Source organism: Streptomyces sp. NPDC053474, from assembly GCF_044544845.1.
Classification (GTDB): domain Bacteria; phylum Actinomycetota; class Actinomycetes; order Streptomycetales; family Streptomycetaceae; genus Streptomyces.
In genome coordinates, this window is the sequence record NZ_JBITXV010000017.1 from 1 (window position 1) to 46,935 (window position 46,935).

The window sequence follows — 46,935 nt, forward strand, 5'->3', positions numbered from 1 at the left end:
GGGGGGCGGGGCTGAAACAGCCTATTCATTCAGCCTTACGGCTGAATGCGCAGGGGAATTCCCCGTTGGGGAATTCTTTTTGTGGTTGATGTTGGCCCCCGTTGGGGGCCTAGTTTGCGCGTGAATTCTCCCGTTGGGATAATTCTGGTTTGTGGTGCGTTTCTTGGAATTCCTTCGGAATTCTTGGCCCCTGTCGGGGCCTTGTTTTTGATGGTTTTTCAGTTTTGTTGGTGGGGTGGGCTGTTGGGCCGCCCGGTTCGGGCGGCCGTGGTGGGTGTCTGGGGTGGTGGGGCCCTGTCGGGCCCGGGAGTGGGGGTGTGGAGGTCAAGTTGGGGGTGTGGGGTGGTGCGTTAGGCGCTGGGATGTTGTGGTGTTTGAGCTGGTGTTTTGAGGGGTTCTTGGGTGTGGTGTGGAGTCTTGCAAGATACAGATCCCCGGCTGGTTCTGGGCGGCCCTGGCCGTTGGCCAGGGCAGTTGGAGGGGGCTTCGGTCGGGGTTTGCTGTGGTGCGCTGTGTGCGGGGTGTGGGGCGTTGCAGGGTGCTGGTTACTCGGGTTCGTGGGGGCGGGAGGACCTTTTTCTGTGGCTATTCTCTGCTACTGTTCTGGGTCATTGTCTCGTCCCCTTGTATCATTTCGTGTCGCTGCTTTCTGGCATTCTCCAGGTGGTTTAGTGAGGGTTTTTCTCTGCACGGAAGTACTGAATAGGTTGTCGTTCTGACGGGGTTGCCGGAGCGTGGCCGGGCGGATTTTTGGGTGGTGCCAAAGGGGCGCCCGTTGGGCGCTTTCAGAGGCTGTTGGATGGCCGGTTCGGGGTGTCCGTGCGCGTGGGCGGTGGCTGGTTTCGGTGGCGGTCAACTCCCCCGCCTGTGGGGGGTGTCCGTGGGTATGTGGCTGTGGGCTGCCTGCCGGGCGCCTGTTCCTCTCCTCGGCGTTGTTGAGGCCGGCACTCGGCCCGGAGTGCAGTTGAGTGCCGGGGTGGGCGTGGATGGCGCTAGGGTGCGTCGAGCCTTGCAAGATACGAAGTCCCGGCGGGGGAAGCATGGTTGAGCGTGCGGCGCATCCGGTGCAGGCCGCGGTCGCCGAGGGGGTGCGCCAGCTGGTGGAGGCTGCCGTCGCGGCGGAGCAGCAGCGGGCGGCACGGCTGTCGGCACAGGGGAACCGGTGGCGTACGCGGGGGCTGACGCGAGCTCAGGCGGCCGCGGTGCGGGCGGCCTGGCGCAGCGAGCAGCGCCGGCTGCGGGCGGCGGGTGAGCTGCTGGACGTGCGGGACGCGCTGGTGGAGTACGGGGTGCGTGAAGAGCTGCGGGTGCGCGGGTGGGACCGGGCTTGGGATCCGGCGCCGGAGGAAGCCTGGGACCAGGGCCGTTGGCCCGGCTCCCGGGACAGAGGTCTGGGCGGCTACCCGGAGCGGGTGTCCGCGCGGCTGGAGGCTGCTCTGGTCGCTCAGACCGTGGCAGCGTGCTGGTGGACGTCGTGGCCGGCGATCCAGGCCCTGCGGGCGTGGCGGGACGCGAACCCCGGGCTCACCCCGCCCCGGTACCGCCTCGGCGAGGAAGACCTCAAGCACGTGGGGGGCCCGCTCGCGGCGTACGAGCGCCTGGCCGTGGGCGTGACCACGACCGGTGAGATCTGGCGGGCCGGCATCACCCGGGGCCTGGAGCGAGCCGCCGCGCTCACACGCTGAGCCAGCAGGCCCTCCCCCAACGCCTCCGTCCCGACACCACTTCCAGCACAACCTCGTCCGGCAAGGGCCGAGAAGCCGGAGCGGCGATGAACCGGGGGCCGAGCGCTCGGCACACCGCCGCCAGCCGCCAAGGAACTCGTGGCCGACCTGTCTCGCCGGGCGAAGGCCCGGGGGACAGCGGCAAGCTCGACGGCCAGGAGCAGGGGACCAGCGGTCGAGGCTGGGCAGCAGCGCCAAGACGTCGTGGGCGCGGCGTCGGGGCTGAGAGGCGGTGAGAAGCAGGGCCGGAGCACCTCAAACGGCGCAGCGGGGCGGGGTGTTGCCCTTGGCGGACGCCCGCTAGAGGCGCCCGTACGAGCTCAAGGCCGGGCCCCTGCCGGGGCCCGGGCGCCCGCCAGTGTGCGGGCCAGCTCACCGGGCCCGGGATGGAGGGCGTGGCATCGGTCAGCGGCATCGATCCGCAGGCGGGAGGGCGCACGGATGCCTGGGATTCCCAGGGCGGGAGCGCCCGGCCTGTACCGCCGTGGCCGTGGGGAGCGTCAGCGCTCCTCGGGGTCCTGGAGGTCAGGCAGCGGAGGGGGCGTGTCGATGATGACCGGCTTCCAGCTCGTAGCCGACTGCTGCGGATCGGTGTCGACCCGCGGCTGCTTCATGGTGGTCTTCTCCGACCCGCCGGGCGCCGACGGTACAAGGCGGACGGTGTGAGGGTCCTGGGCGGTCATGAGCCCTCGATGGGACGACTAGTCGAACGTACTGGGGCGGACTGGCAGGCAAGGGCGCATCCGGCCGTCTCACGGCCCCGGCTGGGCGCGCGCCCGGCCGGGGGGAGCGCCGCGGGTCAGCGGTGGGCGTCGGGCAGATTCTGGACGTAGGCGGCCTTCGTGCGCCAGGCCGTGGAGCAGCCCGGGGCGGTGCACACCACCAGGGAGTAGTCCGAGGGGGTGCGGGTGTAGCCGTTGAACGCCGAGTAGTTGCACTGGCGCTGGAGCACGACCCACGAAGGTCGGTGGGCGGGAGTGCGGCAAGCGGGCATGGTGGCCTTTCGTCGGGCCCCGGCCAGCGGCCGAGGCGCGGGGTGAGGGGTTCAGGCGGCGGCGTTGTGGCGGCAGGGGCCGCGGGCGGAGGCCCGCAGACTCCGTGTTCGCCCAGCCGCCAGGCGGCGGTGCCGCGCGCTCGGGAGCACCCGCGCGGCGTGCCCCGGCCGGTCGAGCGGTGGGGGCGCGCCGCGCGGGTGCTGTCAACCGGCGGCCAGCTCCTCGAACTTGTCGGTCTTGCGGTACACGCGATCGGGGTTCGAGGCGGTCACGTAGGCCACCGTGGCGCGGGTCCGTGCGACGGCGACGACCAGGCCCCGGCGGCACATCCCGCGCGCCCACACATACGCGATATCGCCGACCTCCGGGGCGGCGGCGCCGTCCCAGCCCGGCAGACCCCGCACGTTCGCGCGGGCGTCGACGAGGGGGCGCAGCTTCGGCAGCAGCTCGGCGTCGGCCCGCTCGACGTCGATCCGCCCGCGCAGCTTCTCCACGACGGCCTCCAGGGGGCCCGCCGGGCAGTCGAGGGGAGCACCGTCCACGGTGGCCGAGTGGAAGGACGCGCGGCGCCAGCGGTCACCGGCAACGGCCGGGTGGAAGGTGATGACGAGCTCACTGCCGCGGTAGGTCTCACGATGGACTCTGCGCGGCCCGGCGGTGCTGTTGCGGGCGCGCTCCTCGGCGCGCTCGTCCGCGGCCGCGGCGGCCTCCTCCAGGGTGGCGAACCGGGGCACCGGGGCCTTGGGGCCCGGCGTCCACAGCTCGAAGGGGGTGGCGGCGAACCGGTGGCCTGCGGGCCAGTCGTAGCGCTCCACCACACCGATGGTGTCCAGGCCCTGGGTCAGGAGCCACTTGCTGTCGGGCTTGATGTCGTCAGGGGTGACCGTGACCTTGAGGCGCATGCCAGTCCTTCCAGTGGGGCGTCTCCGAACCATTCGACTCTTAAGACAATACATGACGAGTGCAGGCAAAGCAAGCCTTAAGAGACATTGCTCGGTGGAGCAGCACCTGCACCACGACAGCCAGCCCCGGACCCGCAGCCGAGCACCGGCCGGCAGGAGCGCGCCCGCAGGAGAGGAAGCGCCCGCGCAGACCCGGCAAGGAGCAGCAGCAGCGGCGGGCCGGCCGTTGGCCGGCGGCGGGGCGGCCCCCTGCCGGGGGCGCCGGTCTGGGCGGGGGCCGGGCCCCTGCCGGGGCCCGGGCTGGCGGGTGCGGGCCGGGAGCCGCCGGCTCCCGGGTGAGGGGGCCGGGTGCCTCCCGGGTGCGGGGGGACCGGGCAGGAGCGGGGTCTTGGGCGGGGTATGAGCGTGCGGGCTCTCCTCGATGGTGCGTTCGCGACCCCGGGTGCGCCGGACGGCGGTGGGGCTGCTGGCGGAGTCGTGCTCTCGCAGCTGCGCGGGGGACGGTGGAAGGAGTTCCTCCTCGGCGGCGGACAGGGGCCCTGGGACCGGCCGCTGGGCGTGCTGTGGCGGCGGGTGGTCGCCGAGTGCGGGGCCGGGCAGCTGGCCGCCGAGCACGGGCTGGTGTGGGAGGACCTCCCGCACGACTCGAAGATGGTCCTCGCCGTGAGGGGTGAGGGCGGCGAGGTCATCGACGTCGCTGCGACCGCGTGCCGCACGCAGCAGGAGGTATGGGAGCGGGAGACGCGGTATGCGCGGGTCCACCGCCGGCTGCCGCAGGACCTGACCGGGCTGGTGCCCGCCGACGTCGGCGGGCTGCGCACGCAGCTGCTGGCGGCCGGCGACTTCCGCGACGGCGGCTACGGCGGCGAGCAGCGGCGGTGGATGCAGCGGCTGGTGACCGCGCTGGGCGGAACGGCCGCCTACCTGGCGGCCGTTCACTAGATCCCCGCTCCCTGGCCTTCGACGTGGTCACCACCGCACCCCTGGACTCCGGGATGCGTGCGGCGCTGCGGCTGCCGGCGCCGTGGTCGCTGATGGTCCACGAACCTGTGCCCCTGGCCGCGGCACAGGCCGACGACGACGGGCTCGCCGAGCTGATCGAGGCCGGTGGCTGCGTCGGCTACCAGCCCGCGGTCCTCGGCGCCCTGCTCGCCGCCCGCGCGGACGGGGCGGTGGACACCGCGGCCGGCTTCCTGCTGCTGGCCGCCCGCGATGCCGCCGGGCACCGGCGGGCAGTGCTGCAGCCCGCCGCCTGGGGCGACCACACCGGCGGACGCGTGCTGTACGGGTACGCCGCGCAGCTGGCGTTCGCCCGCTGGGCGCCGCCGCCCGCCCTGCCCGACATCTGCGGCCGGCCCAGTTCGCGCAGCACCCTGGCCCGCATCGCGCGCAGCGAGGCCGGCCAGGCCGGCGCCTGGCACCAGGTACGCGTCCTGGACTTCACCCCGCCGCCCGACCAGCCCCCGGCCGCCCGCCCCGAGCCCGCGGGCCGACGAGGGCCGCTCACGGCGGGCACCTGGCGGCGCGCCCACTGGAAACCGGGTGTGCGCATCGGGATCCGCGACGAGCACGGCCGGCTCGTGGGGCCTGTCTACAAGGAGGGCGCCATCGAGGGCCAGACCTTCACCCGGGAACGCTGCTTCATCCCCCGCACCCGGATCCGCCCCGACCTTCCCCTGGCACCCGCCACCACCATCTACCGGACGCCCCGCTAAGTCCCTGAACTCCGTATCAGCAGCTCAGGCATCAGGCCTCGGACGGGAACTGCTCAGGTCCCGGTCGCCACGAGGTTCAGCAGGGGGAGAGACCAGGAGAACCAGGAGATTCGGCCGCGTCGTGGGCCGGTATCGGACCTCCCATCCACCGGCGCGCAACAGGTCCGCGTACGCCTCGACGGCCACGAACTCCTCCGCCGCGGCGTCGTCGAAGGACACTCCGGAGAGCGCGCTCGGGAACAGCGTCCGGTGCTGGACCCGGGCCCGACCCTGTCCCGGCGCGCCCGGAGCTACCAGGAAGCCCGGCCGCACCACAGCTCCGGCCTCGCTGAACACCGCTGCCGGGTGGTGCTCTGCCAGCACGGCTACCGCGTCCGCCACGACCACGTCATCGACTGGATCCATACCGCCCTCCGCGTCCCCAGAAAACCCTCACCCACCGTACTCAACCTGTTCTACCGGGCGGGCAGCAGCGAAGTGGCGGCCGGGCCCCTCCGGCCGGGGGCGGGCCGGACGCGACGGGCGTCCAGGACGCCGGGGGCGCAGCATCCGCCCAACGGCCCCGCCACGTCACCGGAATCCGGCCGCCGTCAGCCATGCTCCTGTTATGTATTTCATTGCGTGAATTCCATGAATTCCCTTCCGGCGTCTCACTGCCTCCTTTTTTATGCCCTATTTGTAGTGCGACCTGTGTGCAGAGGGGGCGCGGAGCGGCCCTGCACCGGCTCGGGAGCCGTCGGGCAGCGCACAGCCCGCTCTGTGCGCCCCATACCGCGCGCTGCTGCCCCGTACGAGCCTCCGCGCTCCCCGGACGCCACACGCGCGGGCGCAGCAGCGGGCGCCCGCGGACCACCGCGCGGCCGCTCCCGGCGCGGCAGGCCCGGCCCAGCAGCAGGCTCCAGGGCGACATCGAGCTCGACCAGGACGAGCCAAGCCAGGGGCCGCCGACGCCGCACCGGACCGGACAGCAGGCCGCCCGCCCGAACTGCCCTCAGCAGCCGATGAGTTCGCACTCTTCCTCACGGCGGCCGCTCCCGCCGCAGGGCGAGGGGCAGGAGGCGGGGACGCAACCAGCGGACCGCGCGGGACCCGGCCCGGCGGGGGAACAGGCCGGACCGCACCAGAGCCAGCGGACGCCCGCCCGCGACCGCCTCGACAAGGCAGCCGCCGCCGCGGCGAGCACCGGCGGACCGCGCCCTTGACCACCGCCCCACGCCCGCCGGAAGGCGGGCAACAGCCCGGGCCCCGGAGTGCCGGTCATGACCCAACCGGCACTCCGGCCCGGCCCACCGGGCCCCGCACCGCGCGCGACCTCAGGACCAACCGGCGCCCCGCGCACGCCTCCTCGCCGCCCGCGGGCGCGCAGCACGACCACGCGGGCGCGGCGGCCTCACCCGGCCCGGCGCCGGCCTCGGCCCCGCGCGGTCCGGCACACACCGGACGCAGTCAGGCGAAGCGCCCGCAGCCACCACGGCGCGCCCCTGCCCTGCCCCGGGGCCGTCCGGAGGCGAGAGGCCGCACTCCCTTCGGCCCCGGCCGGGTGCGGGCTGAGCCGTACCGCAGCGAGGCACCCCCGACCGGACAGGACACGACTTCGTACGGAGCCGTCGGCGGGCCGTGAGGTCAGCGGGGGTACGAGCCAAGCGGACGGCCTCCTGGAGAGTGAACATGCGGGCCGCCGTCAGCCAGTTCGTCCTCGCCGAGGATGCGGGCGGCCTCCCGCGGAACGGTGCGGCGCAGCGGCCGCTCCCGGCGAAGGAGCGCGGAGCGCACTCCCTGAGGGGACGTCGAACTCGACCAGGACGAAGTGGAGCCGGGCGACGACACCGGCCGGCGCGCCGCGCGGGCCCCGGGAGCACGCGGCGCGCCCGAAAACCCTTCGGTGCCCGCCGAGCCCGGCAGACTCCCGCATCCGGCCCTCCAGCGCGCGCCGTCCGCACGGCCTCGGCGTGCCCTCCGCCGCCGTCAGCGCGGCGGCAGGCGGGGCCCCGGCCCCAACGCGACGGAGAACGGGCCGACCGCACCGGCCCGGCGGTCCCGGCAGCCACCGGCCGGGCCCTCTCGGCGGACACAGCGCCCGCCCACGACCGCCTCAACGCGCCAGCACCCGGCCGCGGCGGCGAACGCGCGCCGAGCGGCAGACACCAGGCGCAGGCGCGGCTTCCATGCCTCGCGGAGGGCCAGCAGGCGCTTCGGCGCCGCCGTTGAACCCCATCGGCGGTCCGGCCTCGGGGCGTCCCGGCTCGCCGAGCGGCCGCCGGGGCCGCCCCGCCAAGCGCGGTCCGCCTCTGCACGGAGTCGCGCTGCCTGCCGGGTCTGGCGCCCCCTCCCACCCGCATGTATAGTCTTAAGAGGCACACAGGTTCGCCTGCCCGCCACACCAGGAGGACCCCGTGCCGAGCAGCACCCACGCCCCGGCCCCCGTGCCGCGCCGTACGCGCGAGCAGGTCATCGCCGACCAGCTGGAAGTGATCGGCCGCGCTGTCACCCACCGCCACCCTCGCCGACCGGCTCCGCTCCATCGACGCCACCTCGCCCCCGGCCTGCGCTACAGCGCCTTCTCCGGCGCCGTCAGCCTCCTCACGGCCGCGGGCCGCACGCCCCAGTAGCACAAACCCCGGCTCCGCACCCCGCCCACCCCCGACCGGAAGGCCCGCCGTGCCCCACTCACCCGCTCGCGAAGGCCAGTTCAGCGTCACCGTCACCAAACCCGGCTTCGACACCCTCCACGTGGGGCCGTTCACCGACGAGTGGAGCGCCCGCGGATTCGCCCACGCCCTCGCCCACGGCATCCGGGGCACCGGCGCGCCCCAGGGCACCACAGCGGACATCACCGCCCACGACCCCAGCCTGCCCCACCTGTGCCTCCCGGCCGCCGAACCCGCCGCGCTCGCCCGCCAGATGCACTCCGAGCTCGACCAGCCCGGCCCGGCCGGCTTCCCCGACCTGTTCACCCGCCTCGTCGCGCACCGCGGCTGGGAGAACGCCGCCCGTGCCTGGCTCCACGCCCGCGCCCACCTCACCTCCGCCGACCAGAACGGCTGAGCAACCCCGGCGCACGACGACCGGCCCGCCCCACGGTGTCGGGGTACCGGCGCTCCCCACCGGCACCATCGAGCCGCCGCCCCGTCGAGCACACGACGCCGAGCCCGCCGACGGCTTCGCACGAAGCCGTCGGCGGGCCGCGGGAAGAAGGCCGGGCGCGGCGCGGAGCAGCCCGTCTGCGGGAGTCAGACGGCCGGGCAGACCGCGAGGCCAGCGGCTGTACGAGCGGAGCGGACTGCCTCCCGCAGGGTGAACATGCAGTCGACATCAGCCAGTTCATCCTCGCCGGGGATGCGGGCGGCCTCCCGCATCGAGCGCAGGGCCGCCGCCGCGACGACCGCGGCCGGGGCGGCCGTGGTGTAGATCCGCTCCCACATCGCCGGCACGGTGAGCCATCCGCCCGCCCGTACCCCGCAGACCGCGGGATTGCCGATGTGGCTGGCGCCGACGAGCCGGTCCAGAAGGTCCGCGGCCGCGCGCAGCAGGCCCGCGCCCGCCTCTTACCCCGCGGCCGCCTCCAGCGCCATGTACACGGCCTGGACCAGGGGCGCGTCGTGCACCATGGCCTCGTCGGCGGCGTGTTCGACCACAGCGGAGCGAAGGCCCGCGGGGGCGGCGAAGCCGCCCTGCGTGCGCAGCAGGGCGTGCTTCAGCTCGTGATCCTTCACCGCCCAGGCCACCGCCTCATCCACCCTGCAGGCCGCTTCCTCCCCGCCGACGCCGAGGCCGGCGAGCAGCTGGGCGGCCAGCCGGCGGGCGGGCTCGACGTGGGCAGGCTCCCCGCGCACAACGCGCGGGCCGAGCTCGCGCAGCAGCTCGGTGTACTTGCCCGTGCCGCCCGCGGCCTTCAGCACCCGGCGGGGCCACCGAGCCCACAACGGCCCCACCCGGACGGCGGGGGCGAGCGCCACCGCCCCACCGCCCCGCTACTCCGCCTCACCGCCGAGCCGCAGCCCACGGCCAGCGGCCCAGCACGCGCACGTTGCCTGCCACAGCAGAGCTCCCGGCCGCCGACGTCCCGACCCGCGCCGGCGAGCGCTCCCGCTGTGGCAGGCCGGGGGCGGCGAGCGCGGCCCGCCACAGCTCCGCAGCACCTGCGCGGCCGACGGGAGCGGGCTGTCGGCGCCGGTGTGCGGGGTACGGGCGGCGATCGCCTCCAGCAGGCGGGAGATGGCGGCCACGCCCTGGCCGGTGCCGTCTGCCACCTCGGTCCACCAGGTGGTGGGTTCGCCCAGGAGGCCGGGGTCGTCCAGGAGGGCGTGCGCGAGGTGCTCGGCGGCGCCGGGCATGCCGGCGCGCAGCGCGGTGAGCAGCTCGGCCCGGTCCAGGACGGCGAGCAGCTGCCCGTCGGGGCGGCTGGCGGCGGGGCCCCCGCCGTGGGGCGCCGGGGCGACTGGCCGGGCGCGGGGCCCCGCCCCTCAGCCCCAGGACACCGCACGCCCCTGGGCCGCGCACCACGCAGCCAGGTCATGGAGTTCGGCAAGGCGGTCCTGGAGGTACCCGGCCGGACGGCCGCAGTCGATGACGCGGCCCTCCTGCACGGCCGGGACCCCCGCGTCGGCAGGCTCAAGAGCCAGCGCGACCAGGCAGCGGCCAAGGAAGTCCTCGGCCGCCGCACCCCCAGCCAGGTCGCCGTGCTCGTCGGCCAGGCCGAGCACGTCCAGGACGCGGCGCGCGTTGGTGTTGGCGAGGTTGACCGAAGGGACGTCCCCGTCGGGGTCGAGAGCGATGATGAACGGACGGCAGCGGCCCGGGTCCTGGCAGCCCGGCAGCTCGACCAGGTCGGGCTCGGCCGGGTAGGCCGCGCAGGCCGCCTCGTAGGTGGCGTACGGCACCGTGGCAGCCTCGGCCTTGGCCGCCGGGCAGCAGCAGCTGATGATGAACGCCGAGCTGGGGATGCAGGCGGCAGTGAAAGTGACAGACATTGTGCGCTCCTCGCTCCCGTCGGCCGTTCCCGCCGACCCCGCCCTGACTCTTAAGACTATACATGGCGCGAGTCTTGACCCGCAAGTCATAAGAGACACATAGAGTTGACTGGCGCGCGAGGGGCGCAGCGGGCCGGTCCGCGCACGCCCCGGACGGCCGGGCCCACAGCGGACCAGGCGAAAGCCGCACTCCGGGCCCCGGCGCCGGCACCAGCGGCCGCCGCGACCCGGCCGCCGCCAGGGGCCCGCGGGCGCCGGATCTCGCGCGGCCCGGGCGCGGCGGCGCGAGCGCGCCGCCTACGCCGCGCGGTCACCGCGCACTCCGCGGCCGCCGGGCACAGGAGCAGGGCCCGCCAGCCCCGCCCGGGGGCACGGCCGACCGCACCGGCGGCGGTCCGGGCAGCAACCGGCCGGGGCCCTCTCGGCGGACACAACGCCCGCCCGCGATCGCCTCGCCGCGGCGGTGCCCCCGGCCGCGGCTGCGAGCACCGGCCCTGACGCCGCCCCCAGCCGCCAGCTCACGCCGACCGGCGCACAGGCGCGGCCTCCAGGTCACGCGGAGGGCCAGCAGGCGCCTCGGCACCGCCGTTGAACCCCATCGGCAGTCCGGCACCGGGACGTCCAGGCCCTCCTCGCCGAGCAGCCGCCGGGGCCCGCGTCGGCGCCCGCAGACCGCAGGCCGCGGCGAACTCCACGCATTCAGGTTCACCGCCCGCCCTACCAGGAGGACCCCGTGCCGAGCACCCACGCCCCGGACCCTGCACCGCGCCGTACACGCGAGCAGGTCATCGCCGACCAGGCCGAACCCGCCGCGCCCTCCCGCCAGATGGACCGCGAGCCCGACCGGCCACCCCGACCTGTTCACCCGCCTCGTCGCGCACCGCGGCCGGAGAACGCCGCCCGCCCCTGGCTCCACGCCCGCGCCCACCGCCCGCCGGCCAGAACACCTGAACCGGCCCGGGCGGCAACGACCTGCCCCACGCGGGCGCTCCGACCGGCGCCCGGCACGCACACCGGCAAGCCGCCGCCACCGCCGAGCACAGGACGCCGAGCCCGCCAAGGACGAAGCGGAGCCGGGCGACAACCGACGCGGCGCGCGGGCCCGGACAGCACTCGGCCAGGCCCTCGTAACGCACACGACGACGAGCGGGCAGCCACCCGGCGGCGCGGGCAACACCACCGCGCAGGGGAAACTGGGACAGCGCCCCGGCGGCGCGGGCGATGTCCGGCCGATGCTGCCCGCCGCCGGGGACCCCTACTCGCATCAGGACTACGCGAGCGGCGACGAGGACGTGCTCCTGCCGCAGCCTCGGCGGACGAGCGGCCACCGACCGCGCCCAGCAGCGCACGGCGCCCCGTTCCGGCGGCCGGGAGCAGCAGACCGCCCACCGCCAGGAGCCCGCCGCGAGGCCCCGCCGCCGTCAGCCCGCAAGCCGCCGAACGAAGTCAGGCCCCCCTACCGAGCGACAGCGGCCCTGCCAAGGCGCGGTCCTCTGCGCACGAGTCAGCCCTCGCCCCCGTCGTCGTCCAGGTCCCTCGCGGTGACGTTGCAGGCGTAGTCGGCCCGCTCCAGATCGGCCGCGACCTCGTAGAAGGTCCTGCCCCTGGGGAGCGTGCCCCTCAGGACGAACCGGGACGCAGGGAAACTGATCACCACCTCCGTGACCCGGGCGCTCAACGTGTAACCCGGCAGCGGCAGGTCGAGCGATGCGCCCAGGGCGAGCGGCACATCCGTGGGGGCCAGATCGAAGCTGAGCTCCGCGTACTCCATGACCAAGGTGACCTTCATAAGCGCTCTCCTCGTTGAGAGGGGCCGGTACGGCCCCGGCGAGAACGCAGGCTTCCCGCCCCGCGCCCCTCAAACGGCATCCGCCCGCCCGGGAACTGGGCCCGGGCGGGCGGGAACTGGGCGATCACGCCCCGCGGGGCCATCGCCTCTGCGCACCGCCCAGCGGCGCGGCAGGCGGCACCCCGCCGCGTTCTTCCTCGGCCCGCAGCGGGGGAACCAAGCGCCTTCGCGGGGACTCGAACCCCGTCCACCAGGCCGACAACCCGGCGCCCTAACCCATGGACCACGAAGGCATCACCAGCACACCACCGCCAGCACCGGCACGGGTGCCCGTACTCCTGCAGGGACTCGAACCCCGGTCTCCGGATCCGTAATCCGGCGTCCTCTCCACTGGACGACAGGAGCACGCCCCCACCGCGCGCAGGCGGGAAGCGAGGCGGACGCGCGGCCCGCAGGCCGCACTGGTCGCATGTCCCGCCCCGCACGGGGCAGCAGCCGCAGGCCCCCGAAGGGGGGCGGAGGCCTGCGGCAGGACCCCCGGCGCCCCCGGCCGAAGCCGGGAGGCACCGCGAGCCCCAGTGAGCCGACGGGATTCGAACCCGCTCCTGCCCCCGGCCCACCCCCCGCAGGGGGTGCTAGGGGGCCGTGCACACCAGTCACTCCAGCTCCAGGAGGTAGCGACCCTCCCTTCAACCCACGCACTGATCAGGCACGCAGATCCGAACAACGCCGGGGCGGGACGACATCAGCCTCACCGGCCCGCCATCCCGAACCCCCAACGACTCTTAAAACAATACACGGATCGGGGGCGGAACGCAAGCCATAAGAGACAGAAAAACAGGCGACAGCCCAGACGACCAACGACACCCGTCCCGGCGGAACGCGCCACAACCCAACCCCAGCGACTCTTAAGACTCGAAGAGCCGCGCCCGCCCCGGTGCGTCCGGCCCGTACAAGGCGACGGCCGTCCGGTCGGCCGCATCGAGCCCTACCGTCATCAGGACCCAGCTGGGCGCAGAGCCGCGAGCGGGGAGCGCCGACCCTTCCCGAGCCCGCGCAGCAGCTCGAAGTCGACCTCGGGGTGTGCGGCGGGCAGCGCGTCGACGTCCTCGGCACGGAAGAGGTCCACGTTCACCGCCCCGGCCTTGCTCGTGCCGTACTGCACCTTGGCTGTTTCCGTGGGCGTGATCCAGCCCAGCCGTCGCATATGGTCGAAATCGCACCGGCGTATGCCCAGCCGGTCCTTCGCCTGGTCCGGGCCCAGCGGGGTATCCGCAGCCACCAGGACGGCCAAGTCCGGGCGCGCGCAGACCTCGTCGACCTGACCGGGATGCAGCAGCGACCCCTTCGGGTCGGCACTCAGATCGTGCAGCAGGCCACGAGCGATGAACCGCCGCACCACGAACGACTTCACCGGGTTGGGCGTCCCCAGGGCCCGCGCGATCCGGTCGGCCGCCGCACTGCCGCAGATGGGCTCCCCAGGCAGCGCTTCGGCGATCGCAGCCGCGTCCATCTCCTCCACCGCAGTCCGCGACCACCTCCAGGCGTCGATGTCCGGCTCCCGCACCAGACCGACATGCCGGGCCCACCGGAACGCCGCCCGGTGCACCCCCAGACGCGCCACAGCCTGACCCTCGTCGTAGTCCGCCCGCCGCACCATCAGCACACCCCTCCCACACCCACCAACAGATGAATTAACGTGACAAACACTCCCTAAAATGTCAACACCCTTACAAGTCAGGCAACTTGCACTCGCGGCAGCGTCCACACGGACGGCCTTCGGTGCAGGCCGGAGAAGCTGTCGGCCTGTGGCGGACGCTCGATAGGCCCATGGCTGAGACCTCCGACGCGATGGTGCAGCTCCGCACGGGCGGCGCTCCTGTCCCTGAGTCGCTGCTGATCCTCTTGCTGATGAGGATGCGCACGCTTGCGGACACCGATCCTGCCGCCCTGGTGGAGCTGGCCGCGGTGAGCCGCGATCCGCAGCACCGCGTGCGGCCCGGCAAGGCGGAGATCCTGTCGTCGTTCGGATTCGAGGTCGGGCCGCGTGGGCCGCGGGACCGCACGGTGCGGGACGTGGTGCTGGCCGCAACCGAGGGCGAGGGCCGGTCGCTGCGGCTGGTCTCCCCGCTCCCGGACTCCGAGGAGACCCGCGAGCGCGACCGCCACTGGATGCGCCGGGCCCTTGCCCTCGCCGGGCAGTGCCCGAGGTCGGACAGCGCGTACGCGGTCGGCGCGGCGAGTTGACGGGCGCCGGCGCCGAGCTGGCCTGCGGGCACTCACGTCCGCCACACGACCTGCGCGCCCGCGCCGAAGAGGCCGCGCTCACCCAACTCGCTGAGGATGACCCGCGGTTGGTCGGCGCCACCCTCTACAGCACCCTTGAGCCGTGCTCGCAGCGGTCCGCCGACCGTACGCCGTGTGCGCAGCTGATCCTCGCGGCCGGCATCACCCGCTGCCATCGCATGGCCCCGCCGCTGGAAAGCCGAACGGTCGATCGGCTGGATCATGAACGCCCGACGCAACTGCCGCGACTACGAACGCCTTCCCCAGCACTCCGAAGCCCACCTGAACTGGGCATTCATCACCCTCATGACCCGACGGCTCACCCGCAAAGGCTCTCGCGAGGACATCTGGACGAAGAATTCCCGCCCCGTGGACTGATCCTCATTCCAAGCCACGCGGAGAGCTGCTGGCGAAGACATCGACGAGTGCCCGCGCGGCAGCCACGAGCTGCGGATGGTCACCCCAGCTATTCGCTCGGCCCATGGCGTTCCCGCCCAAATCTGACAGATGGGCAGAGTAGAACGCACGACCCGCCTCAGTGGCCTCATAGAACTGGCAGTCGTCATCCCGCGGCACGCCCGCCGGGATGGGAGCGATCAGACCAGCTCGGAGCAGGGGCTGAGCATGCGTGTCCAGCGCCAGCAGCGATCCGAAGTAACGGATATCGCAACCCTCCACCGTGCCACGCAGCAGTCCCAACTCGTGCACCGGCAAGTCCTCCATCGTCACCTCCTCGCCCTCGCTACAGCCTGCCACACGGGACAGACCTCGCGGCCGACTGTTGAAAGACACCTACTGAGCTACGGACCTGCCGCACAACACGGAGCGGCCGCTCCCCACTGTCCGGCACCACCGGGACCGATCACCCCCAGTGACTCTTAAAACTATACCCGAGTCGGGGGCAGCACGCAAGCCATAAGAGACGCCCAGAGAGCGGGCGGCGACGGCCCGGACGGCCAACGGCGCCCCGGCGGAGCGCGCCACAACCCAACCATTCGACTCTTAAGACTTGCACTCGCACTATTCGGCACGTATAGTCTTAAGAGTCATAAGGTGAGACGGCGACCACCCGGAGGGGCCCCGATGTACAGCGACGAGAGCAGCAGCGACGAACTCGAAGCCATCCGCACCGAGCGCCTGGACATCGACCTGAAGATGGCACGGATGCACGCCGAGGCCGACGCCTGGCACGCCGTGCGCGACCGCGGGTACTGCAACCACGGCTCCGCCGTCGGCTACCGCAACCCGCCGGTCTACGAGGTCCAGAGGCTCCTCAAGCCCGGCCAGCTCATCTGCACCGCCGGATGCTCCACGATCTTCCACGACGACGAGGACTGGTACGCCCAGCTCGACAACCCGATGGCCAACCCCGTCCCCCTGCCCGCCCACACCCCCACGCCCGCCAGGAAGTGAACCCCGCCCTGCGGGGCCCGGAAAGGGCCCCGCAGGAACAGCACAGCAGCCCACCCGCCACCATCCGCCCTGGAGTACCCGTGCCCACGCCCGCCCAGGCCATCTGGCGTTTCGCCGACCACGACGTCGTCCGCACCAGCGAGGGCCGGACCTGGCACCGCGGCCTGCGCCACAGCCAGCAGTGGACCGCCCCCGGCGGTGACACCTCCTGCGGGATCGACGACAACGCCGTACGCAGCCTGCTGTCCACCGACCCCCGCGCCGTCTTCACGCCCGCCGGGCCCGACGCCTACGCGCCCCTGCCGGGACGCGTGCTGGACACCCCCGAGACCCTGCGCCTGCTCGACATCCGCCCGGCCACCGGCGCCACCCTTCACCGCCAGGTCCTGGACCGCGTCAGCGCGTTCGCCGGGAGCACCACCGGCGGCCGCCGCACCCCTACCCCCGGGCTCCGGCCCGCAGATGTCCGCGCCTCCCTCCTGGGCACCGCTCAGCGCCACCGCGCCGCCCGGATCACGCTCGACCGCGCCCACGGCCGCGTCCACGCCCGCTACGCCATCGCCAGCACCCTGCACACCCACACCTACGTACTGACCACCTCCTGACACCCCACCACCCCACGCGCCCACCCGCGGCCTTGCCCTCGCCCGAAGAACACCGGTCGGGGGCAAGGCCGTTCAGCGCTCGTCGTACGGCGGGCGAGCAGGCGCAGACACTGCCGCCGCCCGACCCCGGGAGCCCGTGACCGCTGCGGCCGAACGGCGGCGCGGCGGCCGGACGACCAGGGCGCCGCGGAGCAGCGGCGGGCCGGGCGTTGGCCGGCGGTGGGGGCGGCCCCCGCTGGGGGCGCCGTTCGGGGCCGGGGCCGGGACGGGTGCGGGCCGGGTGCCGTCGGCGCCCTGGACTCCCGCGCGGCGGGAGTCGGCCGCGGCATCGCGCCGACCGACGGGCCAGCGCCCTTCGCTGCCTTTCGCCGCCTTTCGCGTCGCCGACTCCCTGTGCGCAGCGTGCAGCTGCCGCGCGCACCGGCGCAGCGCTCCCCCGCGCTGCTTCACCGACTTCCTTCGACCCGAACCAGCCCCACCGCCCCCGGCACTGCCGGGGGCTTCGTGCTTCCTGGAGGACCGCGTGCCCACGTACGAGACCTCGCACCGCTTCACCGCCGACCACGACCGCCTCACCCCTGAACAGCGCCACCGCTTTCGCCAAGCCGTCACCTTCTTCGTCGACGACCTCCGCAGCGACGGCCCGTTCCGCTCCGGCCTGCGCATCAAGGGCGTAAGGCGCGCCCCCGGCGTCTTCGAACTCACCTGGGATGGCAACGGCGGCCGCGCCACCTGGGCTTATGGCCCGCAGATAGTCCCCGGCGAGCAGCACATCGTCTGGCGCCGCATCGGCACCCACGCAATCCTCACCGCCCCGTAGACCAAAGAGCCCGCTGGGCCGGACCCCCACAGGACCGGCCCAGCGGCGGAGCGCGGAGCGGGCGTGACGGCGGGCGCGGACGGCCGCGGGCGCGGGCGGCGGGGGCCGGCGGGACGGCAGGGCGGCCAGCGTACGGCGAGCACGCCCAGAGGAGCTCCGGCCGGGGCAGCCGGAGCGGGCGGCGGGACGCGACCGAGCGGCAGGGCAGCGGCCCCGACGGCATCAGCAGGGCGTTCCAGCGCACCGACGAAACCCCCGGGACCAGGGCAGACGCGCCGCCCCACCGAGGTTGCTTCCCGTGCTCTCAGTGATCGTTTCCCGTATTCGCACCTTCCGGGGCCAGGTGGTCGGCCGCCAACTCCCACTGCTGGAGGAAATGTGGGTCGGAGGGCATCGCCTGGGACAGTGAACGGCCGTCGGCTGCAAGCTGCTCCCGCGTGACCAGGCGTCCGGCAGCCCTGGTGGCCCCACTGGTCAGGTGCGGGCAGAACTTGAGGGCGAGGTACATGCACGCCTCGTGCAGGGCGGCCTGGAGCACCGCGCCCTTCGGGGTGGCCAGCACCCAGGCTTCATCAGGGAGCGCTTCACCGCACACCTGGCACCGCCACCCGTTGTGCGCGGCAGCCAGCCGTTCGGCGTCCAGCGCACGCCAATACGTGCGCACCCGCGTACGTGGTGCGACCCAGGGAACCGGCAGGCCACCATGGACCGGCCTCGGCAGCCCCACGACAGGCGGAACCGCCAGGTCGGCGTCCTTGAGCGCACGCCATACCGGGACCTCGATGCCGAGCGCCGCGCACTCCATGTTGCCGCAAAAGAAGCGATCGTCTGCGTACTCAAGCGGTCCCTGGCACTCAGCACAGGGCAGGTCGTCGGGCCCGGTCATGGGTCACGTCCTTTCTGAAGTCGAAGTTTCGTCAGTGCAACGGCCCCACTTTCGTCGGTGCTCATTCCAGCCGGGGAGGGCGCGGACAACAGCACCGGCCCCGGCGCCCGCCAGGGCAACAGCACCGCGGCACCAGGCGAAGCCGCCGAACCGCAGCAGCCCCGTCCAGGCGGCGAGGCAGCGCTTTGCGCCCTGCGCACCCGGAAGGCGGGCAGCGGCGGCCGGGCATACGCGCTGGCGCTACGGAGCCATACAGCTCAACCCTCCCCGGACACCGGCGGAACACCGACCTCGGCCACGCGCTTGCCGTGGTCAGCGACGCGCCGCAGGAAGCTGTCGATGCGCTCGCCCGGAGTACCCGCCGGGAACTCCGCCTCATAGTCCAGCAGCCCATCCCGGCCGAAGACCTTGAACACACGGTCCCTGTCAGTGACGCTCGAAGCCATCGCGGTACCCTTCCCTCAGAACCATTTGACTCTTAAGACTATACATTCACCCCTCCGCCGACGCAAGCCTTAAGAGTCAGATGGGAAGCGAGAACGAATACGTCACCCTGACGGTGGCGGTCAGGAGAGGAGGGACGGAAGGCGGCCTCTGTGACCTTCTGCTCACCAACCATGCGGACGTGCTGTTCGTCGGCCACCAGGACGGAGTGAGACCCACGGCCCGGACACTCGGCGCACACCCCGCCAGCTGGACCTAACCAGATCCACGCACCCGCCGCCAACGAAGCCTGCCCCTGGGCGCACCGGGCGCGAAACCGTGCGTGTCGGGGTACACGTGCACGGCCGCCTGCCAGGCGTCCTCACCCCATCCCGCCCCCGCCCCTGGTCCCGCGCCACAGCCTCCGGGCGGCCGGCGGGCGATCAGCGGGGTGCAGGACGGTCCGGCACACCCGGGTGAAGTCGTCGACCGCATCCTCGACCTCAGCCTGATCACGCTGGGCGAAAGTCAGCTGGCTGTGCAGCAGTTCGTCGACGCTCCGGCCCACGGCGACCGCCGCCGCCCAGTCGCGCAGCCGCGTGCACAGGTGCTCGACCGTTTTGGAGGCGATCGAAGCACGGTGTGCGGCTTCGTCGGGCCCTTCGACGGCCACCGCTGCGACGGCCCTCGCAACCGTGGCCCGCTGGTCGTCGGTATCCCGGACCCCGGCCTGCACGACGGCCAGGTCGAAGCTGTCAGCGGTGAAGGTCTCCAGCAGCAGAAAAACAGCGTCCTGCCGGGCGAGCAGTGCGGTCGCGCAGGCGCTGTAGACCTGCCGACGGGCCTTCAGCTCTTCGGCTTCAGCCTGCCCCCGGCTCGTGATCCTGGCTGCGCCCAGCACACCGCCCGCTCCGGCAAGGGTGCCGAGCAGGGTCCCGCCGATGCCAGAGAGGCCCAGAAGTGTTGTTGCGTCCATCGGCGGATTATCGACGCGTCCAACCGGTCGCGATGTCCGGCTGCGGGCATCGCAGACCGGTGTCCTCTGCCACTACGCGCATGTCCTCCACACATCGTCAAACAGGGCCCACGCCGGTCTCGCAGCGCGGGCCCGGGTGTGCTCCGTCAGCAGACGCGCACCGCACAGCCGAAGAACCCCAAACAGGCTCACCCTCAACCTCCACCCCCAGGACTACGAACTACCCGCCCGCCCGGGAGCGCCTCGCGGCCCGTCCAGCGGCCCCACTCCGATCCTTGACCACGGCCAGGGCGCGCGGCGCCGGGCAAGCCCGGCGAAGTCGCCCGGAGCCAAGCCGTGGGGCCCGGCTCCACCGAAGCCCGGCCCCACGGCAGAGGGCTACACCCCGGCGATCTTCTGAAGGTCAGCGAAGAAGCGCTGCGCCTCCTCCGGATACGTGTCCTCGCCGGTCATCTCGTCGCGCTCCGTCTGCTTGTGCAGGTCGTACTCGAACCATTCGAGCCAGTTACGCAAAGCCTTCTCCAGCATCGACTGGGAGATCGTCACCACCGGCTCAGCGGGTTCGGGCTTCGCCACCTGCGCGCGGGTCCGGATCAGGCCCGCCGTCATCCGGCCGATCTCGGCGTAAAGGTCCTCGGCCAACTGGGCCTGACCCTCGACATCCAGACCGAAGGCCGCGGTGAACCTCCCCGCCCGCAGCCGCTCCCCCATCACCAGCAGATGCCCAACCACCTCGGCCTCAACCCCCGCCTCGGACTTCGACCCACCGGCACCGCTCTCCATGCCGTACTCCTTCCATAACCATTACTTGACTCTTAAGACTATACCATCCGCACGGGAGTGACGCAAGCCTTAAGAGACGTTTGATCATGGGGAGCAGCACCCCCCAAGGGCCCGAAATCGCCGACAAGCTCACCGTGCCCCGGCACTCCAGGGCACGGCCCCACCACCCGTCAGCCCGCAGGCCGCCGAGCGAAGTCAGGATGGACACAGGGGCCGTCGTAGGCCCCGGAGCGCGGGTTGTACGGGTAGACCCGGGCGGCGGCATCGAAGGAGCGGCAGAGCTTAAGGACGAGGCGAAGCAGGTACCCGCTGCTTTCGGGCTGCGCATCCAGGTAGAACCACACCCGGCCCGGCCCGAACTCCCAACCGGCACCCTCCCGCTCTTCACCCCGAGGCCACACACCCCACTGCTCGTGGAAGGCCTGCCAGTACCGAGCGACACTCTCCGCAGGATGGCCCGCGTAAGGCTCTCGGCCAACGACAGCGCCAGGCACGTCCCGCATCCGAGTGATGCCGTGCATGCTGTCCCCAAGGCCGCATCCGTCGAAGGCTTCCGGCGCGGCAGTCACCGTCCAGACCTCCGGTTCGGACCCCACACCGGCCGCCACGACCGTGACCGTTCCGTCGAGATTGCGGCGCTCCCAGCAGCGGGAGACCGGGCTCTCGCCGCCCACTGCGCGGAAATCCGCGCCGGGAGTCCAGCGCGGGGCGTCCGCGAAGGTGTCGGCCTGGCAGACAACCGCGACAGCTACATCACCGCCCCGGTAGCCACTGGCGCGCGACATCTTGATAGCGCGGATCATGCGGCGACGCAGACTGCGGTACATACTCGACCCCTCAGACACCCGAACCGTTTCGACTCTTAAGACTATACACTCCATGCAGGGATAGCGCAAGCCTTAAGAGACGATTGGAGTGTGCGGGGAACATGCCACCGATTGGCGGCAGACCGCGAACCAGGGAGCTCCGGCGCGGCCGCCAGTCACACCCCCGCCCGCCAGGGGCAGCGAAGCCGGATGCGGACGTCACCCGACATGGCTGCACAGCTGGTGCCGCCTCCAGCGCCGAGCCACACGGTTCGGCGGACAACACCGGACGACGCAAGCACGAATGGACAGCTCGGGACTCACGGGCAGGCACTGCACCCACCCAGGGTTCGCCGGGCGGCGAACTCGACAGCCAACACGGCATACCGGGCGACCTCCTCGGCGGCGCCAGCCTCGTCCTGCCGGACGATCGTGGTGCCACCAGGGTTCGACTCCTCGGCCAGATAGGCGTCCATCGCCGCCCCGGGCGTGGCATGCCCCGTGGAGCAGAACCAGAGGCGTGCTCCACGTCCCACTCGTGATCGAACTCTTCGTCCGGCTGGTACGGGTGTAGACAAAGCGCCAGAAGCCGATGCCCCAGCAGCCGTCAGCGGCCTCCCAGGTGACGCTCTCACGACTGCAGCTCATCCCTCTCCATCTCCACTACCTCGGGCCGCAACGAGGTACGCGGCACCACGGGAACCCCGTCGGGACGCGAGCGACCCGCCTGGAGAGCTCCGCGGACAGAGCGCGCATCCCCGAGCGAGGCGGCCCGCCGCGAACATCCGACGGGCCGTTTCCGGCTCTCCGCGCGGTGGCCGCGCCTGCCGGGTCAGCTCCCGTAGGACCGAACCCTCACGATGCGCGGCGCGATGACATTGCAGCCCGGGCAGAAGTGGCCGGACCGGCCGGGAAAGGTCCCGATCCGGGACCCGCTGAACGAACAGAACCAGTAGTCCTTGCCGTCGAAGTCGGTGCTGCGGACGGCACGGATCGTCTGGGCCGAGGTCGGCGACGGAATCTTGACGGAGCTGGACACGATGTCCTCCAAATGAAAGTAGGGGGAGTGGGAGGGCGGATCACCTCCACACGTCTCTTAAGACACTACCCTGGGGTGATGCGGAGCGCAAGTCTTAAGAGTCGCACGGCTGGCAGTCGCCGGGCGCCGAACTACCAGTCGCTGGCGGCCGGGGTGCCGTAGCCCTCGTGGTGATGGTCAGTTGAGCAGTCTCGGCACAAGGGGCGGTTGCAGATCCGGCAGGAAGTGGCCGAGGACGAACCGCAACCGAAGCACGGCGCCGAATCAGATCCGGCGTCTTTGTCCTCTGCGGCAGTACGGGGAGCCTCCAGGCTCGGACCGAGCTCGGCCTGAAGACGCCCGGCTTCCAGTCGCGTCCACCTGATAGCGCCGGCCGGGGTGCGCGCCTGCTCGTCGTAGTGCTCATCGCCAGGCCACGGGTAGTGCTCGACGATCCGGCACCCGCGGCCCCAGTCCGCCTCCAGCACGGCCCGGACCGTCTCCGCCGCATTGGTGATGCTCATACCGGTGTCCCCCGGAAGCTCGGTCACCACCGACAGCGTGCTGCCGTCGGCCAGAGCCCAGGTACGGCAGTGCCGCCGGACGGCTCTCTGCCCCGGGACGGTGTAGACGATCGGTCCGGTCCTGATCAGCCGTGCGGTCAAGGTTGTTCTCCTCTGGGGAAGTTCGTCGGGGTGGTCCGCTGAACGGCGGTCCCGCCGCGCCGCGGTCGCAGCCGGGGTCCCGCAATACCGTCGCCGTACCTCACCAACAGCAGGGGCGGGCCCTGGGGCGGTTTAGGGGTCAGCGGTCGACGGCAGACGCCCGGAGCTGACTGGTCGCACGGTGTAGCCCGGCGAGTTCGGGCCGAACGCGGCCAGGTCGTCAGACCAAGGACGTGCAGCCAGCTTCGGGCTCGGTGTCGAGTGCCACGTCACGACGCCACTCACGCTTCTCCCGAGCGCGTTCCCGTCCATGGGCGTAGGAGCGGGGGTTGTGGCCGGGGCAGCAGTCGTGACGGCACAGGCCCTGGCGCGTCATCATCCGGGTGTGCATGGAGAGGTCCCTTCAGGCGAGTTGAATCGATGTCGCGCCCACCGTGGTATCCGACCTCGACGGAAGCCGGTACGCGGTGCTGCTGTCGGCGGCGAGGCGCCGCCGACCGCGCCCTGGCCGCCGTCACAGGGAGCGCGTGGCGGCGAACTGCTCATGCATCGCGAAGGTGTCCAGGTAGCCCACCCCTCGCTCGGCGCGAAGGCGGTCGACACGGCGCACCTTGTCCTTGGCTGTGGGGGCACAGGTCCTGCTCGACGCGAGGCCGCCTGGGGCGGGGATGCGCACCGCTCGCCCGGTCATCGGAAGTCGTGAGCAATCAGCCAGCCGGGCTCGGCTGCCGTCCGGCAGCCGAGATATGCCGCGGCGGCGCGCAAGGTGTCGTCGCGCTCTGGCGAGGGCGCAAGGCCCTGGACCGGCCAGCAGGCGCCGGGCGGCACTTCGTCGACCTGGAGAGTCACGGCGCGCATGACAGTTCCCTTTCACGTGAGGGGGCGGAAGCCTCGCCTAGTCGACTCTTAAGACAATACACGGAAGGCGCTGGAGGCGCAAGCCTTAAGAGCCATTCCACTGCCCCGCGCGATGGGGCACGGTGAGCAGCGCCGCGCGGCCGCCGCGAGGCGGCGCCGGGGCGCCCCGCCAAGAGCCGGACGCCCGTAGCCCCGACGGCCGCAGGCCCCAGGTCGGCCCCCCACCCCGCCAGCGCCAGCGGGTGGCAGGGCGGATCAACTGCCCCCTACGACCCTCCGGTTCAGTGCGGGCTACCGCTCGCGAGGGTCGCAGCGCCGACCTCTATCGCGTACGCGCCATTGGCGGCGACACGGCGACGGAAGGCGTCGATGCACTCGCGCGGGGTGCCCGCCGGGAACTCAACCGTGCCGCCCAGCTCTCCATCCCGCCCCCAGCGCAGGAACACGCGCGCCTCGCGGATGTCATCCGAAGCCATAGCAGCCCCCTCTCCTTCGCGGGAGCCCCCGCCCCTGTTGACTCTTAAGACTGTATCCGCGCCGAGCCTCCGGCGCAAGCCTTAAGAGTCAAAGTGATGACCGCAGAGAATTGACTCTTAAGGCTTGCGCATCACCGGGTCCGCATGTATTGTCTTAAGAGACGACAAGCCGTCGGGCCAGACGCCCGCAGTACCAGGAGGAACCATGTCCGGGACCACTGACATCGCGAACACCGCCTACCTCGCCCTGCGTCTGCCTGCTGGCACCAGGGTCACCTACCACGGCACCCAGGCGGCCCTGCATGGCGTGTGGACCGTCCAGCCGTGCGCGTGCCGCCGGTGCGCCGCAGCAACCCTGCTCGGCCAGGCCGCGCGGCGTTATGAGCTCTACACCGTCGACGGCAAGCCGGGACCGCTCGTGCACGTGCGGCACACCTCCGTCACGCCCGTGGTCGGCACGGCCGAACTCGGCGAAGCGGTCTGCGGGGCCCTTCCCACCAAGTACGCGTCGGCGTACCTGCGCAAGGAGCTGCGCAAGGCCTTCCCCGGCGTGAAGTTCTCCGTGGTCACGGGCCGGGGCAAGGACCGGTGGACGATCTCCGTGAGCTGGGCGGGCGGCCCGGGCCGTACACAGGTGGGCGCGATCGCCGCGCCGCTGCTCGCCAAGTTCGGCCCTGGGGACCGGCGCCGCCCGCGCCACATCAGTGTCACCGTGGGGGGCCGCGTGCGGACGGGCATGCCGCGCGTGTCGGACGTCGTGCTGTGCCGCACCAATTGACGACTCTTAAGACTTGCAGAGACCCGCGCACGCAATGTATTGTCTTAAGAGCCGGGGCGGGGAAGTCCCCCTCCCCCGCCCCGGCCCGTCCCCAGCTCGCCCCCAAGCCCTCAAGGAGCGCGATGAACCTCAGCCTCGCAGGCCAGGCCCTGTACCTGTCGGTGCGCGAGACCGGCGCACTCGTCACGCCGCATGAGACGGCACAGGTGCTCGCCGAGAGCGTCGCCCGCCTCGGCGTCGAGGGCGTACGGGTCGAGAGCTTCCGACGCGCCCTCGCCTGCTCGGCCACCTTTCCGGAAGAGCACTGCGCGCGGTTCGCGTGGGCCGCCGCCGCTGCCTCGTTCATCGGGCCCTAGGCCCTGGCAGACCCGGTGCGCGGCGGCACCGCATCCAGGCGCCCGCACACCGAGATTCGCCGGACGTGGCGCTGCCGCTCCCGGTGGGCCCTCCGCGACGCATCACCTGAAGAGACATGACGACGCAAGGAGTTCCCGATGCCTGAATCGGTGTATGTCATGCAGCGCGTGTCACGCATCTGACCCTCTTTGACTCTTAAGACTTGCACTCGGCGCACCCCGAATGTATTGTCTTAAGAGACATCAGGGCGGAGGGGAACCCTGCCGCCCCCTACCGGAAGGAAGCGCCGTGATCCAGCTCCGCCTCGTCAACGAGAACGGCTACACCGTCACCGTCGCGGGCTTCGAAACCGTCGTCACCGTCGCGGACGAACTCGCAGACAAGGCCGAGGCGCGCCTCCTGGGCGAGCCCGCCGAGGCCGACGCTGCCGCCTGGCGGCAGCTCGCCCGCGAGCACGCCGAGGCGCTCGGCGGCGCGGCGAGCGCCAACGGCCGCAACAAGCTGGCCACGGTCGACCAGCACGACGCGCGCCGGTACCGCGTCATCCGCACCCCGCTGTAGGCGGCACGGCCCCGCGCGGCGCGCGGGGCCGCCCCCCCTTCGCACCGCACTACCCAAGGAGCCCCATGGACGCACGGCAGCGTGAGACCCGACAGCAGATCCGCCACCGCCTGGCGGGCGCAAGCCGCGAACTGCTGCTGCGCGCCGTGCTGGACGTCCTGGAGACAACCGGAACGGCACAGCACCCGCCCGACCGCAACGACTACGGCATAGGCGGCTGGCGCGACCGCGAGACGGTCGAGGCCGAGCACCGCGCCCGCATCGGGCTCGCCGAGGATGTCGACACGGCGGTCCACGCAGCCCTCAACGCGGGCCCAACCACTCCCGCGTGACCACCACACCAAACCAATGACTCTTAAAGCTTGCATTGCCGTCACCCGCACTGTAGAGTCTTAAGAGACGAACGGGGCGCGGCCCCGAGACCCGGACGAGCGAAGGACTGGACCCGACATGAAGGCGACGATGACCTCCCCGACCCCCCTCTTCGGCACCGCGGACCTGATCACCTCCGCCGTCCAGACGTCGGATACCCGCCCTCACCGCCTGCGCGTCATCGACCTCTACCTGGAGGGCGACAAGCAGGGCGCTTACTGCGTCCTGTGCGACGCCTACGGCGAGCTGTCCGCACTGCGCGACCTGGCGCCGCACGCCTACGGCTGCACGCCCGGCGTCGGGGCGTTCGCCAGCCCCGCCCCGGGCTGGCGGTAACAGCCCCGCACGGTCCCGCCCGGCCGACGGGCGGGACCGGCCCCCATCCCCTCCAACCACCCTGGAGTGCATTCCCCTTGATCACACACGCCAGTGCGCAGGGCATCGGCACCCGCTCCCATCAGTGCGACGCCGTGGCCAGCGCCAACAACCAGAGTGCGCGCGCCTGGGCACTGCTGGACGGCATCGGCTCCAGCACTGCCGTGCAGGACTGGACGCGCGGCAACGCCCGGCTGCTGGCCCGCATTGCCGCACGGACCGGCAGCGCGCAGGCGGCCATCGCAGACGTACGCGCAACGACCGACTTCGACGGCCACCAGGACGACAGGGGTGACCCGCCGAGCGCCGTGGCAGTCGTCGCCGTGCGCACCGGGAACGGAGCGCTGGACGTGGCCTGGTGCGGCGACGCCCGCGCGTACTGGATTCCGCGCGGCGGCAAGCTCCAGCAGCTCACCCGGGACCACAACTGGGCCGAGGAGCAGCGCTCCAGGGGGATCACCGACTTCCCCCGCTGGCACCGCAACATCGTGACATCCAGCCTTCGCCGCTACGACGGCGAGTTCGGCGACGTCGGCACGACGCACGTCAGGGGAGGCGGACGGCTGCTGCTGTGCTCCGACGGCGTGTACTCGCCCTTCGAAGACAACGGCGCCGAGCTGGGCCCGCCGCTGGGCGGCGGCGCGCCGCACGAGGCCGCCCGCGCGCTCGTGCGCAGCGCGCTGGCCTTCCCCGCCGAGCGTCACGACAACGCCACCGCCCTGGTTGCCGACTTCGGCTGATCAAGGACAGTGCGCCCGCCCCCCGTGAACGCGGCGCACCCCCACACCCCCCCACCTTGAGGCCTCTTAAGACTTGCACCATTCGATGATCCCGATGTATAGCCTTAAGAGGCAACGAGATGAACGCCGGCCCCACTCGACACCCGACGGAGGATCACACCATGACCCAGCACCCCACCAGCCGCCGAGAGAGCTCCACCGCCTTCCAGGAGGCCTGGAACAGGGAGCTGGACGAGGCCCTTCGCCGCACGATGCGCCTCGTGGCGTACGCCGTCCTTGCGCCCGGAGTCGTCGGCCTGGGGGCCATGGCAGCCGTCGTGCTTCCCGGCGAGCCCGGCGGGGCGGAACTGGCGGGCGGACTGCTCGCCTGGCTCACCGTCCAGGCGGCCGGTGCCTACCTGGGCGCACGCGCCGTCATGCGGCAGGGCGACCGCTAGGCACGGGACCGGCGGCGCACCCCACCCCGCGCGCCGCCCCGGCGCAGCGCGCTCGGCCCACCGGCGGGCTTCCGCGACGGCTGCACGGCGGCGGGCGGCCGGGACCGGACCCGGCCCACGGGCCAGCCACCCCCCTTTGACTCTTAAGACTTGCGCCACACGCGCCCCGTCGGTATAGTCTTAAGAGTCAAAGGGGCGAGCGCGCCCCTCCGGACCACCCAGGAGCGACCGCATGACCGCCACCCTCGTCGAGACGGCCGCACTGCCCACCGAGGTCACCGAGTACGAGCGCATCACGTGCGAGGGGTGCTCCAAGACCTCCCCGTTCCTCGACGACGGCGACGACGGTACGCACGAGGCACAGGACGCGGGGTGGCACGTCCTCTACAACAGCCAGTGCGGCTGCCCCAACCTCTGCAAGGACTGCGCCGAGGAGCGGTGCGGCCGCGCCGACGACAGTCCCCGCCTGTTCGGGATGCGCGTTGTGTGATCCGCACCCGGCAGGACGCCCTGGTCATCCCGCCTTCCCGATGGCCCGTCCGGACAGAACGGAGATACCCATGGCCCGCCGCTCCCACCAGCCGACCCGTTCCCGCCCGCACCGCTGGTGCGGGCGCCTGCACCGGGGCATCATCGCCCTCGCCGCACCCGGCCTGGCCCTTGCCGCCGTCCATGGCGCCACGTCTGCTCGACTGCTGCTGGCCCTCACGGGCGCGGCGGCCATCGGCGCGATCGCCATGCTGCGCGGCGCGGGAGGGGGCCGGGGCCGCACCGCCCCGGTGGCCCGGCGCTCCGGCTGGACCGCGGCGGCGGTTGCCGCCGACATCGCGACACTGATGGCCGCCGTCCGCTACGTTCTCGATCTCGCGTCGTACGGCTTCGCCGCAAGCGCCGCCAGCGGCAGCACGGCGGCGGTATCGGCGCTGGCCTGGATCGCTGTCCACACGCTCACGCACCACCGGGCTACCGCCAGCGCGCACTCGGGCGCCGCCTGACCCTCGACGCGGCCGCCCACGACATTCGCCTCTTAAGACTTGCATCCAGGCGGCACGCGTAGTATAGTTTTAAGAGTCAAAAGGGCTTGCGGGGCGCTCCTCTCGGATCCCTCTTCGAGCCCTCCCCGAGCGGCCCTGGCCGCCCTCCCCCCTTGGAGACTGCATGGTCGAACTCCCCCTGGCCCAGCACATCCTCGCGCCCGGCCTCGCGCCGTCCGTCTACACGCGGTTCAACCGGATCCGCAAGGCCGTGGCCATGGCCTACTACCTGCACATCACGCACCACGGCCACCTCACCGGCTCCGACATCAACGCTCTGACCCAGCGCCAGATGGCGGCCGCCGCGCGCCAGGCGGGCGTCGAGGCGCCGAACAGCGCCGCTACGCGCGACACGGTCCGCGAACTGCTGCACGTCTTCAACGCAACCGGCGGCAGCTCCGTGCCCGACTCCCCCGCCCGTGCCGTGACGAACCGCTCCGACCGCGCCATCACGCGCGACGACCTCGCCCGGGCACTCGACGGTCTGGGCATCGTCGTCCAGGCCGCCGCCCAGGGCGTCGACCGCTAAGCAGCCCGCCTCCGGCGCCCGTTGGCGGCGCCTTCCTCCCAGCAAGTGTCCCGGGGCGCTGCGTCGCCCCGGGACACCGGAAGGAATCACCTTGCCCCACTCCTTCCCCGTCCGAGACACCGGCGCACCCGCACTGCTGTGCCCGGCGACGCTCACCGACGCGGCCCTCATGCAGGGGGTGCTGACGGTGCTGTCCGACCAGCAGCTCGCCTCCGTGGCCATCATGCTCACCGAGGAGACCCAGCGGCGCCTGATGAACGCGATCACCACCGAGATCCGGGCGGCCGTCACGCGGGCCGTCGAAGAACGCGAGACCGACAGTCCCGCCCCCGTGGTGCGGGCGCAGTTCCGCGTCCGCGACACCGACAGCATGCCGCCGTACTGGGACGGCACCGACGCCACCCTGCGCCACACCGACGGGAGGTCCACGCGGCACCTCGACACCTCAGACACCCGGCTCGAAGAGCTGCTGAACGACTTCACGTGCGTGAAGCAGCCTTCCGCGCGCAGCGTCCTGACCATCGACCTGCGCACCGGCGGCTTCCACTACTGATATCCCGCCCAGGAGAGGCGCGAGTGGCGAAACACGCGGCCCGCACCTGGATTCACCGCTCCCGCCCGCCCGAACAGACCGCGCCGCACCGCCGGACCGCCTCCTGGCCCCGCCCACGCGGCGCAACGCCGCAGGGACACCGGCCCAGGCCGCCGGCCCGAAGCCCCGCCGAAGGCCCAGCAGCGCGTCGCCGATGGGCAGTTGTGCACGCGAAGGCAGCGCCGTGAACCCGCCGCCGCCGAGACGCGCACCGCCTCAAGCACGGTCGCGGCTGCCGGGCCGGCCGTAGACGGGCAGCCGGCCGTCGTGCTCCCCAGACTGGAAAGGAGGGCAGGATGTCGGTCCTGCTGATCGGCCGCTGGGAGGCGGCCGCCGACGCCGACCTGGTGATCGTCGAATCCCACAGCATGCGAGACGGCGACCAGAAGCGCCGGGGCGCCCTGCTCGCCGGGCACGCCGCGGCCGCCGCACTGTGGTGGTGCGAGTGGCTGACGGACAGCCACAGGGAGGCCGTGCGGGCCGTGTACGAGACGTACGTCAGGGACGAGGGTGTGCGCCTCATCGACGAGGTGGAGGGGGCTGACCCCGCCAACTGACGCCTCTTAAGACTTGCACCTCCCGCATTTCACGTGTATAGTCTTAAGAGTCAGCGAGGAACGGCCTCGCCCCTCCCGAGGAGTGCACCTGGTGTTCGTCCGCCTTCTGGTTCTCGCCCTGTCCAGCGCCGCTGCCTCACTCACCCTCCTGGTCGCATCCGACAACCTCACGCTCGCCACCGCGACCGGAGTCCTGTCCAGCGGCGCCGCAAGCGCCTCGGCGATCGTCTACCTGCGCCACCCGCGCAAGAAGGGACCGGACCAGGCGTAGCACCGAGGGCGCTGCCGTGGCCATGCCGGAGCAGCGCCCTCCCCCTCCGGCCCACACACCGGCCCGGCCAGGGCCCGCAGCGTGCTGGAGGAGCCCTCACACCTGCACGGCGACGCGCGCCCGCACCCGGCCGCCACGACGGAAGGACCCCACCATCCGCACCATCCCGCGCAACCACACCCGCGTGCTCGGCCACCTGCGCGACTCCCTCACCGAGGTCACCCGCCACCGCGGGTTCCGGGACGTGGACGGAACACCTGCCACAGCGGCCGAGGCCTGGGCGCACTACGACGCTCCCCGGCGCGACGGCTCCCGGCGCGCGGTACTGCGCGAACTCGACGCCCGCACAGGGGTCTACGAGCTGCGCGTCAACGGGCAGCTGCGCTACGAGATGCGCACCCCCGGTGAGTCCGCAAGCCGCATCGACGTGGTCGCCGACCGCGACCCGGACGGCAGCACCAGCATCTCCGTCTACCTCGACGGCGCCCGGGTGGCGCACCCCGGTGTTCATGTGCATGTCGTCGACCCGGGAGGCGACGGCGCCGACCACGAATGGCTCACCGGCCAGCTCCGGTCCGACGCCTGCGTGCCCGTCGAGGTCCGCGCCCATATCACTGCACTCGCCAAGCACTACCACCGCCGCACGTGCTGCCCGCACTCCTCCTGCGACGGCTGACTCCCGCCAGCCACGATGAAAGGAATCCCTGTGTCCGGCATCCGCCTGCGCCACGGCAGCCGTGAAGTCACGGTCAGCACACTCGCCTTCACTCTCGACGGCACCCCTCAGGGACTTGCCTCCGTGCGCACGGGCCACCTCGTGCACCTGGTCGAGGACGCGCTCGGCTTGGCCTCGGGCCACTACCAGGTCGGCCACTACCAGGGCAGGCCCGAGCGCGGTGAACGCTCCCTCCACGCCGTCTCCGCCGTCGACGCGGCGACCATCCGGGACGAGGGCGCCGCCGTGTACCGGGCCGCGCCCGACCCCAGCTGGCGCCACCCGTTCGCCACCCCCGTCAACGGTCTGCGCCTGGGCGAGGTGCGCGCCTTCCTCTCCCAGCACGCCGACCTGCCCGACGACGCCCTCGTCGTCATCGGCCCCGCCGACCACCACGCCGAGGGGGACTCCCCGGCCCTGCGCGGCATCACCGTCGGCGCGTACGTACCGGCCATGAGTGCGCGAGGCAACTACGGCGACTTCTGGAGCGCGGAGCTCTCCGATACCCCCCGCCCCGAGCGGAGCATCCCCGCCGTCCACGTCTCCCCGTCCGTCTGAGCGCCCGGCCCGGCTGCCGCCTGACGGCGGCCGGGCCGCTCGCTCCCCCGCCAGGAGCTGCTTTGACCCCCGCGAAACTCGCGCGCCTGCTCGACGAGCAGGACGGGCACGTCCATCTCGACCTCGACGGCGTGTTCTTCGCCGTGGACACCGCCACCCGCCGCATCTGCTGGTCCGACCCGATGGGGCCCAGCCTGATGTTCCTGCCGGGTGTGCGCGTCGAGATCGGCGGCCCCGCCGTCTACAACCACATCGACCTCTACTACGACCAGCCCTGGGCGCCACGGGCGTACACGCCGCGGCCCGTCCAGAACCTGGGCAAAGGCGACCTCGTCACCTGGGAGGGATGCCTGCGCACCGTGCTGGACACCGCCCCCGCCCCACGCGGCAAGGTCAACGTCTTCGTCAACGACCCCACCTTCACCGGCCCCTACCCGCGCGCCCCGCACGACCTCGTCCCCGTGCACCCGCCGGCCTGACCAGCCACCGCACCCCGCACCGCGCCGCCCCCGCCCACACCCTGCCAGGAGGACCCGTTTGCTCTTCGGCGCCGACAATCTCGACACCCTCGTCAACTGGGGCCTGGGCGTCGACTCCACCGCCTACATCGCCAAGATGCTCACCGACCCCGCCGCCCACGGCATCGACCTGGACCGCACAGCAGTCCTGTACATGGCGACGGGCAGCGAGTGGCCGGAAACCCGGCTCCTGGTGGAGCAGTTCATGCTCCCGCTGCTGCGCGAGCACCGGGTCCGCTTCGTGCAGCTGGCCCGGACCGGCCAGCTCAAGGCGGCCGGCATCACCGTGCTCGACGACTCCCGCTGCCCCCAGAAGCTGTACGACCGCGGGCCGTGGACGCTGTGGGACGAGATGGAGGCGGTCGGCACCGTCCCCCAGCAGGCCGGCACCCGCAAATGCAGTCTGCGCGCCAAGGGAGAAGTCGGTGACCGGTGGATCACGCCGGTGTTCGCCGGCCGGCCCTTCCGGCAGGTCATGGGCTTCAACGCTGACGAGGCACCGCGCTGTGTCGGCGACGAGGCGGCCTCCAAGCTCCCGGGCCGCACAGGCGTCTTCCCCCTCCGGGACTGGGGCTGGGACCGGCAGACCTGCGAAAACTACCTATTCGAGCGCTTCAAGGTGAACTGGCCCAAGTCGTACTGCACTTTCTGCTGCTACCCCGTGTCCATGGGCGCCCTGCCCGCCCACCTGGAGCGCATGCGCGCCCACCCGGACATCGCCGGACAGGTGCTGCGCCTGGAGTACACAGCGATGAGCCTGAACCCGAACGCGAAGCTGTACGGCTCACGCAGCCTCCTGGAGCTCTTCGACCCCCGCCTGCCCCGGGACCGGGCCTGCCTGGATGCCTTCGAGCGCGAACTCGACACCGAGTGGGCCCTGTACCGTGTCCGCCGCCTGTTTCTGCTGTCCGCCACGGGCAAGCGCCGGGTGCTGCGCTCCGTCCACCGTGTGGCTCTGGGAAGCCCCACGGACCTGGAACAGCGCGTACGCGCCGAGGCGGCCGCGCACGGCTGCAAGGCCGACCTCGACCCGCGCTACGGACGCAGCCGGTACTGGCTGCGCCCGCGCGGCGAGCACCTGCCGATGGGTGAGGAACTGTTCACCACCGGCCCCGCCCACGTGATCGACAAGCAGGACCCGAGCTTCGAACGCAAGTGGCAGCACGTCGTGGAGCCTGCCTCGACGCAACTGACGCTCCTGTGAAGCGCCCGCGCCCGGCCGGACCGCAACGGCCCGGGCGTACGCATGAGCAGGCCCGCCCACACCGCTTCCGCCCCTGCGCCCGTCGTGGGCGCCCCTTTCCGATCAGGAGGAACCGATTCACCTCTCCCCCGTCACCGACCAGTCCGCCCGCTACCTGCGCGCCGCGCAGCGCGGCGCGCTGGACGTCGTCACCGAGTACGGAGCGGTGCGCTACCTCGTCGACCGCTCCGGCACTCTTCCCTCCTACCTCGCACCGCCGCCGCCGGAACTGTTCACCGCGGGCTGGCTGGCCCACGCCGACGGCGGCGCGCGCCTTAAGCTCACCGCCCGCGGCCGCGACGCCCTGCGGGCTCACGCGGCACAGGTGTGCGCCCGCGAACAGGAACCGGCATCGGTGACCCGCAACCCGCTGCGCGGCGGACTGCACGACCCGGCCGAGCCCATCCGCCGCCTGTACCACCGGGTGAGCGGCACAGAGATCCGCCCCGGCGACTCCGTCACCGACCCCGCGGGCCACCGCGCCACCTACCTCGGGCCGACCATGCACAGCGCCGACGGCGGGACGACGTGGTCGCCCGGCTTCAACGCCCGCGTCCACTACGCCGAGTACGGCGACGGCTGGCTGTACCCGCCTGAGGCGATCAGCGCGGTCTACGCCGCGCAGCCCGCAGCCCCGCGCTTCGCGCCGGTCACGCCGGAATCAGGCCGGTGAGCACCGCGCGCCAGCAGACGCTGCCGTTCGAGGACCTGGCCGAAGTGCCCACGGCCTCGTCCTGGTGCCGGCGGTGGACCCACCGCCAACCGTCCTGGATGCGCGCCCGCCACGGCGGCTTCGATTCCCGGCTCTACACGGTCGAGCCGCTCGACGAGGCGGCCGCCAAGCGCTTCGTGATCGAGCACCACTACGCCGCGTCCTACCCGTCGGCCACCAGACGCTTCGGCCTCTACCAGCACAGCGTCACCGGCGGAGCGCCGCAGTTGTGCGGCGTGGCCGTCTTCGGTACCCCGGCCGGGGCACGCGTGCTAACCAGCACCCTGCCCGACCTGGAACCCAACCGCGAGGCGCTGCTCTGCTCCCGGTTCGTGCTCACCGACGCTTGTCCCGGCAACTCCGAATCGTGGTTCCTGGCCCGGTGCCACGACGAGCTGCTGGCGGCAGGGGTACGCGGCGTCATTTCCTTCGCCGACCCCGTCCCTCGCCAGGACGTCCACGGACGGCTTACCGCGATCGGGCACGTGGGGACGATCTATAAGGCCACGAACAGCATCTACACCGGGCGCGCTGCCGCCCGGACGCTCCGGCTGCTGCCCGACGGGACGGTACTGCACGACCGGGCCGTGCAGAAGGTCCGCCGCCAGGAGCAGGGCCACCGCTACGTCGAGAACAAGCTGATCTCCCTGGGCGCACCGGTGCCGCGGGCGGGCTGCGACCCGGCCGAGTGGCTGCGTGAGGCCCTGGAAGCGGTCAGGGTCCGCCGCCTGCGCCACCGCGGCGTACACCGGTACGTATTCCGGCTGGGCAAGAACCGACGCGAGCGCGAACGCGTGCGCCTGGGACGGCCCGAGCTGCCGCCCCCCGAGCGCCCCGACCCCCCACACCAGTATGCCTCTTAAAACTTGCACCCCCGCCCCGCCCGGCGTACAGTCTTAAGAGTCACAAAGGAACGGACCGCAGCCTCCAGAAGGAGCCCTTCATGGCCACGCCCTCCAGCATCCGAACGCTCGCCGACCTGATGACCGCGAACGGCTGGAGTGCTTCTGTCCAGGACGCCGGAGCCGAAGCGCGAGTCGAGGGCACGCACGAGGACGGCGCGGCCGCCATGGCCACCGCGCGCCTCACCGACAAGGGGTGGAGGCTTCGCCTCTACGCCATAGGGAGCGGCCAGAGGGCCTGGGCCAGGGTCCAGCGCGACGCCTTCACCCGCTTCCTCGAAACCGGAGAACTCGAAGGCACCCACAGGCCCGTCCCCACGAAGTGCACGTGTCGTAAGTCGGTGAGCGCCCCCACCAAGGCGCGGGCACTGCGGCAGCTCAAGGATGCTCAGGACCGCCACCGCCGCGCGGGCGCCAAGAAGGTGGAGGCGCGGGTCTACCGCTGCCCCCACGACGCCCGCCGCTGGCACCTGACCTCGATGGCGAAGTGGGCGGGCCGGGATGCCTGGCGCCCCCTCGCCGCCTAGCGGCTGCCGCTGTGCGGGCCCCACGGCCCGCGGTGCGCACGAGCGCCGGGACACCCCGATCGGCGCGCCCGCGCCACCGCGGGCACTGGAGCCGCGCAGCCGCAGCGAGAGGCACAGTGCGCCCCTGGCAGCCCCCTACGGAGCACCCCTTGGGCTGCGAGTCCGCGGCACCCCATGCAGTATCTTAAGAGTCATATTGGAGGTGGGCGCGCCCGCCCGCTGAGCACGCCAGTTCCAGGAGGGCTGATGAGCGAGTCCGAACTCACCCCGGTGCGCGTCGGTGACAGCGTGATGGTCATCGACCGGTACGGCACCGGGTCGCACGAGCCGGTCCGGGCCCTGGTGACCAAGGCCCCGCGGATCTGGCTGGAGATGACGGAGGCCGAGCCGCGCGCAGGACGCACGCCCCTCACGTGGAGACTGCGCCGCGACACCCAGGACGACGGCGGGGGCAGGCACAACCGCCCCCGCTTCCTCACCTCCGCGCAGCACGCACGCGAACAGCGCAGGACGTCCGTCGACGCCTACCTGGCGGGCGCGGGCATCCGCACCGAGCACGGCACGCTGTGGCACACCCCTGAGAACCGCCTCGTCCTCGCCAACCTCCTGCGCGCCCATGAGGGCCTGCCCCCGCTGTGACCACCCCGGCCGCCGGCAGCCGGGCATTGTCAGTCCCCTAGGAAAGGATCACGTGTATGACGACTCTCCGCGCCGAGACGGCGCCGTCCAGCCTGTCCACTCGCGCCGACTATGAAGCCGCCCTCCAGCTCCTGCGCGTGGCTTCGCGGGCGTACTACGGCGATGGCGACAGCCCGCTGGACGACACCTCCTACGACCAGTTGCGGAGGGGCGTGCTGGCCTGGGAGGCGGACCACCCCGAGGAGGCTGCCGCCAACTCCCCCACCGGCCAGGTCGGGGACGGCGCGGCGCCCGTGGGCGACGTCGTGCACACCACCCGCATGCTCAGCCTCGACAACGTCTTCGACGCCGAAGGCCTCGTCGGCTGGGACGCCTCCGTCCGGCGCCGCCTGGGCCACCCGCCCGCGGGCGGATACGCCGTGGAAGTGAAGCTGGACGGCGCGGCGATCGCCGCCCGCTACCGCGCCGGGCGGCTGCGGCAGATCATCACCCGGGGCGACGGCAGCCACGGCGAGGACGTCAGCCACGTCATCGGCACCATCGAGGGCCTGCCCGAACATCTGCCCGTCCCGGCCACCGTCGAGGTGCGCGGAGAGGTGCTGCTCACCCAGGCTCAGTTCGAGGAGGCGAACGAGGTGCGCATCGCCCACGGCGCGCAGGCGTTCGCCAACCCCCGCAACGGCACGTCGGGAACGCTGCGGGCCAAGGACCGCCCCTACCGGCTCGCTATGACGTTCTGGGCCTACGGCGCGGTCGACCTGGACGGAGAATCGTTCCTTCCCGCAGGAGCCACGCACGCCGAGGTCCTGGCCGCCATCGCCGCGGCCGGAGTGCAGACGACCGCAGCCACCCCCGCAGGACTGCACGTGAGGGCCTCGCTGGCCGAGGCGCAGCAGCAGGTCGACGAGATCGCCGCCCTGCGCCCGGACCTGCCGTTCGGCATCGACGGCGTGGTCATCAAGCTGAACTCCGCGGCCGAGCAGGCCGCGGCGGGCACCGGCAGCCGCTTCCCGCACTGGGCCATCGCCTTCAAACTCCCGGCCGTGGAGCGCCAGACGGTGCTCAAGGACGTGGTGTGGGAGGTCGGCCGCACCGGGGTGCTCGCCCCGACCGCGGTGCTGGAACCGGTCGAGATCGACGGGTCCACGGTCACCCGAGCCAGCCTGCACAATCCCGCCGACATCCGCCGCCGCGACCTGCACCTGGGCGACACCGTGACGGTCTACAAGGCGGGCGACATCATCCCCCGGGTCGAGGCCGCCCTCGCGCAGCACCGCCCGGTGGACGCACAGGAAGTGCCGCTGCCCCAGGTGTGCCCCAACTGCGGTGGCCAGATCGACAAGAGGCAGGAGCGCTGGCGCTGCGCGAAGGGCACAGCGTGCGCGCTGCCCGCGCTGATCGAGTACGCCGCCGGGCGCGAGATGCTCGACATCGACGGCCTGGGCAGGACGTACGTGCGGGCCCTGGCCGATGCCGGAGTGGTGGCTGACGTGGCCGACCTGTTCACGCTCTCCCTGGAGCAGCTCACCGCCGCCTCCGGCAGCGCCAAGCGGGCAGCCAAGCTCGCCGAGCAGATCGAGACGGCCAAGTCGCGCCCGCTCAGCCGCGTCTTCTGCGCGCTGGGGGTGCTGGGCACCGGCCGCAGCATGTCCCGCCGCATCGCCCGGCACTTCGGCACGATGGACGCCATCCGCCGGGCCGACGCGGACGCCATGCAGGCGGTAGAAGGCATCGGCCCGGAGAAGGCGCCGGTCATCGTCAAGCAGGTCGCCGCCCTGGCCCCGGTCATCGACAAGCTCGCCGCGGCGGGCGTCACCATGAGCGAACCGCACGAGCCCGACCAGGCGGCGGGCGGCCAGCCGCTGTCCGGCAAGGTCGTGGTGGTGACCGGCAAGATGACCGGACCGCTGGAGGGATGGGGGCGCAGCGAGATGAACGCCCTGATCGAGAAGGCAGGCGGGCGCGCGGGCAGCAGCGTCAGCGCCAAGACCGCCATCCTGGTCGCCGCGCCGTCCGCGGGCGGCATGCCGAGCGCCAAGGCCGTCAAGGCCCAGGAGCTCGGCGTCGAGATCCTCTCGCCGGAAGCCTTCGCCGCGCTCGTGGCGGACTTCCTCGACTGATCTACCACAGCCCCAGGCCGGGGCCGCACCCTTAAGGGTGCGGCCCCGGCCGTTTGCCGCCTCCAGTCCGCACGCCGCGTGCGGCAGGCCGGCTTTCCCTGAAGGGGCAGGGGCGCAGCGCAGAAGTGTGCGGTGCGCGGGCAGTCCGGTCCTGGCCGACGGCCGGCGCGGGCGCAGCCGGCTCATGCGGAGCATGGAGTACGGGCTTTGGTGCGGAAGGCACCCGCCAGACCGCCAGCGGATGGGCACGGCTGCGGAATCGACCGTGCCGGCCGCGCGGAGCGCGGGGCTGATCACTGCCTCGGGTGCCGAGCGAGCGTCAGGTCCGTTCCCCGCACCCGTGTGTGGCAGAGGTCCGGGGGTGGCGGGCACGTGCGGCACACCGGCCGTCAGCCGGTGACCCGCGCCAGGGCGCTGGTCCATGCGCCAACCAGGAAGAACAGCGCCATCAGGCCCACGGTACGTCTTCGCCTAAAGGGCCTTTAGGCGAAGGAGCGGAACGGGCCGCGAGCCCGAACCGGCCTGTCCGGCAGGCGACTTCGAGCACCCCACCTTTTCGACTCTTAAGGCTTGCAGTCGAAGCCGCTCCGACGTACAGTCTTAAGAGTCACCAGGAGTGCCGGACGACCAGGAGGACGCGTGCCGACCACACCCACCGCCATCGCCGACACCGACCGGCCCCACAGGCCGGAATCCGTGGAGTCCCTGCGTGAGCAGCGTGACCGCATGGCCGACTTCATCCGCCAGCTCGCTGCCGACAACCCGCAGACCATGGCGCTCGATTCACGGATGCACAGCAGGGCACTGGAGCTGATCGACAGCGTGCCGGTTCCCGAGCGCTGCCTGAACGCCGACGAGGGCGCGCCCGATGGCGGCCACTCCTTCGTCCTGCCCACCGGGCACGGACGGCGCTGCCTCAACTGCCGGACCCTGCGCCCGCACACGCCGAGCTCCTGAGTCCGCCCCCTCCCACCGCGCCGACCACCGAGGACACCATGATCACGACCCCGTACACCATGCCGGACTCCCTTCTCCACGCGCTGAGCGCGGCAGTAGCGGCGGCCCGCGCGGCCGCCTCGTCCGCCGCATATGCCGGTGCCGCGGCCTTCGTCGCGGCCACGGACGGCGAGGGCACCGTCCGCCCCGCCTCTCACAAGGCGTTGGACGCCTGGTGCACGGTCACGGCGCCCGGCCTGCGGGCCCGCCTGCTGAAGGACGCGCCGGAAGCTCATGCCGAGCTGCGCTTTACCTCCCTGACCCGGCAGGCGTACGAGGCCCTGCGCGCCCGGTGCCTGGAGAGCGATGCCTGCCCGTGCGCGGAGGCGTGCCAGTGCCTGGACCACCCGTGGAGGCCGTGGGACGACCTGGACCGCGGCCCGGCCGCCTGCGAGATCTCCTACCGCAACGGCACGGAGCGCGGGTTCGCCCGGCTCGCGTTGGGCCGGGCCGAGGTGACGCTATACGAGGAGCCGGTGACGCTCGCCTACGAGCTGATCCGCACCGCCCGCGCAGGGAACCAACCCCGACCGCCTCTTAAGACTTGCAATCACCCCGCCCGTTGAGTATAGTCTTAAGAGTCATACGGGACGTCTTCCACCCCTAGAAGGAGAACACCACTTGCCCACGACCAGCGCACCGCAGTCCGCCCCCACCCTGGAGACGGCCATCGGCTACATCTCCCTGCACGCCACCCAGAACGACCTCGACCGCATCCACGCTGCGGCGAAGCAGCGCGCCACCGCCCTGCGCGAGGCGCGCGCGGCCGCCGTCACCAAGGGCTCGACGGTCCGCATCGGCAACGCGCGGCCGAAGTACATGAACGGCCTGACCGGCGTGGTCGTCGATGTCCGCCAGGGGCGGTCCACCGTGGTCGACCTCGAACTGGACGCCGAGTCCACCGACGTGCTGCGCACGTTCCGCCCGATCCCCGACACGGTCGAGCGGCACACGCTCAACAACGTGTACGCCTCGGTGTGCCACCTGCAGTGACCCCGCCCGCCTCGGTGTTCCGGTGCCGCCCGCTCGGGTGGAGCGGCACCGGAACACCGAGGCTCCCCCGCCGCCAGAGCGCCTCACAGGAGCCACGCCCCATGGGAGCCCAGATCCACTACCGCGGCCGTATCGGCTTCGACCAGCCCATCCCGGCCAGCGCGGTCAGGGACGAGCTGTACGAACTGCAGCGCCTGACCCACCTGTTCACCCTGACGTTCCGCCTCACCGACTCCGGGCACGAGCTGACCGGCCTCGTGGCAGACGACTCCCACCCCGCCGGGCACCTCGGCGAGTGGCGGCACGCCCTGCACCTGCTGGGGGACATCGCCCACAGAAAGGGACGGTCCCTGACCGCCCAGGCGACCTGGGCCTCCGACCCCGGCCCCTTCACCGGCGCCCTGGTGCTCGATGCCGCGGGCCGCTTCCACGACGTCCCCGACGACGAGCCCGCCGAGCCGCACCGCCAGGCGCGGTGCGACTGCTACCCGCCCACCGCGTGCGCGCACTGCGGCGACACCGGCTTCCTCGCCCGCGACGAGGACGCGCCCAGCCTCCCCGCCCTGTGCGTGAACTGCCACGAACAGCTCGGCACCCGCCAGGCCGCCAACGGCCACTGCTGTCGCGACGGCTGCACCCTGCCCACGTCCCACGACGGCCTGTGCCTGCCCTGACCACCCGCCGGGCCGACCCTGCCGGCCCGCAACCGGAGACACCGCCCATGACCGCCGCCTTCACCCCCCGCCGCCACAGCGACGGCACCATACGCATCGACATCACCGTCACCTACTCCCTGCGCGCCACGGACCTCGCCCAGATCCTGGCCAGCGCGCACCGCACCACGTGCTCCGACGCCCTGCCGCTGCTGCGCTACACCGACGCCGTCAAAACGGTGCGCGGCGAACTGCGCGCCCGCGGCGGCGACGCCCCACTCCTGTGGCGCGCCGACTCCGGCAAGGACGAGCGGGAGGCGAACGCCCTGGCGCTGTGGGCTTACAGCGAGATCACCCGGCTCTTCCCCGCCCTGACGCCCGCCTGACCCCAGCCCCGCAGGCAGAAGGCGGCTACCGATGCGCCCCCTGGGGCAGCCGCGTTGCCCGACCGCCGTCGCCCCGGACCGCCGTCTCCACCTCCACGAAAGGCTGCTGATGCGCCTCGCCGACCTGCCTCCCGGCCTCGTACTGATGACCGGCGCCGTCGCCACCGCCATCCAGGCGCGCGACCTGTGCACCGGAGACCTGTTCACCGTGAACGGCACCACGATCACCGTCACCGGAGCCGGACACCACGACCTTCCCGGCATGACCCGCCTCCCCGTCAGCTACCGCCCCTACGACAACGACACCGTGCGCACCGAGAACTGGACCCTCCCCGAGACGGTCTCCTTCACCCCCGTCCAGCTCCTGCGCGGCGACCGGATCGCCTGCCTGCTCTGCCCGCACGGCACGAACCGCCACGACGTCGTCATCGACCGGGCCAGCGAGGGCTGGGTCAAGTCGTGGGTGTGCAACGCGCATCACCAGCTCGGCGCCGCCTAGCCCTCCCCTCTCGCCCGCGCCCCCGAGAACTCAGCCCCCTGGAGAAGACCTTGACGCACGTCCTGCCGTCCCACCCGTCCTTCCGGCTCCGGCCCGCCACCACAGCCGGCGGCCCGCACGATGTGCTCGGCCCCGACGGGGACGTCATCGGCCACGTCAGCACCACGCTGCGCGGCCAGGTAGGCCGCAGCACCGGCCCGCGGCGCACCACCGCAACCGCGGCCGCCGAGGACGCCGTCATCCTCCACCTCGCCCTGTACGGCATGCCCGCCGCAGACCAGCAGCCCTACACCAGCGCCGACCAGGCCCGGGCCGCCCTGACTCTGGTGCCCCAGCAGCGCCAGGAGATCGTCGACAGCTCGGCGCGCGCCTATCACTTCCACGCCCTGCGCCAGCCCCACATCGCCGCCATCCTCGACGGCCTGGACGCTGTTGCCCGCGAGACCTCCGCCACCGGCACCCGCGCGGGCTGCCAGCGCATCGCCCGCATCCTGCACCAGGTCCACCGCCCCGCCCGCAAACTCCTCGCGCAGGCACTGCTGGAGGGAGCCGACACCGAGGTACGCGACTGGATGACCTTCCCGGCCGCCCGCCTCGCCGCCCTCGCCGAGCAGTCCCGTACACGCCTGCTGCTCACTGCGGACCAGCCCCCGGCCGACCACCGCGACGCCTTCCGCTCCCCGCACACCGCCGACACGCTCCTCGACACCATCCACCGCACCTGGCGCGACCTGGAACACGCCGACCACGACACCACCCACACCCCCGCCTCCCCGGCACTCCAGCTCCGTACGGCCGTCGAGAACCTGCCGAACACCCCCTGCGCCCACAACCAGCACGACGCCCACGCCACCGCCGCCACCCTGCGCACCCTCGCCACCGCAGCACACGACACCCGCACAGCCTCCACCCCTCGCACCACCCTGACCCTGCTGCACGAGCTGGAAGCGCTCGCCAGCGACGGAGCCGAACGCCTGGACGCCACCGCCCGCCTGCTCAAGGACACCGACCGCCTCGGCCCCGCCCACGGCATCGTCCGCGACCTCAACGACACCGAGCTGGGCACCGAAGACCCCACCGGAACACGCGCGCTGCTCATCGGCCACCAGGACGCAGGCCCCCTCACCCGCACCCCCGACGGCCGCTGGACCGGCCCCGGCATCCACCCGCCCTACCACTCCCCCGAAGGCGCCGCCGCCTCTCTCGCACGCGCCCACCGCGCCCGGCAGGCCACCACCCCCACCACCCCGTAACACCACCCCCACCACATGACTCTTAAGGCTTGCATGAAGACGATCACGATTGTATAGTTTTAAGAGTCAACGGGGGAGGGGCCCCCGGTAGGGGAGAACATGGCGAACAAGGAAGTCGAGAAGCTGGTCATCAAACTGCGGAAGCAAGGCTTCACCGCAGAGAAGACCAACAAGGGCCACTGGAAGGTCTCGAAGGGAAGCACGCTCATCACCTTCCTCCCAGGCACCCCCTCCGACCACCGATCTCTGAAAAACTGCCTCTCGTACCTCAAGCGGGCCGGGTTCAAGCCCTGAGACCCACCGGGCCGCTGGGAAACCTCCCAGCGGCCCGGACCCATCGCCACACCGGCAGACAAGGAAGAAACCCCGTGCCGTCCTACAGCGTGTACGTCGAGTTCGACATCACCGGCGTCTCCCCTGACACCTACGAAGCCCTCTTCGACGCGCTCCGCGACCAGCACGGGGCCGTCGGCCCCACCGACAATGGCAACCTCTCCGTACGCCTCACCATCCAGGCCGAATCCATCAGCCAGGCCGCCGCACATGGCATTGAGCACGCCCAGATGGCCACCAGTAGCCACGGCATTGCCCCGGGCAGCGCTATCCGGGTCGAAGTGACCACCACGGAAGAGCGGGTACGCCGAGCGCTCGGCTGCGGCGTCGTATAGCCAGAGGCCGTCCGTTCGCGCGCACGCAAACGGCTGACACCAAAGCGAATCCTGTCCACCACAGCAGCCGCCCCGCCGCCCCCGCGCACCGCCTTCAGCGCACCAGTGGGCGCACCTTCACTAATTCACACACTTTCACGCACACATACAGGCACGCACCGCTTCGGCGGCCTGACCTGCACCTCTAGCTCCGCCCATCACCAACTACCCTCCACGGCAACAGCTGCACTACCACGCGACCGCCCCGCCCTTGCCCACCAGGGCGGGGCGGTCGCGCGCGGATGCAGACCGGCACACCTTCACTAGTTTCACTAATTCACACACTTTCACGCACGCCTACCTCCACGCTTCACCTCCTTCTGTCTAGCCCTACCTCCCTTCTACTCCGTCTGTGTCGCTCGCCCCCTTCTCGGCAGTCTCCCTCGAACATGCCCTATGTGTACGCTCCGCACGCTTTTTCCCTCTGGCGACTCTACGGGCGTATGCCTATCGCCCGTTTCGCTCCCCGCTCGCTTCACTTATTCGCTCTCTCTAGATTCCTACGACTCTCTCGTCCTAACGCTTATCGCTACGCCTTGCCGTAGTCGCATGCCACCTTGTTCTCACTCTGTCAACCAATCGTCCGGCCGTCTTTTCGGGCATCGTCCTTTCCGTTCTAACGTTCCCGCTTGCGCCCTTCCTGGTTTGCTTTACTTCTTTCGACGTTTAGGGCACCCTTCCACACCCCCATTCGCCCTCTGAACCACCCGTCGTGCGCCACTACCGCAGTTGCTACTGGCCGAACATCAGGGCGTCCGCTAATTCACAGTTGCTCAGCTTCACCCAGTAGGCATTACTTTCTCCCTAGCACTAGGCCACTCTTCGCCTCTTGCCAATGGAGTTCAGCTCGCGCGCCCGCGTCCTCGTGCGCTGCTATTGGCTCGCGACCGCATCTACTCGGTGCCACACGACGGAGCGCGCCTGCGGCCACCTCCGCTACCTGGCCCCGCCGGTGACACTCGCACTCCGGCTTACTCGTGCCACACCCCAGCCCCACCAGCTGACGGGGTCTCAATCACACATCCGGGCCGCACAGCGGGGACACCTTTCCACACGCCCCTCGCCATCCGAGCGCGTTGCCGTGCGCCACCGCAGCCCTGCGGCCTTGGCAAAGCGCGCACGTTCCCAGGCCAAACGCAGCCTCAACCCCCGCGCGCTGCTAGCCGACCGCGACCTCACCCTCCTCAACTCACTCCAAGGCTGCCCTCGCCTCGGAACTGACGAACTGCCACCCTCACCGACCACCCCGCAGCAGCCTCACCCAAGCTATGGCCGCCCCTAGTTCGAATAGGCCGCATACAGCAACAAATTGGACTTTCATTACTTAACTTACTTCTATGTTGCAAATATTCATCAACTGCATGAAATCTCACCAAGTGCTGGGCAGATGCCAGGCATTCGAAACTGACAGGCTCGCTCCGCCTCACCTTCCAGGCACTCGACACGCGGGCCCCGCCGGTACGACAAGGCAACAGGCTGCAGGCTGTTAGTCTGGCGGCCGTCAAATATGAATCTGTCAGTCCCAGACCCCAGTAGACGCTGGTCACGCCGATGCAACTGCGAGCACGCGGGCGTAGCCAAGGGGCAGGGGAGGAAGGCACCCATGAAGGTCATCGTCCTTGCCAGCCAGAAGGGTGGAGTGGGCAAGACCACGACATCCGCCAATATCGGGGCATGCCTCGCAAGCGGGGGAGCACGCGTTGGCATGATCGACTTGGAACTCCAAGGCCAGCTTGGGGTCTCACTCGGAGCGTTCGCCCGCAAGCCGCAGGACATCGGCAGTGCTGTGCTCGACTACATCGATGCTGTGGATGCCGGAGACCTCGACTCAATGGCCCCCCTCCAGAGTCGAATGATCGACCGGAGCATACTGCTCAAGGAGTTCGACGCCCCTGGCACGTTGAGCGTCATCGGCTCGGTGATGAACGTGACGGATCGCGCTCGCGCCGAAGTGGCGAAGCGAGGTTGGGAGGCTGTCTCCAGCCTCCGCGAACTGCTCATGACTGTGCAGGATGAGTTCGACTTCATCATCGTCGACACGCCGCCTTCGGCCGATGCTCTCTCCTCCGTGGCCCTGGCCGCTGGCGACTATGTCATCGCTGTGTGCAATCCACGCCTTGCTACTGCTGATGGAGCTCGCGTGGTCCGGAACAACGTGGAGAAGGTGCCCGAGCGAACCGGCGGCAAGTGCCAACCCATCTTCCTCGGGACTGTAGTAAACGAAGCACAACCGCCCTCTAAGCGGACTGATGAGGCTGATGCTGTTGACGACTACCTCCTCAAGCACCAGCTCAAGGCGTTCTCCAAGGAGATTCGAACCAGCCCTCAGATCTCTGCCTCTTACGGAATCAGCCGCCCGATCGTGATCGACGAGCCTAGCTACGCAGCCAGCGGATGGTACGAACTCCTCACTGACGAAATCATCGATCGCGTGAAGGACCTCGCCGCATGACTCCCTCCTCTGACAAGGACGAGACGATGTCGAGCCAGGATGTGGAGCCGAAGAAGCCGCGGCGTCGGCGAGGCAAGGCCCGGTCATTCGACTTCGGTGCCATCGAGCATGTTGGCAACGACGCAACCGAGGGTGGCTTCCTCGGTGATGATTCAGCTGAAACCGAGCGCCGAGCGACATCTACTGCCACCATTTCACCAATGCTGGGCGGGCCTTCGGTCTCCGCTTCCCACACGGAGCCCACAGCTCCCGAGATGGACGACACGCATGCTCCGGAGGGGGAGGAGGAACCAACAGAGGCTGCCGGGCCCCTTTCCCTGCCTGCCCAGACCTCGGCCGCTGAAGCGGC

At 71.6% G+C, this 46,935-nt stretch carries 64 protein-coding genes, 2 tRNA genes and 1 pseudogene; 44 read left to right on the plus strand and 23 right to left on the minus strand.

Annotated elements, in window-relative coordinates:
• Positions 1–1,040 precede the first annotated feature (1,040 nt).
• Entirely contained in the window at positions 1,041–1,685 is a 645-nt protein-coding gene (locus ACIG3E_RS32445) for a hypothetical protein (RefSeq protein WP_399623140.1), read from the plus strand.
• Positions 1,686–2,523: 838 nt separating this feature from the next.
• Here the strand turns inward: ACIG3E_RS32445 and ACIG3E_RS32450 are convergent.
• Positions 2,524–2,676, minus strand: a complete 153-nt coding sequence (locus ACIG3E_RS32450; protein ID WP_399623141.1) for a hypothetical protein — start codon at positions 2,674–2,676, stop codon at positions 2,524–2,526.
• A 246-nt stretch (positions 2,677–2,922) separates the two neighbouring features.
• Entirely contained in the window at positions 2,923–3,621 is a 699-nt protein-coding gene (locus tag ACIG3E_RS32455; RefSeq protein ID WP_399623142.1) for a hypothetical protein, read from the minus strand.
• A gap of 477 nt (positions 3,622–4,098) precedes the next feature.
• Between ACIG3E_RS32455 and ACIG3E_RS32460 the strand changes: the two genes are divergently transcribed.
• The gene (locus ACIG3E_RS32460; protein WP_399623143.1) at positions 4,099–4,563 is read left to right on the plus strand and encodes a hypothetical protein; all 465 of its coding nucleotides are present in this window, start codon (positions 4,099–4,101) and stop codon (positions 4,561–4,563) included.
• A 23-nt stretch (positions 4,564–4,586) separates the two neighbouring features.
• Positions 4,587–5,336: a hypothetical protein gene (locus tag ACIG3E_RS32465; RefSeq protein ID WP_399623144.1), complete on the plus strand. Its 750-nt coding sequence runs from the start codon at positions 4,587–4,589 to the stop codon at positions 5,334–5,336.
• Positions 5,337–5,360: 24 nt separating this feature from the next.
• On the opposite strand, the gene ACIG3E_RS32470 is transcribed toward ACIG3E_RS32465, so the two are convergent.
• On the minus strand, positions 5,361–5,741 hold the full coding sequence (locus ACIG3E_RS32470) for a hypothetical protein (RefSeq protein WP_399623145.1): 381 nt from the start codon (positions 5,739–5,741) through the stop codon (positions 5,361–5,363).
• A 1,988-nt stretch (positions 5,742–7,729) separates the two neighbouring features.
• Here ACIG3E_RS32470 and ACIG3E_RS32475 point away from each other — a divergent pair.
• Both ACIG3E_RS32475 and ACIG3E_RS32480 read left to right on the plus strand, forming a co-directional pair.
• Positions 7,730–7,945, plus strand: a complete 216-nt coding sequence (locus ACIG3E_RS32475; protein ID WP_399623146.1) for a hypothetical protein — start codon at positions 7,730–7,732, stop codon at positions 7,943–7,945.
• A gap of 49 nt (positions 7,946–7,994) precedes the next feature.
• Complete coding sequence (locus ACIG3E_RS32480) at positions 7,995–8,381, plus strand: hypothetical protein (RefSeq protein WP_399623147.1); 387 nt, start codon at positions 7,995–7,997, stop codon at positions 8,379–8,381.
• 185 nt (positions 8,382–8,566) lie between these two features.
• Here ACIG3E_RS32480 and ACIG3E_RS32485 read toward each other — a convergent pair whose 3' ends face one another.
• The 8 genes from ACIG3E_RS32485 to ACIG3E_RS32520 form a co-directional block, all read right to left on the minus strand.
• On the minus strand, positions 8,567–8,758 hold the full coding sequence (locus tag ACIG3E_RS32485; RefSeq protein WP_399623148.1) for a hypothetical protein: 192 nt from the start codon (positions 8,756–8,758) through the stop codon (positions 8,567–8,569).
• Positions 8,759–8,881: 123 nt separating this feature from the next.
• Positions 8,882–9,292 carry a hypothetical protein gene (locus tag ACIG3E_RS32490; RefSeq protein ID WP_399623149.1) on the minus strand — a complete coding sequence of 137 codons (411 nt, stop codon included), beginning with the start codon at positions 9,290–9,292 and terminating at the stop codon, positions 8,882–8,884.
• 15 nt (positions 9,293–9,307) lie between these two features.
• Complete coding sequence (locus tag ACIG3E_RS32495) at positions 9,308–9,670, minus strand: hypothetical protein (RefSeq protein WP_399623150.1); 363 nt, start codon at positions 9,668–9,670, stop codon at positions 9,308–9,310.
• A 129-nt stretch (positions 9,671–9,799) separates the two neighbouring features.
• Positions 9,800–10,306 carry a hypothetical protein gene (locus ACIG3E_RS32500; protein ID WP_399623151.1) on the minus strand — a complete coding sequence of 169 codons (507 nt, stop codon included), beginning with the start codon at positions 10,304–10,306 and terminating at the stop codon, positions 9,800–9,802.
• A gap of 1,504 nt (positions 10,307–11,810) precedes the next feature.
• Complete coding sequence (locus tag ACIG3E_RS32505) at positions 11,811–12,095, minus strand: hypothetical protein (RefSeq protein WP_399623152.1); 285 nt, start codon at positions 12,093–12,095, stop codon at positions 11,811–11,813.
• 221 nt (positions 12,096–12,316) lie between these two features.
• Positions 12,317–12,388, minus strand: a tRNA-Asp gene (locus ACIG3E_RS32510).
• Between the two features lie 40 nt (positions 12,389–12,428).
• Positions 12,429–12,500 (minus strand) — tRNA-Arg (locus ACIG3E_RS32515).
• A gap of 592 nt (positions 12,501–13,092) precedes the next feature.
• Complete coding sequence (locus ACIG3E_RS32520; protein ID WP_399623487.1) at positions 13,093–13,755, minus strand: hypothetical protein; 663 nt, start codon at positions 13,753–13,755, stop codon at positions 13,093–13,095.
• Positions 13,756–13,925: 170 nt separating this feature from the next.
• Between ACIG3E_RS32520 and ACIG3E_RS32525 the strand changes: the two genes are divergently transcribed.
• The 3 genes and pseudogenes from ACIG3E_RS32525 (at position 13,926) to ACIG3E_RS32535 (ending at position 14,759) form a co-directional block, all read left to right on the plus strand.
• The gene (locus tag ACIG3E_RS32525; RefSeq protein WP_399623153.1) at positions 13,926–14,342 is read left to right on the plus strand and encodes a hypothetical protein; all 417 of its coding nucleotides are present in this window, start codon (positions 13,926–13,928) and stop codon (positions 14,340–14,342) included.
• Positions 14,297–14,494: pseudogene (locus ACIG3E_RS32530) on the plus strand (hypothetical protein); the annotation flags it as partial. The gene ACIG3E_RS32525 and the pseudogene ACIG3E_RS32530, both read left to right, overlap by 46 nt.
• Positions 14,495–14,603: 109 nt before the next feature.
• Positions 14,604–14,759 carry a hypothetical protein gene (locus tag ACIG3E_RS32535; RefSeq protein ID WP_399623491.1) on the plus strand — a complete coding sequence of 52 codons (156 nt, stop codon included), beginning with the start codon at positions 14,604–14,606 and terminating at the stop codon, positions 14,757–14,759.
• 3 nt (positions 14,760–14,762) lie between these two features.
• Here the strand turns inward: ACIG3E_RS32535 and ACIG3E_RS32540 are convergent, their stop codons facing one another.
• Positions 14,763–15,104: a hypothetical protein gene (locus ACIG3E_RS32540; RefSeq protein WP_399623493.1), complete on the minus strand. Its 342-nt coding sequence runs from the start codon at positions 15,102–15,104 to the stop codon at positions 14,763–14,765.
• 360 nt (positions 15,105–15,464) lie between these two features.
• Here ACIG3E_RS32540 and ACIG3E_RS32545 point away from each other — a divergent pair, with 360 nt between their 5' ends.
• The 3 genes from ACIG3E_RS32545 to ACIG3E_RS32555 all read left to right on the plus strand — a co-directional run bounded on the left by ACIG3E_RS32545 (position 15,465) and on the right by ACIG3E_RS32555 (position 17,219).
• Entirely contained in the window at positions 15,465–15,794 is a 330-nt protein-coding gene (locus ACIG3E_RS32545) for a hypothetical protein (protein ID WP_399623154.1), read from the plus strand.
• Between the two features lie 80 nt (positions 15,795–15,874).
• Entirely contained in the window at positions 15,875–16,399 is a 525-nt protein-coding gene (locus ACIG3E_RS32550; protein WP_399623155.1) for a hypothetical protein, read from the plus strand.
• Between the two features lie 523 nt (positions 16,400–16,922).
• Positions 16,923–17,219, plus strand: a complete 297-nt coding sequence (locus tag ACIG3E_RS32555) for a hypothetical protein (protein WP_399623156.1) — start codon at positions 16,923–16,925, stop codon at positions 17,217–17,219.
• 304 nt (positions 17,220–17,523) lie between these two features.
• Here the strand turns inward: ACIG3E_RS32555 and ACIG3E_RS32560 are convergent, their stop codons facing one another.
• The 11 genes from ACIG3E_RS32560 to ACIG3E_RS32610 all read right to left on the minus strand — a co-directional run bounded on the left by ACIG3E_RS32560 (position 17,524) and on the right by ACIG3E_RS32610 (position 24,110).
• On the minus strand, positions 17,524–18,105 hold the full coding sequence (locus ACIG3E_RS32560) for a hypothetical protein (protein ID WP_399623157.1): 582 nt from the start codon (positions 18,103–18,105) through the stop codon (positions 17,524–17,526).
• A gap of 257 nt (positions 18,106–18,362) precedes the next feature.
• A complete protein-coding gene (locus ACIG3E_RS32565; protein ID WP_399623158.1) occupies positions 18,363–18,551 on the minus strand; it encodes a hypothetical protein in 189 nt (62 codons plus the stop codon).
• Between the two features lie 359 nt (positions 18,552–18,910).
• Positions 18,911–19,504, minus strand: a complete 594-nt coding sequence (locus ACIG3E_RS32570) for a hypothetical protein (protein WP_399623159.1) — start codon at positions 19,502–19,504, stop codon at positions 18,911–18,913.
• Positions 19,505–19,882: 378 nt separating this feature from the next.
• Positions 19,883–20,287 carry a hypothetical protein gene (locus ACIG3E_RS32575; RefSeq protein WP_399623160.1) on the minus strand — a complete coding sequence of 135 codons (405 nt, stop codon included), beginning with the start codon at positions 20,285–20,287 and terminating at the stop codon, positions 19,883–19,885.
• Between the two features lie 170 nt (positions 20,288–20,457).
• Positions 20,458–21,114, minus strand: coding sequence for a hypothetical protein (locus ACIG3E_RS32580; RefSeq protein ID WP_399623161.1), 657 nt, complete (start codon positions 21,112–21,114; stop codon positions 20,458–20,460).
• 299 nt (positions 21,115–21,413) lie between these two features.
• Positions 21,414–21,629 carry a hypothetical protein gene (locus ACIG3E_RS32585; protein WP_399623162.1) on the minus strand — a complete coding sequence of 72 codons (216 nt, stop codon included), beginning with the start codon at positions 21,627–21,629 and terminating at the stop codon, positions 21,414–21,416.
• Positions 21,630–21,925: 296 nt separating this feature from the next.
• On the minus strand, positions 21,926–22,132 hold the full coding sequence (locus tag ACIG3E_RS32590) for a hypothetical protein (protein ID WP_399623163.1): 207 nt from the start codon (positions 22,130–22,132) through the stop codon (positions 21,926–21,928).
• A gap of 131 nt (positions 22,133–22,263) precedes the next feature.
• Complete coding sequence (locus ACIG3E_RS32595) at positions 22,264–22,776, minus strand: hypothetical protein (RefSeq protein WP_399623164.1); 513 nt, start codon at positions 22,774–22,776, stop codon at positions 22,264–22,266.
• Between the two features lie 514 nt (positions 22,777–23,290).
• Positions 23,291–23,467 carry a hypothetical protein gene (locus ACIG3E_RS32600; RefSeq protein WP_399623165.1) on the minus strand — a complete coding sequence of 59 codons (177 nt, stop codon included), beginning with the start codon at positions 23,465–23,467 and terminating at the stop codon, positions 23,291–23,293.
• A complete protein-coding gene (locus ACIG3E_RS32605; protein WP_399623166.1) occupies positions 23,464–23,634 on the minus strand; it encodes a hypothetical protein in 171 nt (56 codons plus the stop codon). The genes ACIG3E_RS32600 and ACIG3E_RS32605 overlap by 4 nt, the downstream gene beginning before the upstream one ends.
• A gap of 281 nt (positions 23,635–23,915) precedes the next feature.
• A complete protein-coding gene (locus ACIG3E_RS32610) occupies positions 23,916–24,110 on the minus strand; it encodes a hypothetical protein (RefSeq protein WP_399623167.1) in 195 nt (64 codons plus the stop codon).
• 205 nt (positions 24,111–24,315) lie between these two features.
• On the opposite strand from ACIG3E_RS32610, the gene ACIG3E_RS32615 reads away from it, so the two are divergent.
• From ACIG3E_RS32615 to ACIG3E_RS32775, 33 genes are all read left to right on the plus strand, one after another.
• Entirely contained in the window at positions 24,316–24,888 is a 573-nt protein-coding gene (locus ACIG3E_RS32615; RefSeq protein WP_399623168.1) for an LPD29 domain-containing protein, read from the plus strand.
• A 122-nt stretch (positions 24,889–25,010) separates the two neighbouring features.
• Positions 25,011–25,244 carry a hypothetical protein gene (locus ACIG3E_RS32620; RefSeq protein ID WP_399623169.1) on the plus strand — a complete coding sequence of 78 codons (234 nt, stop codon included), beginning with the start codon at positions 25,011–25,013 and terminating at the stop codon, positions 25,242–25,244.
• A 289-nt stretch (positions 25,245–25,533) separates the two neighbouring features.
• Positions 25,534–25,806 carry a hypothetical protein gene (locus tag ACIG3E_RS32625; RefSeq protein WP_399623170.1) on the plus strand — a complete coding sequence of 91 codons (273 nt, stop codon included), beginning with the start codon at positions 25,534–25,536 and terminating at the stop codon, positions 25,804–25,806.
• 65 nt (positions 25,807–25,871) lie between these two features.
• On the plus strand, positions 25,872–26,138 hold the full coding sequence (locus tag ACIG3E_RS32630; protein ID WP_399623171.1) for a hypothetical protein: 267 nt from the start codon (positions 25,872–25,874) through the stop codon (positions 26,136–26,138).
• A gap of 130 nt (positions 26,139–26,268) precedes the next feature.
• Positions 26,269–26,514 carry a hypothetical protein gene (locus ACIG3E_RS32635; protein ID WP_399623172.1) on the plus strand — a complete coding sequence of 82 codons (246 nt, stop codon included), beginning with the start codon at positions 26,269–26,271 and terminating at the stop codon, positions 26,512–26,514.
• A 77-nt stretch (positions 26,515–26,591) separates the two neighbouring features.
• Positions 26,592–27,293, plus strand: a complete 702-nt coding sequence (locus ACIG3E_RS32640; protein ID WP_399623173.1) for a PP2C family protein-serine/threonine phosphatase — start codon at positions 26,592–26,594, stop codon at positions 27,291–27,293.
• 161 nt (positions 27,294–27,454) lie between these two features.
• Positions 27,455–27,730, plus strand: a complete 276-nt coding sequence (locus ACIG3E_RS32645; RefSeq protein WP_399623174.1) for a hypothetical protein — start codon at positions 27,455–27,457, stop codon at positions 27,728–27,730.
• Positions 27,731–27,962: 232 nt separating this feature from the next.
• Positions 27,963–28,220, plus strand: coding sequence for a hypothetical protein (locus ACIG3E_RS32650; RefSeq protein ID WP_399623175.1), 258 nt, complete (start codon positions 27,963–27,965; stop codon positions 28,218–28,220).
• A gap of 70 nt (positions 28,221–28,290) precedes the next feature.
• Positions 28,291–28,725: a hypothetical protein gene (locus ACIG3E_RS32655; RefSeq protein ID WP_399623176.1), complete on the plus strand. Its 435-nt coding sequence runs from the start codon at positions 28,291–28,293 to the stop codon at positions 28,723–28,725.
• Between the two features lie 163 nt (positions 28,726–28,888).
• Complete coding sequence (locus ACIG3E_RS32660; RefSeq protein WP_399623177.1) at positions 28,889–29,293, plus strand: hypothetical protein; 405 nt, start codon at positions 28,889–28,891, stop codon at positions 29,291–29,293.
• Between the two features lie 91 nt (positions 29,294–29,384).
• On the plus strand, positions 29,385–29,846 hold the full coding sequence (locus ACIG3E_RS32665) for a hypothetical protein (protein WP_399623178.1): 462 nt from the start codon (positions 29,385–29,387) through the stop codon (positions 29,844–29,846).
• A 335-nt stretch (positions 29,847–30,181) separates the two neighbouring features.
• Positions 30,182–30,442, plus strand: coding sequence for a hypothetical protein (locus tag ACIG3E_RS32670; RefSeq protein ID WP_399623179.1), 261 nt, complete (start codon positions 30,182–30,184; stop codon positions 30,440–30,442).
• Between the two features lie 91 nt (positions 30,443–30,533).
• On the plus strand, positions 30,534–30,713 hold the full coding sequence (locus tag ACIG3E_RS32675) for a hypothetical protein (RefSeq protein ID WP_399623180.1): 180 nt from the start codon (positions 30,534–30,536) through the stop codon (positions 30,711–30,713).
• 184 nt (positions 30,714–30,897) lie between these two features.
• Positions 30,898–31,389 (plus strand): hypothetical protein, encoded by a 492-nt coding sequence (locus tag ACIG3E_RS32680; protein WP_399623181.1) that lies wholly within the window; start codon positions 30,898–30,900, stop codon positions 31,387–31,389.
• A gap of 30 nt (positions 31,390–31,419) precedes the next feature.
• A complete protein-coding gene (locus tag ACIG3E_RS32685) occupies positions 31,420–31,986 on the plus strand; it encodes a hypothetical protein (protein ID WP_399623182.1) in 567 nt (188 codons plus the stop codon).
• A gap of 62 nt (positions 31,987–32,048) precedes the next feature.
• A complete protein-coding gene (locus ACIG3E_RS32690) occupies positions 32,049–32,465 on the plus strand; it encodes a hypothetical protein (protein ID WP_399623183.1) in 417 nt (138 codons plus the stop codon).
• A 58-nt stretch (positions 32,466–32,523) separates the two neighbouring features.
• Complete coding sequence (locus ACIG3E_RS32695; protein WP_399623184.1) at positions 32,524–33,708, plus strand: hypothetical protein; 1,185 nt, start codon at positions 32,524–32,526, stop codon at positions 33,706–33,708.
• Between the two features lie 205 nt (positions 33,709–33,913).
• A complete protein-coding gene (locus ACIG3E_RS32700; protein ID WP_399623185.1) occupies positions 33,914–34,420 on the plus strand; it encodes a hypothetical protein in 507 nt (168 codons plus the stop codon).
• A complete protein-coding gene (locus tag ACIG3E_RS32705; protein WP_399623186.1) occupies positions 34,417–35,322 on the plus strand; it encodes a hypothetical protein in 906 nt (301 codons plus the stop codon). Before ACIG3E_RS32700 ends, ACIG3E_RS32705 begins: the two co-directional genes overlap by 4 nt.
• Before the next feature lie 80 nt (positions 35,323–35,402).
• Entirely contained in the window at positions 35,403–35,888 is a 486-nt protein-coding gene (locus ACIG3E_RS32710; RefSeq protein ID WP_399623187.1) for a hypothetical protein, read from the plus strand.
• A gap of 246 nt (positions 35,889–36,134) precedes the next feature.
• On the plus strand, positions 36,135–36,527 hold the full coding sequence (locus tag ACIG3E_RS32715; protein WP_399623188.1) for a hypothetical protein: 393 nt from the start codon (positions 36,135–36,137) through the stop codon (positions 36,525–36,527).
• 56 nt (positions 36,528–36,583) lie between these two features.
• On the plus strand, positions 36,584–38,647 hold the full coding sequence (gene ligA, locus ACIG3E_RS32720) for an NAD-dependent DNA ligase LigA (RefSeq protein WP_399623189.1): 2,064 nt from the start codon (positions 36,584–36,586) through the stop codon (positions 38,645–38,647).
• A 639-nt stretch (positions 38,648–39,286) separates the two neighbouring features.
• On the plus strand, positions 39,287–39,604 hold the full coding sequence (locus ACIG3E_RS32725) for a hypothetical protein (protein ID WP_399623190.1): 318 nt from the start codon (positions 39,287–39,289) through the stop codon (positions 39,602–39,604).
• Between the two features lie 38 nt (positions 39,605–39,642).
• Positions 39,643–40,209 carry a hypothetical protein gene (locus ACIG3E_RS32730; RefSeq protein ID WP_399623191.1) on the plus strand — a complete coding sequence of 189 codons (567 nt, stop codon included), beginning with the start codon at positions 39,643–39,645 and terminating at the stop codon, positions 40,207–40,209.
• Positions 40,210–40,264: 55 nt separating this feature from the next.
• Positions 40,265–40,636 carry a hypothetical protein gene (locus tag ACIG3E_RS32735; protein ID WP_399623192.1) on the plus strand — a complete coding sequence of 124 codons (372 nt, stop codon included), beginning with the start codon at positions 40,265–40,267 and terminating at the stop codon, positions 40,634–40,636.
• 101 nt (positions 40,637–40,737) lie between these two features.
• Entirely contained in the window at positions 40,738–41,310 is a 573-nt protein-coding gene (locus ACIG3E_RS32740; protein WP_399623193.1) for a hypothetical protein, read from the plus strand.
• A gap of 47 nt (positions 41,311–41,357) precedes the next feature.
• Positions 41,358–41,675, plus strand: coding sequence for a hypothetical protein (locus ACIG3E_RS32745; RefSeq protein WP_399623194.1), 318 nt, complete (start codon positions 41,358–41,360; stop codon positions 41,673–41,675).
• A 31-nt stretch (positions 41,676–41,706) separates the two neighbouring features.
• Positions 41,707–42,174, plus strand: a complete 468-nt coding sequence (locus ACIG3E_RS32750; RefSeq protein WP_399623195.1) for a hypothetical protein — start codon at positions 41,707–41,709, stop codon at positions 42,172–42,174.
• 50 nt (positions 42,175–42,224) lie between these two features.
• Complete coding sequence (locus tag ACIG3E_RS32755; RefSeq protein WP_399623196.1) at positions 42,225–43,427, plus strand: hypothetical protein; 1,203 nt, start codon at positions 42,225–42,227, stop codon at positions 43,425–43,427.
• A gap of 99 nt (positions 43,428–43,526) precedes the next feature.
• On the plus strand, positions 43,527–43,721 hold the full coding sequence (locus tag ACIG3E_RS32760) for a hypothetical protein (RefSeq protein ID WP_399623197.1): 195 nt from the start codon (positions 43,527–43,529) through the stop codon (positions 43,719–43,721).
• Positions 43,722–43,795: 74 nt separating this feature from the next.
• On the plus strand, positions 43,796–44,095 hold the full coding sequence (locus ACIG3E_RS32765; RefSeq protein WP_399623198.1) for a hypothetical protein: 300 nt from the start codon (positions 43,796–43,798) through the stop codon (positions 44,093–44,095).
• 1,642 nt (positions 44,096–45,737) lie between these two features.
• Positions 45,738–46,586: a ParA family protein gene (locus tag ACIG3E_RS32770; RefSeq protein WP_399623199.1), complete on the plus strand. Its 849-nt coding sequence runs from the start codon at positions 45,738–45,740 to the stop codon at positions 46,584–46,586.
• Positions 46,583–46,935: hypothetical protein (locus ACIG3E_RS32775; protein WP_399623200.1), on the plus strand; the 353-nt coding region annotated here is incomplete at its 3' end. The genes ACIG3E_RS32770 and ACIG3E_RS32775, both read left to right, overlap by 4 nt.

Coding starts and splice junctions, on each gene's coding strand:
- ACIG3E_RS32445 (WP_399623140.1), top strand. CDS start 1,041: ATGGTTGAGCGTGCGGCGCATCCGGTGCAGGCCGCGGTCGCCGAGGGG.
- ACIG3E_RS32455 (WP_399623142.1), bottom strand. CDS start 3,621: ATGCGCCTCAAGGTCACGGTCACCCCTGACGACATCAAGCCCGACAGC.
- ACIG3E_RS32470 (WP_399623145.1), bottom strand. CDS start 5,741: ATGGATCCAGTCGATGACGTGGTCGTGGCGGACGCGGTAGCCGTGCTG.
- ACIG3E_RS32485 (WP_399623148.1), bottom strand. CDS start 8,758: ATGTGGGAGCGGATCTACACCACGGCCGCCCCGGCCGCGGTCGTCGCG.
- ACIG3E_RS32495 (WP_399623150.1), bottom strand. CDS start 9,670: ATGCCCGGCGCCGCCGAGCACCTCGCGCACGCCCTCCTGGACGACCCC.
- ACIG3E_RS32500 (WP_399623151.1), bottom strand. CDS start 10,306: ATGTCTGTCACTTTCACTGCCGCCTGCATCCCCAGCTCGGCGTTCATC.
- ACIG3E_RS32505 (WP_399623152.1), bottom strand. CDS start 12,095: ATGAAGGTCACCTTGGTCATGGAGTACGCGGAGCTCAGCTTCGATCTG.
- ACIG3E_RS32520 (WP_399623487.1), bottom strand. CDS start 13,755: ATGGTGCGGCGGGCGGACTACGACGAGGGTCAGGCTGTGGCGCGTCTG.
- ACIG3E_RS32525 (WP_399623153.1), top strand. CDS start 13,926: ATGGCTGAGACCTCCGACGCGATGGTGCAGCTCCGCACGGGCGGCGCT.
- ACIG3E_RS32535 (WP_399623491.1), top strand. CDS start 14,604: ATGAACGCCCGACGCAACTGCCGCGACTACGAACGCCTTCCCCAGCAC.
- ACIG3E_RS32540 (WP_399623493.1), bottom strand. CDS start 15,104: ATGGAGGACTTGCCGGTGCACGAGTTGGGACTGCTGCGTGGCACGGTG.
- ACIG3E_RS32545 (WP_399623154.1), top strand. CDS start 15,465: ATGTACAGCGACGAGAGCAGCAGCGACGAACTCGAAGCCATCCGCACC.
- ACIG3E_RS32560 (WP_399623157.1), bottom strand. CDS start 18,105: ATGACCGGGCCCGACGACCTGCCCTGTGCTGAGTGCCAGGGACCGCTT.
- ACIG3E_RS32565 (WP_399623158.1), bottom strand. CDS start 18,551: ATGGCTTCGAGCGTCACTGACAGGGACCGTGTGTTCAAGGTCTTCGGC.
- ACIG3E_RS32570 (WP_399623159.1), bottom strand. CDS start 19,504: ATGGACGCAACAACACTTCTGGGCCTCTCTGGCATCGGCGGGACCCTG.
- ACIG3E_RS32575 (WP_399623160.1), bottom strand. CDS start 20,287: ATGGAGAGCGGTGCCGGTGGGTCGAAGTCCGAGGCGGGGGTTGAGGCC.
- ACIG3E_RS32580 (WP_399623161.1), bottom strand. CDS start 21,114: ATGTACCGCAGTCTGCGTCGCCGCATGATCCGCGCTATCAAGATGTCG.
- ACIG3E_RS32600 (WP_399623165.1), bottom strand. CDS start 23,467: ATGACCGGGCGAGCGGTGCGCATCCCCGCCCCAGGCGGCCTCGCGTCG.
- ACIG3E_RS32605 (WP_399623166.1), bottom strand. CDS start 23,634: ATGCGCGCCGTGACTCTCCAGGTCGACGAAGTGCCGCCCGGCGCCTGC.
- ACIG3E_RS32610 (WP_399623167.1), bottom strand. CDS start 24,110: ATGGCTTCGGATGACATCCGCGAGGCGCGCGTGTTCCTGCGCTGGGGG.
- ACIG3E_RS32615 (WP_399623168.1), top strand. CDS start 24,316: ATGTCCGGGACCACTGACATCGCGAACACCGCCTACCTCGCCCTGCGT.
- ACIG3E_RS32620 (WP_399623169.1), top strand. CDS start 25,011: ATGAACCTCAGCCTCGCAGGCCAGGCCCTGTACCTGTCGGTGCGCGAG.
- ACIG3E_RS32630 (WP_399623171.1), top strand. CDS start 25,872: ATGGACGCACGGCAGCGTGAGACCCGACAGCAGATCCGCCACCGCCTG.
- ACIG3E_RS32635 (WP_399623172.1), top strand. CDS start 26,269: ATGACCTCCCCGACCCCCCTCTTCGGCACCGCGGACCTGATCACCTCC.
- ACIG3E_RS32645 (WP_399623174.1), top strand. CDS start 27,455: ATGACCCAGCACCCCACCAGCCGCCGAGAGAGCTCCACCGCCTTCCAG.
- ACIG3E_RS32650 (WP_399623175.1), top strand. CDS start 27,963: ATGACCGCCACCCTCGTCGAGACGGCCGCACTGCCCACCGAGGTCACC.
- ACIG3E_RS32655 (WP_399623176.1), top strand. CDS start 28,291: ATGGCCCGCCGCTCCCACCAGCCGACCCGTTCCCGCCCGCACCGCTGG.
- ACIG3E_RS32660 (WP_399623177.1), top strand. CDS start 28,889: ATGGTCGAACTCCCCCTGGCCCAGCACATCCTCGCGCCCGGCCTCGCG.
- ACIG3E_RS32670 (WP_399623179.1), top strand. CDS start 30,182: ATGTCGGTCCTGCTGATCGGCCGCTGGGAGGCGGCCGCCGACGCCGAC.
- ACIG3E_RS32710 (WP_399623187.1), top strand. CDS start 35,403: ATGGCCACGCCCTCCAGCATCCGAACGCTCGCCGACCTGATGACCGCG.
- ACIG3E_RS32715 (WP_399623188.1), top strand. CDS start 36,135: ATGAGCGAGTCCGAACTCACCCCGGTGCGCGTCGGTGACAGCGTGATG.
- ligA (WP_399623189.1), top strand. CDS start 36,584: ATGACGACTCTCCGCGCCGAGACGGCGCCGTCCAGCCTGTCCACTCGC.
- ACIG3E_RS32730 (WP_399623191.1), top strand. CDS start 39,643: ATGATCACGACCCCGTACACCATGCCGGACTCCCTTCTCCACGCGCTG.
- ACIG3E_RS32740 (WP_399623193.1), top strand. CDS start 40,738: ATGGGAGCCCAGATCCACTACCGCGGCCGTATCGGCTTCGACCAGCCC.
- ACIG3E_RS32745 (WP_399623194.1), top strand. CDS start 41,358: ATGACCGCCGCCTTCACCCCCCGCCGCCACAGCGACGGCACCATACGC.
- ACIG3E_RS32750 (WP_399623195.1), top strand. CDS start 41,707: ATGCGCCCCCTGGGGCAGCCGCGTTGCCCGACCGCCGTCGCCCCGGAC.
- ACIG3E_RS32760 (WP_399623197.1), top strand. CDS start 43,527: ATGGCGAACAAGGAAGTCGAGAAGCTGGTCATCAAACTGCGGAAGCAA.
- ACIG3E_RS32770 (WP_399623199.1), top strand. CDS start 45,738: ATGAAGGTCATCGTCCTTGCCAGCCAGAAGGGTGGAGTGGGCAAGACC.